General features: G+C 69.2%; 51 protein-coding genes and 3 pseudogenes (2 of these 54 running past the window's edge). 29 read left to right on the top strand and 25 right to left on the bottom strand.

Annotated elements, in window-relative coordinates:
* The 3 genes from STBA_RS05715 to STBA_RS05725 form a co-directional block, all read left to right on the top strand.
* Positions 1–371, top strand: the 3' portion of a protein-coding gene (locus STBA_RS05715) for a toll/interleukin-1 receptor domain-containing protein (protein ID WP_077058200.1). It extends 940 nt beyond the left edge of the window; only the last 371 of its 1,311 coding nucleotides appear in the window; the start codon falls outside the window, past its left edge; the stop codon is at positions 369–371.
* Entirely contained in the window at positions 368–1,120 is a 753-nt protein-coding gene (locus STBA_RS05720) for a phospholipid scramblase-related protein (RefSeq protein ID WP_077058201.1), read from the top strand. Before STBA_RS05715 ends, STBA_RS05720 begins: the two co-directional genes overlap by 4 nt.
* A 67-nt stretch (positions 1,121–1,187) precedes the next feature.
* Positions 1,188–2,417, top strand: a complete 1,230-nt coding sequence (locus STBA_RS05725) for an MFS transporter (protein WP_077058202.1) — start codon at positions 1,188–1,190, stop codon at positions 2,415–2,417.
* Between the two features lie 51 nt (positions 2,418–2,468).
* Here STBA_RS05725 and STBA_RS05730 read toward each other — a convergent pair whose 3' ends face one another.
* The 4 genes from STBA_RS05730 to STBA_RS05745 form a co-directional block, all read right to left on the bottom strand.
* Entirely contained in the window at positions 2,469–4,292 is a 1,824-nt protein-coding gene (locus STBA_RS05730) for a sugar-binding domain-containing protein (RefSeq protein ID WP_077058203.1), read from the bottom strand.
* Positions 4,293–4,359: 67 nt separating this feature from the next.
* On the bottom strand, positions 4,360–5,247 hold the full coding sequence (locus STBA_RS05735) for a carbohydrate ABC transporter permease (protein WP_077063122.1): 888 nt from the start codon (positions 5,245–5,247) through the stop codon (positions 4,360–4,362).
* Positions 5,248–5,282: 35 nt separating this feature from the next.
* Positions 5,283–6,158: a sugar ABC transporter permease gene (locus STBA_RS05740; RefSeq protein WP_253195209.1), complete on the bottom strand. Its 876-nt coding sequence runs from the start codon at positions 6,156–6,158 to the stop codon at positions 5,283–5,285.
* A gap of 74 nt (positions 6,159–6,232) precedes the next feature.
* Positions 6,233–7,540, bottom strand: coding sequence for an extracellular solute-binding protein (locus STBA_RS05745; RefSeq protein ID WP_253194553.1), 1,308 nt, complete (start codon positions 7,538–7,540; stop codon positions 6,233–6,235).
* A 143-nt stretch (positions 7,541–7,683) separates the two neighbouring features.
* On the opposite strand from STBA_RS05745, the pseudogene STBA_RS05750 reads away from it, so the two are divergent.
* Together STBA_RS05750 and STBA_RS37620 are read left to right on the top strand one after the other, a co-directional pair.
* Positions 7,684–7,839 (top strand): annotated as a pseudogene (locus tag STBA_RS05750) (D-beta-D-heptose 1-phosphate adenosyltransferase); the annotation flags it as partial.
* Positions 7,836–8,252: pseudogene (locus STBA_RS37620) on the top strand (PTS transporter subunit EIIC); the annotation flags it as partial. The pseudogenes STBA_RS05750 and STBA_RS37620, both read left to right, overlap by 4 nt.
* A gap of 211 nt (positions 8,253–8,463) precedes the next feature.
* On the opposite strand, the gene STBA_RS05760 reads toward STBA_RS37620, so the two are convergent.
* Positions 8,464–9,081, bottom strand: a complete 618-nt coding sequence (locus tag STBA_RS05760; protein ID WP_077058206.1) for a methyltransferase — start codon at positions 9,079–9,081, stop codon at positions 8,464–8,466.
* Positions 9,082–9,155: 74 nt separating this feature from the next.
* Here STBA_RS05760 and STBA_RS05765 point away from each other — a divergent pair, with 74 nt between their 5' ends.
* Positions 9,156–10,139: a methyltransferase gene (locus STBA_RS05765; protein ID WP_171987651.1), complete on the top strand. Its 984-nt coding sequence runs from the start codon at positions 9,156–9,158 to the stop codon at positions 10,137–10,139.
* 192 nt (positions 10,140–10,331) lie between these two features.
* Positions 10,332–11,798 carry a GMC oxidoreductase gene (locus STBA_RS05770; protein WP_079251739.1) on the top strand — a complete coding sequence of 489 codons (1,467 nt, stop codon included), beginning with the start codon at positions 10,332–10,334 and terminating at the stop codon, positions 11,796–11,798.
* Positions 11,799–12,051: 253 nt separating this feature from the next.
* Here the strand turns inward: STBA_RS05770 and STBA_RS05775 are convergent, their stop codons facing one another.
* Positions 12,052–13,062: a LuxR C-terminal-related transcriptional regulator gene (locus tag STBA_RS05775; RefSeq protein WP_077058208.1), complete on the bottom strand. Its 1,011-nt coding sequence runs from the start codon at positions 13,060–13,062 to the stop codon at positions 12,052–12,054.
* A gap of 695 nt (positions 13,063–13,757) precedes the next feature.
* On the opposite strand from STBA_RS05775, the gene STBA_RS05780 reads away from it, so the two are divergent.
* The 13 genes from STBA_RS05780 (at position 13,758) to STBA_RS05840 (ending at position 27,443) form a co-directional block, all read left to right on the top strand.
* Positions 13,758–15,269 (top strand): pyridoxal-dependent decarboxylase, encoded by a 1,512-nt coding sequence (locus STBA_RS05780; RefSeq protein WP_077063124.1) that lies wholly within the window; start codon positions 13,758–13,760, stop codon positions 15,267–15,269.
* 3 nt (positions 15,270–15,272) lie between these two features.
* Positions 15,273–16,805, top strand: coding sequence for an alpha-N-arabinofuranosidase (locus tag STBA_RS05785; RefSeq protein ID WP_077058209.1), 1,533 nt, complete (start codon positions 15,273–15,275; stop codon positions 16,803–16,805).
* A gap of 46 nt (positions 16,806–16,851) precedes the next feature.
* A complete protein-coding gene (locus tag STBA_RS05790; protein WP_077058210.1) occupies positions 16,852–17,430 on the top strand; it encodes a hypothetical protein in 579 nt (192 codons plus the stop codon).
* The gene (locus STBA_RS05795) at positions 17,420–18,463 is read left to right on the top strand and encodes a BtrH N-terminal domain-containing protein (RefSeq protein ID WP_077058211.1); all 1,044 of its coding nucleotides are present in this window, start codon (positions 17,420–17,422) and stop codon (positions 18,461–18,463) included. The genes STBA_RS05790 and STBA_RS05795 overlap by 11 nt, the downstream gene beginning before the upstream one ends.
* A 52-nt stretch (positions 18,464–18,515) precedes the next feature.
* A complete protein-coding gene (locus tag STBA_RS05800; protein WP_216355912.1) occupies positions 18,516–19,844 on the top strand; it encodes a DegT/DnrJ/EryC1/StrS family aminotransferase in 1,329 nt (442 codons plus the stop codon).
* The gene (locus STBA_RS05805; protein WP_079251740.1) at positions 19,841–20,737 is read left to right on the top strand and encodes a transketolase; all 897 of its coding nucleotides are present in this window, start codon (positions 19,841–19,843) and stop codon (positions 20,735–20,737) included. Before STBA_RS05800 ends, STBA_RS05805 begins: the two co-directional genes overlap by 4 nt.
* The gene (locus tag STBA_RS05810) at positions 20,734–21,693 is read left to right on the top strand and encodes a transketolase C-terminal domain-containing protein (RefSeq protein ID WP_077058212.1); all 960 of its coding nucleotides are present in this window, start codon (positions 20,734–20,736) and stop codon (positions 21,691–21,693) included. Before STBA_RS05805 ends, STBA_RS05810 begins: the two co-directional genes overlap by 4 nt.
* Positions 21,690–22,553 carry a RimK family alpha-L-glutamate ligase gene (locus tag STBA_RS05815; protein WP_077058213.1) on the top strand — a complete coding sequence of 288 codons (864 nt, stop codon included), beginning with the start codon at positions 21,690–21,692 and terminating at the stop codon, positions 22,551–22,553. Before STBA_RS05810 ends, STBA_RS05815 begins: the two co-directional genes overlap by 4 nt.
* A complete protein-coding gene (gene argC / locus STBA_RS05820; protein WP_077058214.1) occupies positions 22,550–23,587 on the top strand; it encodes an N-acetyl-gamma-glutamyl-phosphate reductase in 1,038 nt (345 codons plus the stop codon). The genes STBA_RS05815 and argC overlap by 4 nt, the downstream gene beginning before the upstream one ends.
* A gap of 10 nt (positions 23,588–23,597) precedes the next feature.
* The gene (locus STBA_RS05825) at positions 23,598–24,437 is read left to right on the top strand and encodes a [LysW]-aminoadipate kinase (RefSeq protein WP_077058215.1); all 840 of its coding nucleotides are present in this window, start codon (positions 23,598–23,600) and stop codon (positions 24,435–24,437) included.
* Positions 24,434–25,531 carry a M20/M25/M40 family metallo-hydrolase gene (locus STBA_RS05830; RefSeq protein WP_077058216.1) on the top strand — a complete coding sequence of 366 codons (1,098 nt, stop codon included), beginning with the start codon at positions 24,434–24,436 and terminating at the stop codon, positions 25,529–25,531. The genes STBA_RS05825 and STBA_RS05830 overlap by 4 nt, the downstream gene beginning before the upstream one ends.
* Positions 25,528–26,493 (top strand): sulfotransferase family protein, encoded by a 966-nt coding sequence (locus STBA_RS38665; protein WP_366510919.1) that lies wholly within the window; start codon positions 25,528–25,530, stop codon positions 26,491–26,493. Before STBA_RS05830 ends, STBA_RS38665 begins: the two co-directional genes overlap by 4 nt.
* Positions 26,494–26,564: 71 nt before the next feature.
* Positions 26,565–27,443 carry a glycosyltransferase family 2 protein gene (locus tag STBA_RS05840; RefSeq protein WP_077058218.1) on the top strand — a complete coding sequence of 293 codons (879 nt, stop codon included), beginning with the start codon at positions 26,565–26,567 and terminating at the stop codon, positions 27,441–27,443.
* Here STBA_RS05840 and STBA_RS05845 read toward each other — a convergent pair.
* From STBA_RS05845 to STBA_RS05860, 4 genes are all read right to left on the bottom strand, one after another.
* Positions 27,400–28,092: a response regulator transcription factor gene (locus tag STBA_RS05845; protein WP_077058219.1), complete on the bottom strand. Its 693-nt coding sequence runs from the start codon at positions 28,090–28,092 to the stop codon at positions 27,400–27,402. The two genes, STBA_RS05840 and STBA_RS05845, sit on opposite strands and share 44 nt — an antisense overlap.
* 30 nt (positions 28,093–28,122) lie before the next feature.
* Positions 28,123–29,259: a UDP-galactopyranose mutase gene (glf, locus tag STBA_RS05850; protein WP_077058220.1), complete on the bottom strand. Its 1,137-nt coding sequence runs from the start codon at positions 29,257–29,259 to the stop codon at positions 28,123–28,125.
* A 25-nt stretch (positions 29,260–29,284) separates the two neighbouring features.
* Positions 29,285–31,180 (bottom strand): glycosyltransferase, encoded by a 1,896-nt coding sequence (locus STBA_RS05855; RefSeq protein WP_077058221.1) that lies wholly within the window; start codon positions 31,178–31,180, stop codon positions 29,285–29,287.
* A 161-nt stretch (positions 31,181–31,341) separates the two neighbouring features.
* Positions 31,342–32,724 carry an alpha-L-arabinofuranosidase C-terminal domain-containing protein gene (locus STBA_RS05860; RefSeq protein ID WP_253194555.1) on the bottom strand — a complete coding sequence of 461 codons (1,383 nt, stop codon included), beginning with the start codon at positions 32,722–32,724 and terminating at the stop codon, positions 31,342–31,344.
* 447 nt (positions 32,725–33,171) lie between these two features.
* On the opposite strand from STBA_RS05860, the gene STBA_RS05865 reads away from it, so the two are divergent.
* Complete coding sequence (locus STBA_RS05865) at positions 33,172–34,161, top strand: LacI family DNA-binding transcriptional regulator (RefSeq protein ID WP_253194557.1); 990 nt, start codon at positions 33,172–33,174, stop codon at positions 34,159–34,161.
* Positions 34,162–34,273: 112 nt separating this feature from the next.
* A complete protein-coding gene (locus STBA_RS37070) occupies positions 34,274–35,509 on the top strand; it encodes a hypothetical protein (protein WP_143659438.1) in 1,236 nt (411 codons plus the stop codon).
* A gap of 48 nt (positions 35,510–35,557) precedes the next feature.
* Here STBA_RS37070 and STBA_RS05875 read toward each other — a convergent pair whose 3' ends face one another.
* Positions 35,558–37,432 carry a glycosyltransferase gene (locus STBA_RS05875; protein WP_290443728.1) on the bottom strand — a complete coding sequence of 625 codons (1,875 nt, stop codon included), beginning with the start codon at positions 37,430–37,432 and terminating at the stop codon, positions 35,558–35,560.
* Positions 37,433–37,698: 266 nt separating this feature from the next.
* Between STBA_RS05875 and STBA_RS05880 the strand changes: the two genes are divergently transcribed.
* From STBA_RS05880 to STBA_RS05900, 5 genes are all read left to right on the top strand, one after another.
* Complete coding sequence (locus STBA_RS05880) at positions 37,699–38,538, top strand: phytanoyl-CoA dioxygenase family protein (protein ID WP_077058226.1); 840 nt, start codon at positions 37,699–37,701, stop codon at positions 38,536–38,538.
* Position 38,539: 1 nt separating this feature from the next.
* A complete protein-coding gene (locus tag STBA_RS05885) occupies positions 38,540–39,784 on the top strand; it encodes a radical SAM protein (protein ID WP_077058227.1) in 1,245 nt (414 codons plus the stop codon).
* A 2-nt stretch (positions 39,785–39,786) separates the two neighbouring features.
* A complete protein-coding gene (locus STBA_RS37075) occupies positions 39,787–40,215 on the top strand; it encodes a hypothetical protein (protein WP_077058228.1) in 429 nt (142 codons plus the stop codon).
* Between the two features lie 16 nt (positions 40,216–40,231).
* The gene (locus tag STBA_RS05895) at positions 40,232–42,211 is read left to right on the top strand and encodes a carbamoyltransferase C-terminal domain-containing protein (protein ID WP_171987652.1); all 1,980 of its coding nucleotides are present in this window, start codon (positions 40,232–40,234) and stop codon (positions 42,209–42,211) included.
* A gap of 107 nt (positions 42,212–42,318) precedes the next feature.
* A complete protein-coding gene (locus tag STBA_RS05900) occupies positions 42,319–42,687 on the top strand; it encodes a VOC family protein (protein WP_077058229.1) in 369 nt (122 codons plus the stop codon).
* Here the strand turns inward: STBA_RS05900 and STBA_RS05905 are convergent.
* From STBA_RS05905 to STBA_RS05965, 14 genes and pseudogenes are all read right to left on the bottom strand, one after another.
* Complete coding sequence (locus STBA_RS05905; protein ID WP_077058230.1) at positions 42,678–43,658, bottom strand: alcohol dehydrogenase catalytic domain-containing protein; 981 nt, start codon at positions 43,656–43,658, stop codon at positions 42,678–42,680. The genes STBA_RS05900 and STBA_RS05905 overlap by 10 nt on opposite strands.
* Positions 43,651–44,229 (bottom strand): hypothetical protein, encoded by a 579-nt coding sequence (locus tag STBA_RS05910; protein WP_077058231.1) that lies wholly within the window; start codon positions 44,227–44,229, stop codon positions 43,651–43,653. The genes STBA_RS05905 and STBA_RS05910 overlap by 8 nt, the downstream gene beginning before the upstream one ends.
* 8 nt (positions 44,230–44,237) lie before the next feature.
* Complete coding sequence (locus tag STBA_RS05915) at positions 44,238–45,350, bottom strand: alcohol dehydrogenase catalytic domain-containing protein (RefSeq protein ID WP_171987653.1); 1,113 nt, start codon at positions 45,348–45,350, stop codon at positions 44,238–44,240.
* Positions 45,347–46,315: an NAD-dependent epimerase/dehydratase family protein gene (locus STBA_RS05920; RefSeq protein WP_077058233.1), complete on the bottom strand. Its 969-nt coding sequence runs from the start codon at positions 46,313–46,315 to the stop codon at positions 45,347–45,349. Before STBA_RS05920 ends, STBA_RS05915 begins: the two co-directional genes overlap by 4 nt.
* Positions 46,312–47,529 carry a DegT/DnrJ/EryC1/StrS family aminotransferase gene (locus STBA_RS05925; protein ID WP_077058234.1) on the bottom strand — a complete coding sequence of 406 codons (1,218 nt, stop codon included), beginning with the start codon at positions 47,527–47,529 and terminating at the stop codon, positions 46,312–46,314. The genes STBA_RS05920 and STBA_RS05925 overlap by 4 nt, the downstream gene beginning before the upstream one ends.
* 76 nt (positions 47,530–47,605) lie before the next feature.
* Positions 47,606–49,090, bottom strand: coding sequence for a D-glycero-beta-D-manno-heptose 1-phosphate adenylyltransferase (gene rfaE2 / locus STBA_RS05930; RefSeq protein ID WP_366510920.1), 1,485 nt, complete (start codon positions 49,088–49,090; stop codon positions 47,606–47,608).
* Positions 49,076–49,528, bottom strand: a pseudogene (locus tag STBA_RS38670) (SIS domain-containing protein); the annotation flags it as partial. The gene rfaE2 and the pseudogene STBA_RS38670, both read right to left, overlap by 15 nt.
* An 80-nt stretch (positions 49,529–49,608) precedes the next feature.
* Positions 49,609–50,097, bottom strand: a complete 489-nt coding sequence (locus tag STBA_RS05935) for a flavin reductase family protein (RefSeq protein WP_077058236.1) — start codon at positions 50,095–50,097, stop codon at positions 49,609–49,611.
* On the bottom strand, positions 50,094–51,092 hold the full coding sequence (locus STBA_RS05940; protein ID WP_077058237.1) for a hypothetical protein: 999 nt from the start codon (positions 51,090–51,092) through the stop codon (positions 50,094–50,096). Before STBA_RS05940 ends, STBA_RS05935 begins: the two co-directional genes overlap by 4 nt.
* 105 nt (positions 51,093–51,197) lie before the next feature.
* On the bottom strand, positions 51,198–52,103 hold the full coding sequence (locus STBA_RS05945) for a hypothetical protein (RefSeq protein WP_077058238.1): 906 nt from the start codon (positions 52,101–52,103) through the stop codon (positions 51,198–51,200).
* Positions 52,103–52,963 (bottom strand): sugar phosphate isomerase/epimerase family protein, encoded by an 861-nt coding sequence (locus tag STBA_RS05950; protein WP_171987654.1) that lies wholly within the window; start codon positions 52,961–52,963, stop codon positions 52,103–52,105. Before STBA_RS05950 ends, STBA_RS05945 begins: the two co-directional genes overlap by 1 nt.
* Complete coding sequence (locus tag STBA_RS05955; RefSeq protein WP_077058240.1) at positions 52,950–54,002, bottom strand: glycosyltransferase family 9 protein; 1,053 nt, start codon at positions 54,000–54,002, stop codon at positions 52,950–52,952. The genes STBA_RS05950 and STBA_RS05955 overlap by 14 nt, the downstream gene beginning before the upstream one ends.
* A gap of 7 nt (positions 54,003–54,009) precedes the next feature.
* The gene (locus STBA_RS05960) at positions 54,010–54,612 is read right to left on the bottom strand and encodes a hypothetical protein (RefSeq protein ID WP_077058241.1); all 603 of its coding nucleotides are present in this window, start codon (positions 54,610–54,612) and stop codon (positions 54,010–54,012) included.
* Positions 54,613–54,682: 70 nt separating this feature from the next.
* A complete protein-coding gene (locus tag STBA_RS05965) occupies positions 54,683–55,048 on the bottom strand; it encodes a VOC family protein (protein ID WP_077058242.1) in 366 nt (121 codons plus the stop codon).
* Between the two features lie 711 nt (positions 55,049–55,759).
* On the opposite strand from STBA_RS05965, the gene STBA_RS38675 reads away from it, so the two are divergent.
* A complete protein-coding gene (locus STBA_RS38675) occupies positions 55,760–56,719 on the top strand; it encodes a winged helix-turn-helix transcriptional regulator (protein ID WP_253194558.1) in 960 nt (319 codons plus the stop codon).
* Positions 56,720–57,276: 557 nt separating this feature from the next.
* A protein-coding gene (locus tag STBA_RS05980; protein ID WP_077058244.1) for a LacI family DNA-binding transcriptional regulator crosses the window boundary here: on the top strand, positions 57,277–57,671 show its beginning. The gene runs 649 nt beyond the window's last position; 395 of the gene's 1,044 nt are visible here — the first part of the coding sequence; it begins with the start codon at positions 57,277–57,279; its stop codon lies beyond the right edge, outside the window.

A 57,671-nucleotide genomic window follows, 5' to 3' on the forward strand; every position in this document is an offset into this window, starting at 1 on the left:
TCGAGGAGATCCACGCCTTCCTGGTGCGGGAGCTGTGCTACGGCATGCCGTGCGGCGCGGAGGACCTGCGGCGCATCCTGGCCCGGCAGGAGGAGGAGTGCGGGCCGGTGACGATCGTGCTGAACGCGGAGCCGGACCAGGAGCTGGTCCGGCGCCTGACGGCCGCGTTCCCGCAACTGCTGTTCCTCTTCACCACCGGCGGGGCGCCGGACGGCAGGGCCGGGCCCTGGATGCTGCTGGCGAGCCTGCCGCCCGAGCAGGAGCTGGACATGGTGCTCACCCACCGGGACTTCACGCCGGTGCCGCCCGCCCCTTCGGCGGGGCACGGCCGGGAGCCGGGGCGCGGCGGCGGAGTAGCCTTCGGGACATGACAGGACAAACGAAACCCGCGGCGGGGTGGTACGCCGATCCGTACGGTGCGCCGAACCTGCTGCGCTGGTGGGACGGCAGCCGGTGGACCGAGCAGACGCACCGGGAGAGGACCGCCAGCGCATCCGCGCCGCAGCAACCGGCGGGTGGCGGCTCCCCGTTCACCGAGCCGGTGCTCGTGGTGAGCCAGAAGACCAAGATCATCGAGCTGACGAACGAGTACGCGGTCTTCGACCAGAACGGGCAGACGATAGGCGCGGTGGTGCAGGTCGGCCAGAGCACGCTGAAGAAGGCGGCGCGGTTCCTGTCCAGCCTGGACCAGTTCATGACCCACCGGCTGGAGATCAGGGACGCGCAGGGGCAGCCGCATCTGGTGCTGACGCGGCCGGCGAAGTTTGTGAAGTCGCGGGTGATCGTGACGCGCACGGACGGCCGTGAGGTCGGCGAGATCGTGCAGCAGAACGCGATCGGCAAGATCAACTTTGCGATCATGTCGGAGGGGCGGCAGGTCGGCGCCGTCCGGGCCGAGAACTGGCGCGCGTGGAATTTCGCCATCGTCGACCACACGGAGACGGAGGTGGCGCGGATCACCAAGACCTGGGAAGGGCTCGCCAAAACGATGTTCACCACGGCGGACAACTATGTGGTGCAGATCCACCGGCAGTTGGCGGAGCCGCTGCTGAGCCTGGTGGTGGCGACCGCCCTGACGGTGGACACCGCGCTCAAGCAGGATTCCCGAGGGCTCGGCTGACCCAGCTCCCCACGGCTTGTATGATCTTCGACCGCACCTATGTCCGACCGCAGGCGGGAAAAGATCTATGGCCACCGCAGTCGGCCGAGCCGTCCGGGCGCGCGTCGCCGTCGCCGCGCTTTTCTTCACCAACGGCTTCGTCTTCGCCAACGTGGTCCCGCGCTATCCGGAGATCAAGGCGGACCTCGGACTGTCCAACACCGCCCTGGGCACCGCGATCGCGGCGATGCCGCTCGGCGCCCTCGTGGTGGGGCTGCTCGCCAGCCCGCTGATCAAACGGTTCGGCTCCGCCTGGACGGCCGTGATCTCGCTGGCCCTGATGGGCGTCAACATCGTCTTCGTCGGCACCGCCCCCGGTTTCGCGCTGCTGTGCGCCGCGCTGTTCATCGCGGGCAGCCTGGACGGCATCACGGATGTGGCGATGAACGCGCACGGCCTGCGCGTCCAGCGGCTCTACGGCCGGTCGATCCTGAACGCGTTCCACGGCCTGTGGAGCGTCGGCGCGGTGCTCGGCGCCATCGCGGGCGCCGGAGCGGCACAGGCCGGTCTCCCGCTGGCCGGGCACCTGACGGCGGTGGGCGCCCTGACGGTGGCCGCCGCCTTCGTCTCCTCCCGCTGCCTGCTGCCGGGCGCGGAGGACGCCGAACGGGAACAGGACACGGCGGACCCGGCGGGCCGGCGGCCGGGGCTCGGCCTGCCCGTGGTCGGCCTGCTGGCCGTCCTGGGCCTGCTCGCCGCGGCGGCGGCCGTCATCGAGGACTCGGGCGCCTCGTGGGGCTCGGTCTACCTGCGCAACGAGCTGATGGCCAACGCCTTCGTCGGCGGTCTCGCCTTCGCCTCGCTCCAGGGCATGCAGACGATCGGCAGGCTTCTCGGCGACCGCGTCGTGCAGCGGCTGGGCGAACGCAGCACCGCCCGGCTCGGCGCGGTGCTCGTCCTCGTCGGCATGGGCGCCGCGCTGCTGTGGCCCTCGGTGCCGAGCACCATCGCGGGCTTCGGGCTGGCCGGGCTCGGCATCGCCACCCTGATCCCCGCCGCGTACCACGCCGCGGACGAGATTCCCGGTCTCTGGCCGGGCGCGGGCATCACCGTGACGGCGTTCCTGCTGCGGATCGGCTTCCTGCTCTCGCCGCCCCTGGTCGGGCTGGTCGCCGACGCGGAGTCGATCCGGCTGGGCCTGGTGATCGTGCCGCTGGCCGCCCTCGTCGTCCTCCTCACGTCCCGCATCCTCGACGCCCGCGCCCGCGGCACCGAGATCGGCACGGGTACCGGCACTGGTGCCGGCACCGCGGACTGAACCGCCCGGCGGTGGCCCGGGCCGGCGGGCCGGCCCGGGCCACCCTGGGCGTCAGTCCTCGCGCCGCTCGATCGCGGCGGGGCGCAGCTGCGCCGCCCGCACCCGCGCCACGTCCAGCTTCGTGGTGCGGTCGAAGCGGTAGATGCCGTTCTGCTCCTGGAACACGTCCGTCAGCTGCGTGTAGCAGTAGCCGAACATGTTCTCATCGTCCAGCAGCACGCGGGTCAGACCGGCGAAGCGGACCTGGAACTCCTCCTCGTCGCGCGGCCGGTCGCCGTACCCCCACGACTCCTGGCGGTCGTCGCCGCGCGCCTCGGCCGCCGTCTCCGGGTGCCACCAGATGCCGCCGAACTCGCTGACGAAGTACGGCTGTCCGCGGTAGGGCACCGACCAGGCGCGGCCGTCGGCATAGGCGTTGACGTACGGCTCGTCGCGGTCGAGCCCGGAGACCTGCTTGGCGAAGGCGGCCGGGTCCTGCTCGTAGGTGTGCGAGTCGTACACGTCGGTCTCGGCGACCCGGTGGGAGTATCCGGACGCGTCGACCACCGGGCGCGTGGTGTCCATCGCCTTGGTCGCCAGATACATGGCGCGGGTCACCGAGTCGAGCTGGGTGATCCGGTCATGCAGCTTCTGGTACGTCTCGTTCAGCGGGCACCAGCCGACGATCGAGGGGTGCGAGTAGTCGCGTTCGACGGCCTCGAGCCACTGGCCGACGTAGGAGGCGTCCGGCTGCTGATTGTCGCCCGAGGTGCCACCGACCTCGCAGCCCCAGTCCCCGAACTCGCCCCACACCAGGTAGCCGAGCCGGTCGGCGTGGTACAGGAAACGCTCCTCGAAGACCTTCTGGTGCAGCCTGGCCCCGTTGAACCCGGCCGCCATCGCCAGCTCGATGTCCCGGACCAGCGCCTCGTCGCTCGGCGCGGTCATCAGCCCGTCGGGGTACCAGCCCTGATCGAGGACGAGCCGCTGGAAGACCGCCTTGCCGTTGAGCGTGATCGCCTTGCCGCGGATTCCGACCGCCCGCAGTCCGGCGTAGCTGTCGGCCGCGTCGACCACGTCACCCGCCGCGTCGAGGAGTTCGAGACGCACGTCGTACAGGTGCGGGTCCTCGGGGCTCCAGGTGCGGCGGCGGTCCTCCGGGACCGGCAGGTACAGCCGGGGCGCCAGGTCGAGGTCGGCCCGCGCCTCGGCGCGCGCCACCTCGCCCCCGGCGTCGCTCAGGACCGCCCGCACCCGGTACCCGGGGCGGTTGCCCGAAAGCGGCAGCTCCAGGTGGAAGGCGGAGCCCGCCAGGTCCGGAGTGACGCGGGGGCGCCGCAGGTGCACCTCGGGCACCGCCTCCAGCCACACCGTCTGCCAGATGCCGGTGGTGCGGGTGTAGTTGCAGGCGTGGTTGGCGTACCTGACCGCCTGCTTGCCGCGGGCCTGCGGCCCGGACCTGGGGTCGCGGGCCCGGACGGTGACCGTGAACTCCCGGCCGGGCACGGCCACACCGCCGAGGTCGGCGGTGAAGGGGGTGAAGCCGCCGCGGTGACGCGCCACCTCGGTGCCGTCGACCCACACGGTGGTGTCGTAGTCGACGGCCTGGAAGTGCAGCAGTATCCGCTTGCCCGCCCAGGCCGCGGGTGCGAGGAGGGTGCGCCGGTACCAGACGGCTTCCAGGAAGTCGGTCTCGCCGATGCCGGACAGCTCGGACTCCGGACAGAAGGGAACGGTGATCTCGCCCTTGAGGTCACGATCGAGCAGGCCGCGTTCGATACCGCTGTCACCGCGGTCGAACTCGAACTGCCAGGTGCCGTTGAGGTTCAGCCAGTCGCCGCGGACGAACTGCGGCCTGGGGTACTCGGGCCGCGGTACGGCGGAGGGGGAGGACACAAGAACTCCTGTGGGAGGGAACGGTCGGTACGGGGTTCCGTACCGTGCGGGCGGCGGCGCGCCGCGGTCAGGAACCGCCGAGGCCCGTGGTGGCCACGGACTTCACGATGCGCCGCTGGAAGAAGAGGAAGACGATGATCAGCGGTGCCGCGGCCAGCACGGCGGCGGCCATCGACTGGGCGTAGGCGACGCCGTAGGCGTCCTCGACCGTGGCCAGGCCGACCGGCAGCGTCATCAGGTCGGGATCGCTGGTGATGATGAACGGCCACATGAAGTTGTTCCACGCCCCGATGAAGACGAACACCGAGACGGCGGAGACGATCGGCCGCGACAGCGGCAGGACGATCGACCAGAAGACCCGGAGATCGGAGGCGCCGTCGATGCGGGCGGCCTCCTCCAGCTCGCGCGGTATCGCATCGAAGAAACGCTTGAGGATGAACACCATCATCGGCGCCACCACCTGCGGCAGGATGATCGCCCAGTAGGTGTCCACCAGGTTGAACGCGAGCATCTCCTGGAACAGGGGCACCATCAGCAGCTGCGGCGGCACCATGATCGAGGCGACCGTGACGGCCAGCAGCGCCCGCCGCCCGCGGAACGTACCGCGCGAGAAGCCGTAGGCGGCCAGGGTGGACAGCACGATCGTGATCAGCGTGACCAGGCCCGCGGTCAGAATGCTGTTGAACGCCCAGATCGGCAGCGTGCCCCGGTCGAAGACCTGGCGGTACGCGTCCAGGGTCAGGGCGCCCTTGATCGGGTTGAACCCCGGCGAGGAGATGTCCCGTTCGCTCTGGAAGGAGGTGATCAGAGTCCAGACGAAGGGCAGCACCCACAGCAGCGCGAAGATCCCGAGGGCTCCGCCCGCCAGCACGCGGGGCAGCCGGCCGTGACCGAGCAGCAGCGGCGCGCCCGCCGCCTCCTGCGGGCGTCGGCGCCGGAGCCCGGCCGGGGGCAGGGAACGGGGACGCGTGGTCGTTGGGGCGGACACGGTCAGCCCTCCTTGCGCGGCATGAACCGCAGCTGGGCGATCGAGACGATGACGATGATCGCGAAGAACAGGTAGGAGATGGCCGAGGCGTAGCCCAGCCGGTAGCCGGTGAAGCCGACGTCGTAGATGTACTCGAGGATCGGCCGGGTCGAGCCGTTCGGACCCCCCTTGGTCATGATGTAGATCTGGTCGAAGACCTTCAGCGACGCCAGGACCTGCAGCATCACCACGAGCACCGTGGTACGGCTCAGCTGCGGGAGCGTGATCGAGAACAGCCGCCGCCAGGCGCCGGCGCCGTCCAGGGCGGCGGCCTCGTAGAGGGTGTCGGGCACGGACTGGAGAGCGGCGAGGTAGAGCAGGAAGTTGAAGCCGATCGTCCACCAGACGGTCAGCGCGGCCATCGACCACATGGCGAACGCCTCGTCCGAAAGCCAGCCGACCGGGGCGATGCCGACCTTGTCGAGCGCCTGGTTGAACATGCCGAGATCCGGCTGGTAGAGCCACTGCCAGATCATGGTGACGACGCTCACCGGCAGCAGATAGGGCGCGAAGAACGCCAGCCGCCACACCCACTGGCCGGCCAGCCCGGTGTGCACCAGCAGCGCCATGCACAGCGCCAGGAGCACCAGCGGCACCACCGATATGACGGTGAAGAAGACGGTGTTGCCCAGCGAACTCCAGACGTCCGGGTCGCCGAACGCCTCGGCGTAGTTGTCGAAGCCGACGAACTCGGTGCCCCTCAGGGACAGCGACTGGTCGGTGAAGCTCATCCAGATGCCCTGGACGATCGGCCAGACCATGAAGAGGGCGAAGACCACCGTGAACGGGAGGACGAAGAACAGGCCGGTGCGACGACGCCGGGCGGGTGCGGCGGGCACGGTGCTCCCGCCGGCCTCCTCGGTCACGGGGACTTTCGAAGCTGTGGTGCTCACGTTGCGGCTCCTAGTCCTCGTCACACGACCGGGTTGGGCTGGTCGAGAAGCGTGGCGCTCTCGTCGATCATCTGCTGCGCCGCCGATGCGGCCGAGGTGTCGCCGAGCAACGCACTCTGTATGACCGACGACATGCGGATCTGGAAATTGGACCCCGAGCCGGTGAACCAGGTGGGCGGGTCGAGGACCGCGATCTCGCCCGCCTCGGCATAGGAGGACTGCGGGTCGAGCTCGGCGTACTCCGGGTCGTCGACCACCGGCTGATAGGCCGGTATGTGCCCGGCGCTGGCCCAGGCGAGGCTGCGCTTGAGCATCTCCGCCACGTAGCGGTGGGCCTGGCGGCGCCGTTCGGGGTCGGGGTTCTCCTGCCGGGGCAGCACGTAACTGTGCGAATCGGCGTTCACGGCGGGCTTCCCGAAAACGTTGGGGAACGGCGCGGCGCCCAGGGGCCGTCCCGATTCACGCAGTCCCGGCATCTCCCACTCCCCCACCATGATCGAGGCGCCGCGCCCGTCGGTGAACGCGGCCACCGCCCCGTCGTAGTCGAGGTTGTTGGGGTTGGTGCTGCCGTCGAACAGGCTTTGCATGAACGAGACGACCTCCGTCGCCGCGTCGATGTCCACCTCGGGCTCGCCGCCGTCGGGCAGCGAGAACGTGTTGCCGGTCTGGGCGTAGAGCCCGTTGAACAACCGCCAGTTCTGCGCCGGGTCGGTCACGTGGCCGAACAGCACGCCTATGCCGCCCTGGGCCTCGGCGAACGCGGCGCTCGCCGCCAGCATCGCCTCGGGGGAGCCCATCTCGACCAGGGCGCCGTCGGAGTCGAGCAGGCCCGCGCGTTCCGCGATGTCGAGGTCGTAGAAGTAGACGAAGGGGTGGGTGTCCAGCGGAATCGCGTACACCTCACCGTCCCACTGGGCCCGCTGCCAGATCGCCGGCGCGAAGTCGCCTTCGCGCACGCCGAATTCGGCCAGCAGCTCCAAGTCGAAGGGTTCGAGGAGGCCGCCGGGCGCGTAGCCCGCCAGCCGCGACAGGTGCAGCACGGCCACCTCGGGGGCCCGCCCGCCGGCCGCCGCCATGGCCAGCTTGGTGTAGTACGCGGAGCCCCACTCCAGGATGGTTCGGTCGATCTCGAAGGCGTCGGGTCCCCGCGTGACCTCGGCGATCATCTCCTCCATCAGCACCCCGTCGGCGCCGGAGAAAAGATCCCAGACGCGCAGGGAGTTCGCCCCGCCGGACGCCGCGGGCGAGGCGCAGGCGGACAACAGCCCCGGTGCCAGGGCGGCGCCCGCTCCCGCGAGCCCGAAACGCAGGAAGCCCCGCCGTCCCATCCGTGGATGGCCGCCATGCCCTGAATGGTCAAAACTCATGTCGCACCTTTCCAACCCCGACGCCGCGGGTTTCCGGCCATTTTTTACATCGATGTACACCCGCTGTAAAGACTTTGAGGCGTATGTCTTTCTGTGGTAAGAGCGCAACGCTCACCGAGCTGCCCGCGAGCGGCAGCGTGATCGTCGACGCCGGGACGACCACCGCGCGGCTGGCCGCCGTCCTCCCCGTTGAGTGCCCGCTCACCGTCGTCACCCACGCCCTGCCGGTCGCCGCCCGGCTCGCCGACCACCCGGGGATCGCTTCGCCGGGAAGCCGACCGTCGACGTCGGTGTGAAGGCAGGCATCAACCGGCCCGCCGAGCTGATCGCGCAGGTCAGGTACATGGCCGAACGCGGGGAAGCGAGCCCGGCCGCGGGGACCGCGGAGCCGGAGGCGGCGGGTGCCCCGGGCGAGGGCTTCGGCGCCCGGCTCCGCCGCTACCTGATGAGCGGCGTCAGCTACATGGTGCCGTTCGTGGCGGCCGGCGGTCTGCTCATCGCGCTGTCCTTCGCGATCGGCGGCCACGAAATAGCGAACGCGCCGTCCGTCGCCGAGCACTTCGTGTGGACCGAGGGCGACAGCTGGGCCGCGCTGTTCAACCAGATCGGCGGCGCCGCGTTCGGCTTCCTGGTGCCCGTGCTGGCCGGTTACATCCCCTTCGCCGCGGCCGACCCGCTGGCCCGCGTGCGGACCCGTCTCTGCGACGCGGACCGACCCGGGACGGGCGGGCCTGCGGGACGGTCCGGGGGCGGCGCCGCGGGTGCGCGGATGGCCCGTCGGCGGACGTCACCCGGCGCGGCTCGCCGAACGCCACACGCCCACTCGGCCACCCAGCCACCCGGGCCTGTCGCTGCCGGCCGATGAAGTCCCCGTCGTGGCCGGGTCAGTCGTCACCTGCGGTGGTGCAGCGCAGGATGCGGAACCCGCTCTGTGAGGCGTACCGCTCGGTGGGCCATCCCTGTTCGCCGAGCCAGCGCTGGAGCGAGTCGGCGCCCAGGTGCTTCTGCACCACGAGGTAGGCCTCGCCGCCCGGCACGAGCCGATCCAGCCAGTGTCGCAACATGGCGTGGAGCTGCGGCTTTCCGATACGGATGGCCGGGTTGGAGACGATGAAGTCGAAGCGCACATCGTCGGGCACTTCTTCCGGGCGGGCGCAGCGCACCCCTGACATGCCGAGCCGCTCGGTGTTCCGGCGGCAGAGCTCCAACGCGCGGTCGTTGACGTCGACGGCCCACAGCGTCGACTCGGGTGAGGCTCCCGCGAGGGCGACGGTGAGCGGACCGTAGCCGCACCCGATGTCGAGGAACGTGCCTCGCGCGGGCGGCTGCGGCAGCGCGCGGAGCAGGACCGAGGTACCGGGGTCGACGCGTGAGGCGGAGAAGACGCCGGGCGCGGTGAGGAGTTCGACCTCATTCACGGGCCCGAACGGCAGGCGCAGCGGCACGCGCGACATTTCGGCGCCGATGCCCCGGTCGTCGGGAGTTGTGAAGTAATGGGACATGCGCCGATCATGGCATGTGAATGAGCCGACGCCGCGTTTGCGATCCCAGGCATTAGAGTACGCTGGTCATGCGAATGCAACAGCAGCACACCGCACATTCCCCGGCTTCCCTGACCCGGTGGTCGATTGGCGGCCCGGCGGATGCCGCCGCTTCGGCCGGCGAGGGTGTCGTGGCCCTGACCGCCGACGGTCTGTCCGACGAGGCGAGGCGCGGCGGTGCCGTCGTTCTCGGGCTTCACGAGGCCATGGTCCGTGACGATCTACCCCGCGCGCCGCTCGTGGACGTGCATGTGCCGAGCTACCGCGGCAAGGCGTTCGTCACCCTGCTGAGTTGGCTGGTTTCGCGGCACCTGGCCACCGAGGGCGGCACGGCTGCCTGGTTTCTGGCGAAACAGCAAGGCGCCGGCTCCCTGCCGGCATTGCTGACAGCTCTCGGCTGGCGGGACGTCAGCCGTGCCCGTACGGGGCGGCTGTACCGGATCGCGGGTCGTCCGCCCGTTGAGGTCACCCCGCCCCAGCCACGCACTTTCGCCGCGCAGATGGACGGCCACGTATTGACGTTCGCCGCCGACTACGGTGTCTTCTCACCAGGTCATATCGACGAGGGCACGGCTCATCTCTTCGACGTGGCACTGCGGCAGCCGCACGTATCCACCATCGCCGATGTCGGTGTCGGCTACGGTCCGCTCGCCCTGGGTCTGGTGCGCGCCGGAGTGGCCGATCGGGCCGTGGCCACCGATGTGGACAGCGTGGCACTGTGGTTGGCCGGCCGTAACGCCGAGGCCAATGACGTGCCGCTCGATGTGGTCTGCAGCACGGATCCGCTGGAGATCGAGGACACTCCGCTGACGGTGTGCAACGTGCCCACGCACATCGACGTGACCAGGACCACCGCTCTCATGCGCGGGCTGGCGCGTCGCACGTCCGGAGGGCACCGTCTGCTCGCCGTCGTCCACGCCAGCCTTGAGGAGCGGTATGTGCGGCACCTGGCCGACGTGGGCCTGACGGCCCGGCGCCATCCCGGGAAGAGCCACGTGGTGCTGGAGGCCGACGGCTGATCGGCCAGGACGCGTCGCCCTCTGTCCGCTCCAGCCCTCCGTGCACCGCATCGGCGGAAACGCAACTCTCGGAATCCTCTTTCGAGCGGCACCCCATTCGAGTCGATTCGGGTCGACGGTATCTCCGGTGGATCTCCCACGCCCCTGCGGTGCAGGTGTGATCTGCTCACGGAACAGGGTATGTAGCGCCTCATGATGCTCGAACAAGCGTCACCCCGAGGAACGGCTGTTGTCGGCGGCGGAATGGCGGGGCTCGCGGTTGCCCGCGCCATGTGCGAGGAGGGGGCGGAGCCGCCACTGGTCCTGGAGGCGGGACCGGACATCGGCACACGGCATTACCGGTCCCGCTACGACGGAGTCCGCGCCGACGAAATGTGGCTTCATCCCGTCACCGATCCTCATTTCTGGCGGCCTTACGTATCCGCCAACGACAATTGGACGGACATCGCCGGGCTGCGCCGCTGCGTGGGCGGCCGCTCGCTGTACTGGCACGGTGTGGTGCTGCCACTTGAGGAAGCGGTGCTGAACGACACCGCGGCGTGGCCCCGGGAGATCGCCGAGGACCTGACGCGCTCCTGGCGCGGTGGCCCCTCCCTGTACGACCGTGAGAGACGACGGCTTGAGGAGTGGACCGGACGTTCGCTCAAGCTGGAACCGACCGAGCACACCGATCTCGGTCTGGACGGACTGACGCTCTCCTCGCTGCCCAGGGCCGTGCGACCGGACGGGGACGACGGCCGCTGGGAGGCCTACTCACCGCTGCACGACGGCGCACCCGAGGTCGACGCCGATGCCGAGGTCCTGGGCGTGCTGGTGACGGACGGCAGTGTCCGCGGCGTCCGCGTCCGGCGCCCGGACGGCGCCGTCGAGGACCTGCGCGCCGACCGCGTCGTGCTCTGCGCCAGCACCTTCGAGAACTCCCGGCTCGCGCTCCAGGCGTTGCACGACGCCGGTGCGCACGATGTGCCCGTGTTGACCGGCTTGGTCGACAAGGTGGCCCAGGGAGTGGTGGTGCCCGTCGCGCTGGACCGGCTGCCCGGTCCGTGGCGGCGGCTGGCGTCCAGCGGCGAGAACCTGCTGGCTCCCTGCCCGCCGGGTCCTGGCGGCGCGGTGGGCAATCTCTTCCTGCACACGTCGACGACGCCCGAGGGGTTGGCACTCCTCGAGTTCTACGTGCTGGGAGAGCAGCACCGGGGCGAGAACGGCAGGATCGTCTGCGATCCGGCCGGGCAGTGGCCATGGCCGGTCGTCGTCGACGGCCGCCATGACGCCGTCGACCACCAGATCATCGAGACGCAGCGGCACCTGCTGACCACCGTGTGGGAGACGGTACGCGGCCGCCTGGGACTGGAACCGGCCACTCTCCACTTCACCGATCCGCTCGGCGGCGATCCGCTCGCCACCACCTTCAAGCGGACCTCCAGCATCACCTCGCCCAGGCCACCGCACACCTACGCTTTCCGGCTGGGGAGCGAGCTGCACGAGGCGGGCACCCTGCCCTACGGGCCGATGCTCAGCACCGACGGCGAGCTCCATGGTGTCCGCGGGCTGTACGTCAGCGGACCGGCCACCTTCCCCAGGACCGGCGCAGCCAATCCGGCCCTGACGATTCTCGCTCTGGCCAGACGCCTCGGGGCCCATCTGGCGAAGCATCCCTGACCGTTGCCGCGGCCCGCCCCGGGGCCGCGCCTGGCGCTCCGCTCCGTGTACCGTGACGATCGTCCGGCGTCCGAAGGATGTCCCCGGGAACCGCCGGCCGGACGGTTTCTCGCCGAAAGCGCCCTGGATGAGGACCGAACCTGCTCATCGAGGACGCGCTCACCGCACGATCGCCGCCGGCGGCCACCGGTCCAGCGGGAGGAGCGTCAGGGCGGCGGTGCTCCTGGGCCGCGGCCAGGCGTCCCGCACCGTGTCACCTGACGTCTCGTTCACGGTGGTCGGAGCTGTTGATCAGGAATTCCCAGCCCCGCTTGCGCAGCAAGTAGCCGGCCTGGAAACGGCTTTCCGACCCCAGTCGGTCCATCACCTTCGCGATGTGCCTGCGACAGGTGCGCACCGAGATGTCCAACCGCCGGGCGATCTCCTCGTCGCGTATGCCCTGGACCAGCAGTCTGACTATGCTCTGTTGCACGCTGTCGGCCAACTCGCGGACTTCGTGCTGTCTCCCTGCCTCACCCGCGAAGTCCAGGCCCTGCTCCCAGGAGCGGTCGAACACCCGGGCCAGGAAGTCGACCACGGACGTCTCCCGGACGACCATGCCGGCCTGTGCACCCTCGCCGATGAGCACCGCCACCTGCCGGTCGAACACGACGATCCGGTCGTGCAGTTCGCCGACGGTGCGCACCTCGGCGGCCGCTCGGCGTGCCGCCGAGGTGTGCTCCCTGGTGGTGGCGTCGAGCCGGGACGGATGCTGGTACAGCACCCGGACCCGGACCCCTTCACGCAGTCCGGTCTCGCCCCACAGCGTCTGCCGGAGTGCTCTGGGCGCGGGGTCCTTGCCGGGGTTGGCGACCAGCACTTCGCGCGTGCACGACCCGGCGAGGTCGCTCAGGGCGTGGTCCACGTCGTCGGCGCAGGAGAGCGGTTCGGTCACGCTCTGCTCGCCCGCGACGAGGTAGACGGACATCAGCCGGTCGAACTCGTCGCGCGTCCTGCTGACCTCCAGCCGGTGCCGGGTGATGGCGTTCTCCAGCGGCAGCATCGCCTCGGCGAGTGCCGCGTCGGGTCGGGCGGCGACGATCGCGCTCCGATCGGGCAATTCCCGCAGCAGTCGCCACGCCACCAGCGTATCCACGGCGTCCCGCAGCTCGCTCGGGTGTAAGCCGAGGTCGGCGGCCATGGCCGGGTAGTCGACTTCCCTGTTCTCCAGGACCCAGTCGTAAACCTGGTAGGCGTGTTCCTCGAGTCGCGGTGGCAGCAGCATCGCCGTGTCGACTTTCGGTGCCCGATGAACGCGATGGAGATCGGTCACACTTCCCCGAGTCTTTCCGTTTTTCAAGGCATCCCTTTCCCTGCGTTGGCTGCTCCCTGCATCGCACGAGCCCGTCACTCGTAAGCCTGCTGCACGTGCCGCGCAAAAGAGGGCATCGTCGGGTGGAGGGCCGGGGGTGAGATGAGGGAGGCAGTGCGACGTGCGGGCGAACAGTCGGTGACGGGTCACCCGTCGCCGTGGCGCCGGGGCCGAGTGCCACCGACTCGCCCCTCGCCTGGCAGTCCTCCGAGGCCAAAGTCCGTACAAGCCGGTGCCAGACGCGTCCACGCTGGGCAGCGTACCCGCCGGAACAGGCCGGGAACAGGCCGCAGGAAGACGGTTGGGCACATGCGCGTGGCAACACCCATGGGGACCCGGCCGGGTCGGTGGGCGTCGGAGTCGTCGACGTCGTGCCGAGCGGCTGTGGACACGGTGACTATGCCGGCCCGGTGACAGTAGTCGGCTGGAGGGATGTCACGACCGCGGAGCCGGAAGCATGATCGTCACGTGTCCGGGATGAAGTCCTCTCGTGCCCTTCGTCGCTCCCAGAAGTCAGGAGTCGTGATGCTGTCTCGGTGCCGAAGAGGCTCGACGCACGGGGTGACGGGAATTCCGGTGCCCGGACGCGGCTCACGGAAATCTGCATCATGAGCGATGACATCGGTCCCGCACTGCCGGAGGACCAATTCCGGCGACTGGCTCACGAAACCGCCGGCATCGTGGCCGACTATCTGGCCGGTATCCGTGAGGACCCGGTCTTCCGCGTCATGCCGGACATGGTGCGACGGCGACTGAAGGAACAAGCACTCGACGAACATTCGGTTTCTGCCCCGCAGTTGATACAGGAGATCAGGGAATTCGTCCTGCCCTATCCGATGGGCAACGGGCATCCGCGGTTCTTCGGCTGGATCAACTCGGCTCCTGCGCCGGTCGGCATACTCGCCGAAATGCTGGTGGCAGCACAGAATCCGAGTGCCGATGTGGGTGACATCGCGGCCCTGCATGTGGAAACCGCAGTGCTCGGGTGGTTCAAGCACTTGATGGGGTTCCCCGCGGAGGCGGCGGGAATTCTGGTCAGCGGCGGAACGATGGCGACCATGACCGGCCTGGCCGCCGCCCGCCAGTGGGTCGCCGAGACCGACGGCTGGGACGTCCGCCGGGAAGGGGTACGGCCACCTGACGGACGGCGGTTGCTCATCTACGTCTCGGAGGAGACGCACAGTTCTGTGCGCAAGGCCGTCGAACTGCTCGGTCTTGGATCTTCGGCGCTGAGGACCGTGGAGGTCGACGGCCGCTACCGGATGGACCCCGACTCTCTCTTGCGGCGGATCGAGCAGGATGCCGGCCCGGGCGAGCGGCCCTTCTGCGTCGTCGCCACCGCGGGCACGGTCAACTCGGGCGCGATCGACCCGTTGGCACGCATTGCGGACATCTGTGGCCGGCACGGTCTGTGGCTGCACGTCGACGGCGCGTACGGCGCCGTTGCGAGTACGCATCCCCTGGTGGCGCCTTCGTTCGAGGGGATCGCCCGCGCCGATTCCTTGAGTATCGATCCGCACAAGTGGCTGTCGGTGCCGGTGGAGTGCGGGTGCGCGCTGGTCCGGGACGGAGACCTGCTGCGCCGGACGTTCGCCTACGTCCCGCCGTATCTGCACACCGAGGAGGGCATGGGAATCGGCGGCCCCGATTTCGCCCAGTACGGGTTTCAGCAGACCCGCGGATTCCGCGCGCTGAAGCTGTGGGCGGTACTGCGCCACATGGGCGGGCGGGGAATGCGTGAGCTGATCGGACGGCACCTGGCTCTCGCACGGGAACTGGCGGGACTGATCGACGACGCGCCGGATCTGCGCATGGCGGCGCCGGTCACTCTTTCGGTCGTGGCGTTCCGCTATGTCCCTCAGGGCACCGCCGACGATCCGGAGGCGCTGGACAGGCTCAACCGTGCGATCGAGGTCGAGGTGCAGAACGATGGCCGGGTCTTCCTTTCCACCACCCGGCTGAGGGGACGGCTGGTCCTGCGCGCCTGCGTACTGCACTACGACACGCGTGCGGAGGATCTCGTCGAACTCGTCGACGTGGTCCGGGAGATCGGCGCCGACCTGGCCGCCAAAAGTGCGTCCCATCAGTCCCGGCCATCCACGGAAGCGGAGGGAACTTAAGCCATGAGCAACTGCGACGTCACTCTCGAACCCGGCTTCACGATCGCACCGGTGCCGCCCCGGATGTTCGGCGCACTGGTGGAGCACATGGGGCGCTGTGTGTACGGCGGTGTCTATGAGCCCGGCCATCCCAAGGCCGACGCCGCCGGTCTGCGCCAGGACGTACTCCAACTGGCCCGGGAAATGGGCGTCACCATGGCTCGCTATCCCGGTGGAAACTTCGTCTCCAGCCTTGACTGGGAGGATACCGTCGGTCCCGTCGCGGAACGCCCGGCCCGCCTCGAACTGGCATGGCGTGAGATCGAGCCCAACACCTTCGGCCTGAACGAGTTCATGTCGTGGACGCAGCTCGCCGAGGCCGAACCGATGATGGTGGTGAACTTCGGCACCCGAGGTATCGCCGACGCGTGCAACCTGCTCGAATACACCAACTTCCCCGGTGGAACGAAGTACTCGGACCTGCGCATCTCCCACGGTGTCCGGGATCCGTACGGCATCAAGATGTGGTGCATCGGCAATGAGCAGGACGGTCCGTGGCAGATCGGGCAGAAATCCGCCGTGGAGTACGGTCTCGCCGCGGCCGAGACGGCCAAGGCGATGAAGCGGATCGACCCGACCATCGAGGTGGTTTCCTGCGCCAGCTCATGGCGTTTCCTGCCGACCATGAACAGCTGGCAGGCCACTGTTCTCGAACACGCCTATGAGTATGTGGATTACGTATCGCTCCACGGCTACTTCGAACCCATCGAAGGCGACCGTGCCGGATACCTCGCCTCCGGCCTGGTCATCGAGGAGCTGATCGACGCGGCGGTGGCCACCTCGGACTACGTCGGCGCGAAGCTGCGGTCGAAGAGGAAGCTCCAGGTGGCCTTCGACGAGTGGAACGTCTGGTACGAGAGCCGGTTCAGCATCGACGACCGGTACGCCGACCAGAACCTCACCTGGGAGTTCGCGCCACGGCTGATCGAGGACACCTATACGGCCGAGGACGCGGTGGCGGTCGCGGGCATGTTGATGAGCCTGCTCAAGCACAGTGACCGTGTGACGGTCGCGTGCCTGTCGGAGCTGGTCAACGTGATCGCCCCGATTCGTGCCGAGCCCGGCAGCGAAGCCTGGCGCCAGAGCACCTTCTACCCCTTCGCACTGATGGCCCGGTATGCCCGCGGCCACGTTCTGCGGATCGAGCCCCGGGTGGAGAAGCTGCACTCGGCCACGTACGGCGACGTGCCGGCGGTCGATGTGCTGGCGACTCTCGATGCGGAGTCCGGAGCCGTCGCCGTCTTCGCGCTGAACCGCCACAGCGAGCCGATGACACTGCAGGTGGCGATGCGGGCCCTGCCCGAGATGTCGGTCGTCGGGCATGTGGTGATGGGCGGTACCCGGCTCGACGCCACCAACACGGAGGCGAGCCCCGAGCAGGTCGTGCCTGAGCCGAGCACGGAGCACGAGATCACTGATCGGAAGCTCCTGGCGCAGCTCCCGCCGACCTCCTGGACCATGCTCCGGCTCGACCCCGCGGCCGCGCTGCGCGACTGACGGACGGCCCGGAGGCGAAGCGTGACGAGATGAGTGGTGGTGTGGCGTGGCTGCGGGCTTCACATGTGTCGACCTGTCGGCGTGGTACAACAACGTGGGCCTGACGAGGCCGGACAACACCTCGGCAGGTGCGTTCAACGTCTGGCGCAACTCGCTGCCCGCGCACGAACTGCCGTGCGGGCAACGCGTCACCGTCGAGGGTGTTCCGTTCGTCCTGCCGCAGGCCGACGGCGACCGATGCGACAACGTACGGTGCGACGGACAGGTGGCGCCGGTCCCCTGCGGTGCGTACGACTGGGTTTACCTGCTCACCACCGCGGAGCGCAGGGTCGAGGACGAGATGGCGCTGCACTTCGCCGATGGCGCCGTGGACTTCGAGCCGTTGCGGGTGTCCGACTTCTGGGTGGCCCCCGCGGTGTTCGGCGAGACCGCTGCCTTCACCACCACCGTCATGCACTATCCCCACCACATACAGCGGAACGTTCCGGCGACCGTCTGGTCCCAGCGGGTCCCGGTCACCCGCAGAGGACGGCTGCGCGCCGTCCGGTTCCCGGACAACCTCGCCGTCCACATCCTCGCCATGACCTTGTGCGGGGCGGAGCGGAGGTCCCACGGTGCCGGCTGATGCGACGCGTGAGTACAGCGAAGTGGCCCAGTGGTACCGGGACCCGGTCAGCTGCCTGCAGTCGACACTGGCCACGGTACTGATCCACGCGGGTGAGGACCCGCTGGCCGCCCTCGGCCGGGCATGGGAGTTCCGGTATCTGCCGGGAGATGTGCGGCCGGAGGAGTTCTACTGGCCGTGCCGCGTTCCGGGTGACCTCGCCCGCAGCGTACTGCCGCACGTGAAGGTGACGTCCCGATGGCAGGCACTGCACGAGTCCGATCCCCTCTCACCCTGGCAGGAAGCGCTGGAACGGGGTGAGCTGCCGATCATCGTCGTCGACAACTACCACCTGCCGTTCCGGCCCGCGTATCACGATGTCCACGCCGCCCACCTGCTCGTGCTCCGGGCCGTGGACCGCGACTCCGGCACGGTCCACGTCTCCGACGCCATGCCGCCCGCATTCCAGGGCGCCCTCGCCGTCGAGGACCTGCTGCGCGCGTGCGACTCGCCATGTCCACCCGACCACCAGGACAGATTCTTCAGCGGCCAACCGGTCGGCGGGCGCTGGCTCCAGGTCCGGGTGGACGCGCCGAGCCCACCGCTGACCCGGCAGCGGCTGCGCGAGGTGCTGGCGGAGAACCTGCGTGGGTTCACCCAGGACGGGACCACCCCGACCGCCCACTGGTCCGGCCTGGACGGTCTGCGTCGCTACCGGGACTTGCTCGCCCGCGCCGTTCGTGCCGGGGCCGCCCCGACGCTCGGAGAGGTCTACACACACGGCTGGAGCCAGCAGAGCCAGGCCGCCCTGCACGGGGAACTTCTGCGGCGGTGCGGTTCCGCATGGCAGCTGTCCCGGCTGTCAGAGGCCGGTCGGCGCGTGGAGCAGGTGGCGCACAGCTGGACGGCGGTACGGGTGTCCGCGGCTCACTGGAGCGCCTCGCCCCTCGGGCCGGGGAAGTCGCCCGAGCGGCTGCTGTACCACTTCGACCGGCTCAGCAGGTGCTACGAGGTCGCCCTGACGGCCGTCGGCGAAGCGATGCGGGAGCTGTGATGACACGATCCGCGTCGCCCGACGTTCCGAGCATTCGCCCAGGGAGGGTGTAGTGGGAACCACACGATGCCCGGCGGGCACGGCCGTGCGCAAACGCGCCGAGCTCGCTGCGTTCGGCGGAACGCCGGCCGTGCCCGAGGACGCACGCGACCTCCCCTGGCCGGTGATCACCGAGGAGGACCGGGCGACGCTGCTGGCGGTCCTGGACGGCGGTCCGCTGGTGTCCAACGCCGACGGACCGACCGCGGTGAGCGAACTGGAGGACCGCTGGGCCGAGTTCTGCGGCGTCCCGCACTGCGTCGCCACCGCCAACGGCACGACCGCGCTGGCCACCGCCCTGTACGCACTGGGCGTCGGGCCGGGAGACGAGGTGATCGTGCCGGCGCTCAGTTTCATCGCCACCGGACTGGCGCCGCTGCACCTGTCGGCGGTGCCGGTCTTCGCGGACGTCGACCCGGTCACCATGACCCTCGACCCCCGGTCGGCCGCGGAACTGATCACCGAGCGCACGGCCGCGATCATCCCCGTCCATCTGCACGGGCACCCGGCCGACATGGACACCGTGGGCGAGCTGGCGGAACGGCACGGTCTCGCCGTCATCGAGGACGCGGCGCAGGCACACGGCGCGACGTGGCGCGGCCGTCCCGTCGGCTCGCTCGGCGACTGTGCGGCCTTCAGCCTGCAGGTCACGAAAAACCTGCCCACCTGCGGGGAGGGCGGACTGCTCACCACCTCGGACCCGGAGGTGGGCGAACGCGCCACCCTGGCCCGTCAGTTCGGCGAGGAGATGGTTTCCGGCCGGGAGCGCGACTACGAGAGCCGCATCCTGGGCTGGAACTACAAGATGAATCCGCTCCAGGCCGCGTTCGCACTGTCCCAGCTGGACAGGTTCGCCGCGTACGAGGCCGCTCGGCAGCGCAACATCCCCCCGTTCCTGGCCAGGATCGCCGAGCTGCCGGGGATCACCGTGCCCACGGTCCACCCCCGTGCCACCCACGCGTGGCACATCCTGCGCTTCCGGTTCGATCCGGTGGCGGCCGGCCTGGACGGTGTGAGTCCCGCGGGCTTCCGGCGTGCCCTCCACCGGCTGCTGCGCGCCGAAGGCGTGCCGGTGTCCCGGTACCAGGTGATGCCGCTGCCCGAACAGAAGGTCTTCACGGACCGGTTCGGCACCAGGCGCGGCCGCCCATGGCCCGGCGGGCCACCACCCCCGCGGGCATCCCATCCGGTGGCCACCGGCATCGTCGAGGACTCGCTCACCCTCCAGCGCAGACATCTGCATCCCTCCGCCGGTGAGCTGCTGCGGCAATACGCCGCCGCGTTCGAAAAGATCTGGCACCGGCTCCCGACCGTCGCGTCGATGGCAAGGGCGGCGGTATGACGTCGACGGCGAGGCCGGAAGCAGGGGAGGCGGCCGAGCGTCCGCCGGAGCCCGCCGTCGTCGGCCAGGCGGACCTGGAAGCGCTGGCACACCGCATCCGCCATCACATCGTGGACATGTGCGGCGCGCCGGAGGGCGGGCACCTGGGCGGGTCCATGTCGGCGGCGGACATCCTCGCGGTCCTGTACTTCTCCGTGCTGCGCGTCGATCCGGCGCGCCCACGCCATCAGGATCGGGACATCTTCCTGCTGAGCAAGGGGCACGCGGCCATCGCGCTCTACGCCACGCTGGCCGAGCGCGGCTTCCTGCCCGTGGCGGAGCTGGGCGGCTTCGGGAACCGCCCAGGACGGCTGATGGGACACCCGGTGACCGCAGTGCCCGGTGTCGACATGCCGACCGGCTCGCTCGGACACGGCTTGTCGCTCGGTATCGGCTTCGCGATGGCCGCTCGCTGGGCGGCGAGCCGACGCCGCACCTTCGTTCTCCTGGGCGACGGCGAGTTGCAGGAAGGCTCGTGCTGGGAAGCGGTGATGGCCGGTGCGGGACACGGAGTCGACAACCTGGTGGCCATCGTGGACCGCAACGGGCTTCAGCTCGCGAGCGGGACCGAACAGGTCTGCCCGGTCGAACCGCTGGCCGGGCGCTGGCGCGGCTTCGGCTGGGAGGTGCGGGAGGTGGACGGGCACGACCACGCGGCCCTGTCGGACGCGCTGGCCGGCACGCCCTGGGTGCCGGGCAGCCCCAGCGTCGTCATCGCTCATACGGTGAAGGGCCGTGGGCTGCCGTTCCTCGCGGGGAAGCCCGCAGGCCACTACGTCACGCTCTCCGCGGAGAACCGCGAGCGCGCCCACCGCATACTCGACATCGGTGCGCGGCGCGGAGGACGGGCATGAACGGGCCGGTCGCCACCCGCACCGCCTACCGCGACCATCTGATCCGGCTGATGCGGACCGATCCCCAGGTGGTCTGCGTGGACACCGACACCGGCCTCTTCGCGGGTGCGGATTTCGGTCCTGCCGCCGAGCGGTACCTGAATCTGGGCATCGCCGAGCAGAACGCCATGGGAGTTGCCGCTGGACTGGCGGCCTCGGGATGGCGGCCGTACGTCAACACGATGGCCGCCTTCGCCGCCAGCCGGGCCGTTGAAGCGGTGAAGATCGACATCGCGTACAACGCGTTGCCCGTGTGCATCGTGGCCACCCACGGAGGCGTGGCTGCCGGTCACCTGGGCCCGACCCATCACGCACTGGAGGATCTGGCCGTGATGCGGGCCCTGCCCAATATGACGGTTCTGATACCCGGCGACGCCGCGGCCTGCGTCAGCCTGCTGGAGCAGGTACGGGACCGCTCGGGCCCCGCCTATGTCCGCCTCGGCCGGAAAGCCACCCGGGCGCTTCCCCGCACCGGCGGCGCGCCGGCCGTGGGCGAGCTCCAGGACATGCGCGACGGAGACGACGTGGTCATCGTGGCCACCGGCCCACTGCCCACCTTGCGCTCGCTGGCCGCCGCGGACGTGCTCCGCCGCCGCGAGAACACCCACGCAGCGGTGGTGCAGGCGCACACGCTCAAACCGTTCGACCCCGCCGCGCTCCTCGGCAGGGTCTGCTCCGCGCGACTGGTCGTCACGGTGGAGGAGCACTGGCGCACCGGCGGCCTGGGCTCCACGGTCGCCGAGGTGCTGGCCGACGCATGCGGACCGCCCCTGGTCCGGCTCGGTTTCCCGGACCGCTTCGCGCAAAGTCCCGCGACCCAGGAGCAGTTGCTCGACGCGGCGGAGCTCACGGCGACGGGGATCGCCGAACGCATCCGGCGCGCACTGCGGGCCGGCAGGCGGAGGACGGCGGTATGAGCACGCCAGTGGCCGAGAAGGCGGTCGCCGTACTCGCCTCGCGGGTGGGCGTCGAGGAGAAGCGCATCCTCTCCGAGCTCAGGCGCCGCGGTGTCCCCTCCGAGCAGGTCGATGTCCGGAGGCTCTGGACCGATGCACGGACACCCGCCGGGCGGTGGCGACTGGCGATCAACCGGGAGATCGGCTTCCACCGCTCGGTCCACACCGCCCGTTCGCTGCACGCCCAGGGAGTGCGGGTCTGCAACTCGGCCGAGGCCACCGAGGTGTGCGGGGACAAATGGCGCAGTGCCCTGGCCTTCGAACGGGCGGGCCTGCGGACGCCGCGGACCGTGCTCGCGTTGAGTCCGGACGCGGTGCTGGACGCGCTCGCCGCCGTCGGCTACCCGGCCGTGATCAAACCTCTGGTCGGATCGTGGGGCCGGATGGTCGCGTTCGTACCCGACCGGCGGACGGGACGGACCCTGCTGGAGTACATCGCCGCGCTGCCCCATCCCCAGTCCCGCATCGTGTGCGTCCAGGAGTACCTCGGCGGCGGGCGTGAACTGCGGGTGCTGGTGGCCGGCGGCGAGCCGGTGGCGGCGATGTGGCGACGCGGCGCCGACTGGCGCGGCAATGTCGCCCTGGGCGGTCGCGGGACGTACTGCGAACCGAGTGCCGAAGTGGCCGCGACCGCGGTCGCGGCGGCCGCCTGCGTCGGCGCCGGCATGGCGGGGGTGGACCTGATCGAGACGGACGACGGCTCCCTTCAGGTACTGGAGGTCAATCACCGCGTCGAGTTCGCCGGGCTGCAGGCCGCGGCGGCGGACCGGGTCGATATCGCCGCACGCCTGGTGGACCACGTCCTGCGGCAGGTCCGATGAGTATCCGGGTGGCCGTCGTCGGAGGCGCCGGATACATCGGCGGCGAACTGCTGCGCCTGCTGCTGCTCCACCCGCGGGTCGAGGTCGCCGCGGTCACCTCCTCGCGGCTGGCCGGCCGCCGGATCGACGGCAGCCATCCCAACCTGCGCGGTCTGACGGACCAGCGGTTTCTCGCCCCGGAGAACCTGAGCCGCTACGACGTGGCCTTCCTGGCCCTGCGGCACACCGAGACGATGGGCCGGCTCGCCCGCTGGAGCGGCCTGGCGGAACTGGTCATCGACCTGTCCGCCGACTTCCGGCTGCGCGATCCGGCCGTCTTCCGGCGTTATTACGGCCTCCCCCACCGTGCGCCCGGCGCGTTGGACTCCTTCGTGTACGGGCTGCCCGAGCTGCACCGGGCCGAGCTGCGCGGTGCGGACCGCATCGCCGTACCGGGTTGCACCGCCGCGGCGGCCGTCCTGGCCCTGCATCCGCTGGCCGCCGGTGACCTGATCACGGGCCGGGTCGTGGTGGACGCACGCACCGGTTCGAGCGGCTCGGGCGCCGGAGCGGGCGGGCACAACCTCCATGCCGAACGCAGCGGCGCGATGCGGGTCTTCGCACCCGTGGGACATCGCCACGAGGCCGAGATCAGCCAGGAGACCGGGCGGGCCGTGACCATGACGGCGACCGGGTTCGAGGCGGTGCGCGGCGTGCAGGTCGTCTGCCATGTGACCCTGCGCGAGGGCGTGGACGAGTTGACGGTGCGCCGGGCCTACCGCCATCACTACCGGGACGAGAGGTTCGTGCGCGTGGTGGCCGCGAAACGCGGCAATTACCGCCTCCCCGAGCCGAAGATCCTGTCCGGATCGAATCTGTGCGACGTCGGCTTCGCGACGGGCACCGGGCCCGGCCCGGCCAACGCGGCCATCGTCGTCGGAGCGCTGGACAACCTGATGAAGGGCGGCGCGGGCAACGCCGTGCAGTGCATGAACCTGCGCATGAACTGGCCGGAAGGGCTCGGGCTCATGTTTCCCGGACTGCACCCGATCTGAGGAGTTGGCGATGACGGAGCTCACGGTGGTGAAGTGCGGGGGACACACGGCAGTCGAACCGGGGGCGGTGTGCCGCGATCTCGCCCGGCTGCGCTCGACGGGCCACCGGGTGGTGCTGGTCCACGGGGGCTCGGTGGACATCGACCGGTTCGCCGACCGGCTGGGAGTACCGCGGCGTCGGCTGCGCACCACGAACGGGACGGTGGTCCGGCACACCGACGAGGACATGCTGGAAGTGGTGCAGCTGGCCCTCGGCGGCGTGGTCAAGCCCAGGTTCGTCAGCGAGCTGGCGAAAGCGTCGGTACCGGCGGCGGGGCTGACCGGCATGGACGCGGGCCTGGTACTCGCCCGGCGCAAGTCCGCCACACGTACCGTCGTCGACGGCCGCGTCCTTGTCGTCCGGGACAACCACGCCGGGCTCATCGAGCGTGTGAACGCCCGTCTCCTGCGGCGGCTGCTCGCGTCGGACCTGGTGCCGGTGCTCTCCCCACCCGCGATCACCGAGGACGGCGCCGCCGTGAACGTCGACGCCGACCGCATGGCAGCCGCCGTCGCCTCGGCCCTGTCGGCAACGAGCCTGATCATGCTGACGGCAGCGCGTGGCGTATACCGCGATCCGCACGACGAGGAATCCGTGCTGCCGGTGTGCCACGTGGACAACGGTGCGGTCGACGCCGACGTCCAGGGTGGCATGGCGGTGAAGATCCACGCCGGGGAGCAGGCGCTGCGTGCGGGGGTGCCGCGGGTGGTGGTGGCGGACGGCCGGCTGGAACGTCCGGTACGCGCGGCGATGGAGGGCAGGGGAACCACCCTGAAGATGGCGTCCGGCGATGTGCGGAGGCGCGGATGAACAGGCGTCCCGAGGTCTCCGCGCGCGAGGCGACGGAGCTGCTGCGCCGGCTCGTCGAGATTCCGTCGGAGTCCTGTCATGAGGCCGCGCTGGCACGTTATCTGGTGGGACGCCTGCGGCAATGGGGCTTCACCGCCTCCTTGGACCCGGCCGGCAACGTGGTCGGCGAGCTCGACCGTGGGCCGGGGCCGACCGTCCTGTTACTGGCCCACATGGACACCGCCCCTGGCACGCCCCGGGTGAGATGTACCGACGGCCGCCTCTACGGGCGGGGCACGGTGGACGCGAAAGGACCGCTGGCGGCCATGGTGTGCGCCGCCGTCAACGCACATGCCTTCCGGGGACGGCTGTGCCTGGTCGCGGCGGTGGAGGAGGAGACCCCGGGCTCGCGTGGTGCCACCGAGCTCGTCCGTCGTGGACACCGTCCGGACGCGCTGATCATCGGCGAGCCGAGTGGCGTGGACACGGTGGTCCTGGGCTACAAGGGGCGACTCGACCTCCGCTACGACGTGCGCTGTCCCGCGGCACACCCGACCAGTCCTGAGCCGCGGGCGACGGAACTCGCGGTGCTCGCGTGGCGGTCGCTGCTGGACGTTCTCGGCCCCACCTCCCATTTCGCCTTCGACCGCCCCGGCGTCACACTCACCCGACTGAACGCGGATCTGACGACCGCCTCGGCACATCTCACCGTCCGGACACCGCCGGGCTTCGACGCCGACTCCTGTGCCGAGGCACTCCGACAGCGCGTCGGGCGGGGCGAGGTGAGTGTCGTCCATGCGGTGCCGGCGTGCCGGGTGCGGCGGACCGACCCCGTGGTCCGTGCGCTGACGCGCGCGATCCGTGCGCAGAATCTGCCGCCGCGGGCCAAGGTCAAGACAGCCACCTCGGACATGAACACGGTCTCTGAGCACTGGAAGGTTCCGATGGCCACCTACGGTCCCGGGGACAGCCGGCTCGACCACACGGAAGACGAGCACATCGTGCTCTCGGAATACCACCGGTCGATATCGATACTCTCCGAAGCGCTCACCGCTCTTCCCGCCTCCCTCTCACCGGACAGAGCGTGGGCGGCGACAGACGGGCGGCTGTCATGACACGGCCGCCTCGCATCCTGGCGCTGTGGAGCGCTCCGCGGTCACGATCCACCGCGTTTCTGCGCATGATGGTCAAGCGCGGCGACCACACCGTGCTGCACGAGCCGTTCTCACACCTGCTCGATTTCGGTCACGCCACGATCGGCGAGGGCGAGGCCCGCAGCGAGGAGGAGCTCATCGCCGCGATCCGCCGGCAGGCCACGAAGAACCCGGTGTTCTTCAAGGACACCACCGACTTCCGCTACGAGGGGCTGCTGGCGGACACGGAATTCCTGCGCGAGGCCACCCATACATTCATCGTGCGGCACCCTGCACCGGTCATCGCCTCGCACTACGCCCTCAATCCGGATGTGGGCCGGGACGACATCGGCTTCGGCCGGCTGGCGGAAATCTATGACGCGGTGCACGCGGCCACTGGAACCGAACCGGTGGTGATCAGCTCCGAGGATCTGGTGGCGGACCCGGCGAACACGGTGCGGACGTACTGCGATGTGGTCGGACTGCGGTTCGTCCCGGCGGCCTTGTCCTGGGAGGCGGGCCTGCTGCCGCAGTGGCAAAGGACCAGCCGCTGGCACCAACAGACGAGCCGCACGACCGGTTTCGCCGATGTGGGGACGAACTACCCGGACACGGTGGACAACCACCCTCTCCTGAGCGATTTCCTTCAGTATCACCTGCCGTACTTTCACAAACTGTTTGAGCGTCGGCTGACACCGAGGACCGGAAAATCCGTGCACGAACGAACGCAAGGCAGTGGAGAAATGACAACAGAGGTGACGGACCAGCCGGACAGCGCGAAGTCGGACTGCCCGATGTGCGAGAGCCCGATCAGCTGCCAGGACACCGTACTGCTCAACGAGATCGTCGAATGCGGCGAATGCCGGAGCGAGCTTGAGGTGGTCAGCCTCGAACCGCTTCTGCTGGCCCTCGCTCCGGATGTCGAGGAGGACTGGGGAGAATAGAAGGTTTCTCGGAACGAAGGCCCGACCGGCACACCGCCCTGGCACGACAGCAGCAATCAAAAGGAGAAGCAATGACCGTCGCGGCCCTTGTCGTGTCGCACAACAGGTGCGACCTTCTGCGGAAATGCCTGTCGGCGCTGCTCGCGCAGACTCGGTCCCTGGACGAGATCCTGGTTGTCGACAACAATTCGAGCGATGGCAGTGTCGACATGATGCGCCGCGAGTTTCCGTCCGTCACGGTGGTGCGCACTCGGACGAACATCGGCGGCGCCGGCGGCTTCTCACTGGGGGTCGACACCCTGCTCGGGCGCGGTCACAGCTTCGCCTGGCTCATGGACGACGACGCCGAACCGAGGGAAGACGCCCTGGAGCCGCTGCTTTCCGCGATGCACGCCACCGGGAACAAGTCCGGCTTCGTCGCGTCGACGGTGCTCGCACCCGACGGCACCAAGATCCCCAGCCACATCCCGCTGCGCATCCCCGTGGCGGAGAACCGTGGATTGTCCACGCCTTCCGACACCTACCCGGCGGCGCACTCGACCTTCGTGGGCGTGCTCATCAATCTGGAGACGGCCAGGAGCACCTACCTTCCCATCTCGGATTTCTTCATCTGGTGGGATGACTCGGAGTACACCTCCAGACTCCAGACCCTGGCCGGCGGACTCGCGAGCACGACCAGCATCGTTGCGCATCCGAACAAGCCGGAGTGGAAGGACCTCGGCTCCCGTCTGCGTTTCGACGTGCGGAACAGGATCTGGCTCCTCAAGCACCGCCGACTCGGCTCGGCCCGGGGCCGGGAACGCGCCGCCGAGGCGTTCTGGTCGGGGATCTGGTCGCAGGCGAGGAACGCCCGCAGGAAGGACCTGTTCGTCCGGTACCTGGTCCAAGGGCTGTGGGAGGGCGTCTTCACCCGGCCGCGGCCGGTGCTGCCGGCCCGTCCACCGGACTGACGATGCCGGCCCGGAAGGCAAAGGAGACGAGCTCCGCCCGGTCACGTACATACAGCTTCTGGCGGATTCTGTAGAGGTGGGTACGGACCGTCGACGAACTGATGAACAAGGTGCGCGCGGTATCGTCCAGTGAGTTGCCCAGAGCCAGCGTCACCAGTATTTCGCGCTCCCGGCGGGTGAGTGTCTGAGCACGCACCTGAAGCACGCGGTCCACGATGGCCGTCCTCGCCCTGAGCCAGTTGATGAGATCGCCGGCCAGGGAGGGCATCACATAGATATTCCCGCTCGCCACCGTCTCAACGGCCCGGATCATCTCGACCGAATCGGCGTCGCTCGCGACGACACCCCGGACGCCGGCCTCGAGGAGAGCGTTCGTCGCGGCGGCGGTCGTCTCGTGGGAGACCACCAGCACCGGTGGGCAGGTCTCGCTTCCGGCCCGGAGCCAGGGCGTCATTTCGCCCGGCTCACGGGTGGTTGCCGAAAGGTCGGCGACGACGAGGTCGGAGTGCGTCGTCCGCCGGGCCGCGAAGCAGTCGCGGGGATCTGTCACGACCTCCACCACCGACACGCGCGGCGCCGCACTCAGCATGGTGCGCAGCCCTTCGCGGGTAATCGCGAGCGATGCACAGACAACGACCTCAATACTCATTTGACTCTCCACTCGACGACTGCCAGAGCGTCACATCACTGCGGCGAAGCGCGGCAGCAGGTGGTTGTCGAAGAGGCTCAGCGCCGAACCGATGGCCATATGCATGTCGAGATACTTATAGGCGCCGAGGCGTCCCCCGAAAAACACGTCGGGTTCGGCTCGGGCCCGCTCCCGGTAACGGGACAGGATCTTCCGGTCGCTCCGTGAATTGATGGGGTAGTAGGGCTCGTCCGAAGGGCCGGCGAACCTTGAGAACTCGCGCATGATGACCGTCTTGTCGGCAGGGTAGTGATCCCGCTCCGGATGCAGGTGTCTGAATTCGTGGATCCGAGTGAACGGAACGTCCGGGTCCGCGTAGTTCACGACGGATGCGCCCTGGAAGTCACCCGTTGCCCGCACCTCGGTCTGGAAGTCAAGGGTGCGCCACCCCAACTCACCTTCCACATAGTCGAAATACCGGTCCAAGGGACCCGTGTACACGATGGGAACGCCGGGCGGTACCTTTTTCCGGTACTCGAAGAAATCGGTGTCGAGCCGCACCTCGATGTTCCGGTGGTCGGCCATGGACCGCAGCCACGCGCCGTACCCGTCCTTCGGCAACCCCTCGTGCGCATCGGAAAAATACCTGCTGTTGAATGTGTAGCGCACCGGGAGCCTGCCGATGATATCGGCAGGGAGGTCTCGCGGGTCCGTCTGCCACTGCTTCGCCGTATAGTGCCGGATGAACGCCTCGTAGAGCGGGCGTCCGATCATCGAGACGGCCTTGCCCTCAAGCGTTTCCGGATCGGTCGCCTCGGCCGCCTGTTCCCGCACCAGGGCCCGTGCATCGTCCGGTGTCAGCGCTCTGCCGAAGAAACCGCAGATGGTGCCGAGATTGATCGGCATGGAGTAGATCTTTCCGCCGTGCACCGTGTACACGTGATGCCGGTAATCGGTGAACTCGGTGAAGCGGTTCACATACGCCCATACCCTGTCGTTGGACGTATGGAAGAGGTGGGACCCGTAGCGATGCACCTCTATTCCGGTTTCCGGATCGTCCTCGCTGTACGCGTTGCCTCCGAGATGGGAACGGCGCTCCATGACCGTGACGCGAAGCCCGAGCTCGGAAGCACATCGCTCGGCGACGGTGAGGCCGAACAGTCCGGCTCCGACAACGAGTATGTCCATCTCGACGATCCATTCATCCGTGCGATCAAACTGATTTACGAATTGAGGGCCGGCGCAGCGACTCAAGTCGTTGGCGATTTCGTCGGTACTTCGATCTCGTCCGGGGAAACGCGAGGGCGAGCCTGCCGTGGCTGATCAGCGTCTCGGCCAGAAGTTTCCGGAAGACATCCGGTCGACGTTCTCTGAGGGTCCAGTGGCTTCCGTCCGGGCTGGTGACGGCCGCGCCACCGAGAGCGGCCAGAACGTGCCACGCGGCCTGGTCGGTGGACAAGCGGGGGTGCCCATGGCCGGCATGTCCGCCGGAGACAGGAAGACAACCCCGGACAAGTTCCACCAAGAGGCGGAACATGGACGCTCCGGAGGTTCCGGGCGGTTGTGCCACCTGCCGGGGAAGATCTCCGGCGCCGTCCCCCAGGGGGGTCTCGGTGACCTCGACCGGTCCTGTCACCGGCGCGAAGCGCTCGAACGCCCGCGCTGCCCGCTGCCTGGCGGTCGGCAGAGACGACGACAGAGCGTCGGGGCCCTGCAGGAAGTCCCGGACTCCGGCGCCGCGCAGGGCGACGTTCCAGTACTGCATGCTCACGAGGTGGCGGAGGGTGTCCCTCAGATGAGCACCGAAGAGAGCGGGGAAATGCGGCAACCGTCCGTGCAGCGCGGCCGCCACCATCCTGTTGCGGCTGTGGAAGTACGTCTGCCAGTTGTTCTCCTCGTCCTTCTTCCACCAAGGCTCGTGCCAGACCGCGATGCCGGGGACGGATACGGTGGGGAATCCCCGGCTCGCGGACCGCAGTCCGTATTCCACGTCGTCCCACTTCAGGAACAGCGGCAGTGGCCCGCCGACCTTCTCCGCCACCGTTCTGGGGATGACGCAGGTCCACCAGCTGTTGTAGGAGACGTCGATGCGCCGGTGCAGCCACGGTGTTTCACGGAGTGGGCGGGTCGAGAAGTCGTGGTCGTACTCCGAATGCGACGGCTTCAGCCAGGTGAAAGCACGCCGGTCGATGAGTTCTCCCATGACATAGAGCTGTGACGGCAGTTCCCGATTCAGCATCTGTCCACCGACGAGCAGCGGGTGCGCCGCGTAGCGCGCGAACGCGATGCCGCGCAGCAGACAGTCCGGCTCCAAAACGATGTCGTCGTCCATGAAGACGATCTGCTCGCACTCGGGTACGTCCAGCGCGCGCCGCATCACCTGTGCATATCCTCCGCTGCCGCCGAGGTTGGGCTGGTCGACCACGAGAAGCTGCTCGCCGAAGTCGTCCGCCAGGCGTTGGTACCCCGGCTGTGCGGTGACCTTGTCGCTGCCCTGGTCCACCACCACCAGTCGCTTGACCACAGCGCGCAGCGCCGGATGGCCGGCCACCACCCGCATGGTTGCCAGGCAGTCCTGCGGGCGGTTGAAGGTCGGCATTCCGACGACGGCAGCGGCCCGGCCCGGTGCGGGCGTGAGGGCATTCCACGAGCCCCGGAGGAGTTCCACGTTCCGCTGCTTCTGCGGGGACAATTCGAACCAGTACCAGCCGCCGTCGTCGAAACCGGTCAGCGGCAGCTCGATGTCGACATCGCCTTGACCTTGATGCCGGACCTCCTCCGCGACTTCGGCCTCGCCGTCGGCGGAGGAACGGTACACCCTGACCACTGCGTTCCCCACCACCTCCAGACTGAGGCGTACCCGATCCAGAATCGACCAGCGGGCCCAGTAGCCCGCGGGGAACGCGTTGAGATAGCTGCAGAAGGACACCGTGTGGCCGGCTGGGAGGACCATCCTCTCGCGGAAGTCGGCAGTGGCACCTCCTGTGGATTCCAGCAGCAGGGACACATGCCCCCGTTGTGCGTGATCGCCGGGCAGCAGTATCCGTTGCAGCACGGTGTCGACATGCTGTTGCTTCACGAGACCGTGGGGCGGGCGATACTGATCCATGTCCCCGTCCTCCCTACGTTGATGTCCTGCAGCGGACTTTCGGCCCGAGCCGTCGAGGGCCGCAGCCGTGCTCGCACTCGCCCGCCGGTGCTACGACCCCGGTCCGTCGCTTGGCATCGCCCCGGCAGGCGCGCACGGCGTACCCGGCACACGACGCCGGCTCATGGAGCGGCTGGAGCGAGGGTGATGAGGTTCCAGGAGACAGGAGGGAGAGTCTGTCGGCAGTTGCCCGTCCCGGCCGAGGTGACCGGGAGGTCCCGGGGTCGCACACGGAGAGGATTCTCAGGAGTGTTGACGGCCGAGGTGTCCTCGTCCGCCAGCACGTGGTGACCGGTGACGGTCAGCTCACCGAAGCCGGTGGTTGCGCCCTGGAGAGTGATGGGCTGCCGACTTCTGTTGACGGCGAAGATCGCGACTTTGCCGTCGGTCTCGTCGTGCGTCGCCACCACGTCCACGGCGGGGACGGGTCCGAATCTCTCCGTATCGATCGTCGGAGCGCTGAGTTCGGACCTCAGCACGTCGCCACGGGCGTGGCGGGCGGTGAGGGCGAAGGGATAGAAGATCGGCTGTTTCCAGGCGGACCCGGAGCCGAAGGTCCTGATCGGCGCGATGACGTTGACGAGTTGAGCCTGGCAGGCGATGCGGACCCGGTCCGCATGACGGAGCAGTGTCATCAGCAGACTGCCCGCGACGACAGCGTCCCTGACGGTGAAGTCGTCCTCGATGAGGACGCGGGGGCTTTCGGACATCGACGACCACTCGTACGGCTCCCGGAACCGGGACTGATACCACACATTCCACTCGTCGTACGCCAGATGGATGCGGCGCTGCCGGTGCTGGCGTGCCCGCACGAAGTCCACCGCCGCGATGGCGTCCTCGATGTGCCGGTCCATGGAGCATGCGGATGCCAGAAAGGACTGTTCGTCGTACTTCTCGGGGTCGTAGTACTGGTGCAGTGACACGTAGTCGATGTGCTCGTAGGCTGCGTCCAGGGCTTCGGCTTCCCAGCTCGCGTACGTCGGCATCGTCATGTTGGAGCTGCCGCACAGCACCGTCTCGATGCTGCTGTCCACGAGCTTCATGGCCTGGGCCGCCTGGCCGGCCACCTCACCGTACGAACGCGCGCTGCGGTGTCCGACCTGCCAGGAGCCGTCCATCTCGTTACCGAGACCCCACAGCTGCACCCCGAAGGGGGCGTCCACGCCGTTTTTCTGACGGAGCTCGGCCAGTGTGGTTCCCTTCGCCACGTTGCAGTACTCCACGAGAGCGGCTGCTTCGCCGGGGCCCCGGGTGCCCAGATTGACCACCATGTACGGGTCCACCCCGGCGCGGTCCGTCCAGTCCATGAACTCGTGCAGACCGAATGCGTTGCTCTCCACGGTGCGCCAGGCGAGGTCGAGCGTACGAGGACGATCCTTCAGTGGACCGACGCCATCTTCCCAGCGGTGGCTGGAGACGAAGTTCCCGCCGGGATAGCGCATCGTGGTGGCCCCGAGTTCCCGGGTCAGCTCCAGCACATCGCCACGGAAGTTCGTGTCAGCCACCGTCGAAGGGTGTCCAGGGTCGTACACACCGCCGTAGACACCACGGCCCATGTGCTCGACGAAGAATCCGAAGAGGCGGCGGTCGATTGCACCGATGCGGAAGTCCCTATCGACTCGTACGGTCGCCGTTGTCATGACTGTCCATTCGCGTCGAACCGAGCCGGCCATATGAGATGGACGTGCCAGCGAGTTTAGCTTCCTGCGCACAGCCAAGTCGTCGCAGTGTCTACCTGGTTCAAAGGATTCGCAGTAAGTGTCACTTTCGTCCATAGCTGATCTACTTCAGGATGCTGCACGACCACAACCTGACGGAAGGGTGATGGTGTGTCCGCCACGCACGGTAGGGTGTCCAGCGGGCCCTGGGACCGGGGTTTGTCAGCATCGTGTGATCCAGGAGGGGGAGGCGTGACGTCACACGGTCGCGCGAGAAGTGTCACCATCAAGGACGTGGCGCACCTTGCCAAGGTTTCCCCGAAGACCGTATCCAACGTGGTCAACGGGTACGTGCACGTGAGTCCTGTGACGAGGAAACGGGTTCAGCGGGCCATCCAGGAGCTCGACTTTCGACCGAACAGATCGGCCCGAAATCTACGCCGCGGCAGTACAGGCATCATCGGCGTCATCGTGCCCGACTTACATATGTCCTACTTCGCCGAGCTCAGCCATCAGTTACTCATGGCGGCCGAGGAGCACGGCCGTACCTTGCTCATCGAGCAGACTCTGGGGGACTGGCGGCGGGAAGAAGCGGTCATCGACCATCTCGGCGACCGGTTCGTCGACGGGGTGGTGGTGACCCCGCTCGCTCCGCACGGCAGTGCGTTTACCGGGCGCGCGGGCATGGGGTTCGTCTTCATCGGGGAACGACCCAGCGGATGTTCCGCCGACTATGTGGGTATCGACAATGTCGCCGCCTCCCGGGAAGCCGTCACGCACCTTGTAGACCGTGGCCGGCGGCGCATCGCGGCCATCGGCCTCCAGCCCGAGCCGTGCGGCGGCACACCACTGCAGCGACACACGGGTTACCGCGAAGCGCTTGCAGCGACCGGGCTGCCGGTGGACACGCGACTGGAGAAGGAAACCGTCCGTTACCACCTGCACGACGGGGCACGGGCGATGCGCTCACTGCTGGACGGGCCGTGTCCGCCGGACGCCGTGTTCTGCTTCAACGATGCTCTGGCTCTGGGCGCACTGCGGGCTCTGCACCAACGTGGACTGCGGGTCCCCGACGATGTCGCGGTCATGGGTTTCGACGACTTCGAGGCGACCGAATTCAGCACACCGAGCCTGAGCAGCGTCGCCTCGGACAAAGCCGCCATGGCCCGTGGCGCGGTGCGTCTGTTACTGGAACGGATCGACTCTCCTGAGCGGCCGGCCAGAGAGATTCTGCTGGGACACACCCTGCGGATCCGCGAGTCCACGGTGGGCGGATTCTCCTAGCAGCTGTCCGGGCGAGCATGTCCTGTTCGAACGTGTCGCCGAGTCGGCAGCTGACACCACCAGTCGAACCAGGAGGCTTGTCATAGGCGCTAATCAGAGCACCATCACGGTAATGACCTTGCGGTTTTCGCTATTCATGGTCGATTCAGTCATGTCCGCAGTCCCCGCTTTCATCGTGCTGTGGGCAGTTTCCCAGGTCGCCGATGCGGACACATACGGAACTGTCGCCATCGGACAGGCCTTTGGAGTGATCGGGGCAATCGCCGTCATTTGGGGATGGGAGCTTTCCGGACCACCAAAAATTGCCCGAGCAGACCCACAGGCACGCAAAGAATATTACGCCGAGTCGATCGGCGCACGGTTATGGCTGTTCCTTCCTGCCGTGTCTCTCGGAATGATCGGCCTGTGGTTCGCCACCGATGGCTCCTACCTGGCAATCGTGCCGGGTCTGGCCGGAACACTTTCCGGGCTATCACCTTCCTGGTTCTATATCGGAACAGGTGACAGTCGATCCCTGGTTCTTCTCGAAACCATTCCGAATGTAGCGGCAACATTGCTGGGCGCTTTCCTCACGGTGTATTCCGGATATGTGCTGCCGATTCTGGTGCTGCCGCTGCTGGGCGCGCTGATCAGTCCCATTGTCGCCTCGGTGCAGATCCTGGGCACGCGCCGGCTCTGTGCCAGCGACTTCCGATTCGCCAATGCAGTGGCGGCCCTGCGGAAAGATGCTGCTCCCGCCGCCACGGGTGCCACGACAGCACTGTATGTGACTCTCCCCGTGCTCCTGGTGGCAGCGGTGAACCACGGCGCGGTCGCGTCCTTCGCCGCAGCGGAACGCCTCCAGCGGTCCGCGCTCTCTCTGGCGACGCCGGTCACAAAAGTTTTGCAGGGCTGGGTGCCCTCGACAGATCAGCGAATCGTAGTATCCAGAATCTTTCGGGCACTGGCCATCGGGGCGGCGACCTCGGCCACATTGGCGACCATTACCGCTTTCACCGCCGCACCAATTCTTCGCCTCACCACGGGCGGCGAAATCTCGATTTCGGTTTCCTCTTCGCTTTTTCTGGGCCTCATCGTCGGCGCCATCGCCCTCTCACAAGTCACGGGTATCGTGTGCCTGGCCAGCCTCGGTATCTTTTCCAAAGTTCTGACCAGTACCATCCTCGGCGCCATCGTCGGCCTGGGACTCGTGCCCGTGATCGGCCACAGTCACGGCACTGTTGGCGCCCTGGGAGCTTTGGCGCTTGCGGAGCTGACCGTGCTCCTCTACCAGCTCTGGGCCGTGCTGGCAGCGCTACGCGAACTCAGGAAGGCGCCGCAGCCCGAACTCGTGAGTGTGGAGGGCTGACCTCCGCCCTCCAGCTCGCGGCACCTCGCACCGCCATTCGGCCAAAGGTCAGCGGGAATCCTTCTCACCGAAAAGGTGCATTCCCTGTGTGTCCGGCGAGACCAGGTGGCTCGCTGACGACTGGTACCTGCGAGCCAATTCGGGCCATCTCCACCAGAGCCGGACATGCTCCTTGAGCAAACCCTTGACGGACTTCACGAAGAGCGAACGGCTTCGCCTCCGACGGGAAACGAGGTTCCCATAGGGAAAGTAGATATCGACCGCATCACGATGGCCGATATGCTGCCATTCATCCATCACCACAGGGAGTACCGGAGCAACAGTATGCCGACGCCTCCTGAACGCGTGCCGGCATATGAGCGCGCCCATATGCAGGACGGTGGCGACCTTACCTTTCGGCGACGTACGATCACTCAGGTGCAGTGTCGTGTCGATTGAAATCTTCTCAGGGTGGTCAGTCCGTTCCGAGGAATCGAGAAAACCCTGGCGCAGGCTGATCAATGACGCGAGCTTGCCATCGGACTCGCGGAGCAGATCTGTCGGCTCCCGGTGCAGGTCGATCAGCGCTTGACGCCTAAGAGCAGCAGTTGAGTACCGCATACACAACAGCGATTCGATATCAAAGGCGAGGTTGGACAGGACGAGCCCGGTGCCTCGGCGATGGCGCGAGTGGATCAACGCAGCGATACATCGATTACGCAAAAGATAATAGGCTTGCCAATCATGGGCGTCTTTCTCCCTCCAGGATTCGTGCCAGACCGCGAATCCCGGGAGACTGACCGTGGGGATGCCATGCGAGCCGGCCCGGAGTCCGTACTCGATGTCGTCCCACTTGATGAAGACAGGCAGCGGAAGTCCCACGGACCTTATGACGTCGGCCGGAATGAGACATGTCCACCAGGCATTGTAGTCGACATCGAAACGCCGATGGAGCCAGGGAGTTCTGCGCAGGTCATTGAGCGACAAGTCGAATGAATCGACGACTCCGGGCACCGAATCCCACATGTAGTCCCGCCGGTCCACCCTCTCGCCGAACGTGGACAGTACACACGGTTCACTCATCTCGAACATGTGGGCCCCCACGATAGTGGGTTCCCGACAGAAATCGGCAAAATCCAAGCCTCTGATGAAGCTTTCCGGATCCAAGGCCACGTCATCGTCCATGAGCACGACGTAATCACTCAGATTTTCCTTGATGGATTCGTGCATACCACGCCCGAACCCTCCGGCTCCGCCAAGGTTTCGCTGCTTCACGACACGCAGCCGGCGGATCACTTCCGGATGCAGTTCACCGAATCGCGGATTGTCCGCGACCGAGTACTGCCGGCCGTGATCGACGACGAATATGTGCTCCACCCTCCCGCCGAGGCCGATCACCTCACCGACCCCCTCCAGGAGGTCCATACAGGTTTCCGGGCGATCATGCGTCGTGATCACGATCGTCGCGGCGCCCTGCTTTGCGCCGTCGTCCTCCACCTGCCATTTGGCATCGATTATTTTCACATCCGGATCAGGCGAAACGACATCGAACCAATACCACCCACCCTCCCGAAACTCATCCAATGGCAAAATCTCGTCGAACGAACTGCCGTTCGTTGCATCCCTGGACAGAACTGACACCGCGTCACCGTGCTCGTTCGACGCATAAATCGTCACCGCACAAGCGCCATTCACCTGGATTTTCAACCTGACGTGACGACACGATGTCCAGGTACGCCAATAACTGGCCGGGAAAGCGCTGAAATAGGCTGCCATGGATACACTGCCGCCGTTCGCCCCGTCCGCCGCCGGGGCTTCGGTGTGAGGGGAAACGTAGAGCGGCAAGGTTTCCGTTGGCCGATCGAAAGGGAGGTATGTCCGCTGAACGGTTCGCCAAGAATCCTTCCGGACGCTCCGATACGCACCATCGGCTGTCCTCGCCACTTTGCAGCTCCTTCGAAGATGGCGTTCCGCTCAAACGATCTGGGCCTCGGCACAGACCTGTCAATGGTGGCGACCACATCCGGTTCGGCCCCGCGCGGTCGGCGGCTTCCCCGCCCGCGCACTCCCCCGCCGCGCCCCTGGACAGCTTGTGGTCGTGCAGCATCGTGACGATCGCGAACCGTGGACGGGTACCACCGGCTGCTGAAAACTCGACGTGCAGTGTCGCAACAGGACGACGAAGCGCGTACCACGAGGGGAGAAGGCCATTGCCTGCCAGTGCGATCGACCTCGACCACGTGATCGGCAGGGTACGGACGACGGGGTATGCGGTGCTTCCGGGCGTCCTCTCGTCCGAGGAGACCCGGCGAACCAGAGAGGCACTGCACCGGCTGTCGGAGCTGGACGACGAGGCCCACGGCGTCGAGCGCCTCGTCGGGATGCGGGAACGCGGCGCGCTGCGCAACCTGGCCGCCGCCGACGACGTCTTCCACGCTCTGCTGGAGACCTCGCCCGCGCTCGACATCGTCGACGCCTTCCTGGGCCGACGGGGAATACTCAACTGCTTCGACGCCCTGACCCTGTTCCCCGGGCAGGGCCGCTACCCGTGGGACTACCACACGGACCTGATGGACGTGACCGGTGTGTCGTTCCCGCCCGATAAGATCCCCGGTGTCAACGTCCTTTATTACTTCGACCGGGTGCGCGAGGAGAACGGCGCCACCTGGGTCGTTCCCGGGAGCCACCTCACCCTCGCCGACGAGCCGGACCCCGAGGTGATGGCGCCGCTGTCAGTGCCGCTGGAGGTCGAGCCCGGTGACGGCGTCGTGTTCGATGCGCGCATCTGGCACTGTGCGGGTACCAACGGCTCGGACGTACCACGCGCCCTGATCAAAACGTTGTTCACCGCGCCCTGGTACCGGCCGCAGATGGACTTCACCCGTGCCGTGCCCGAGGAAATGCTCGCCCGGCTCGGCCCGCGCGCGCGCCGCTATCTGAACGTGCACAACGTACCGCCCACGACCGTCGACGAGCTGCGGTGGCGGCTGTTCCACGGTGACGCGGTGTACGAGGAGGAGACGGCTGTGGACAAAGTTGCGGAGGTCTGACGTGTACCTGCTGCCGTTCTTCAGCTACCGGCAGGTCGACGACACCGTCGTCCTCACGAATCACATCACCAAGAAGCAGGCCGTCGACACGTGGGCGACCGTGGAGGCGCTGGAGGCGATCTACAACTCGCCGACCGATCCCGTCCGACTCCCCGCGATCGCCGAGGAGATGGAACTGGTCTTCGCGGACCGCGACGAGGCCAACAGGTGGCTCGACACCGGACCGTCCCGGCAGACGGGCCGGCTGCCCAAGATCGAGCAGATCGAACTGACCAACCGCTGCCCGTACACCTGCAAGATGTGCCCGCGCACCTTCGAGATGGACCGCGGCCTCGGCGACATGTCGCTGGAGCTGTTCGACTCGATCATGCGCCAGGTCAGCGGCGACACGAAGTTCTGCGCACTGCACCACTTCGGGGAGTCCTTGCTGCACAAGGGCATCGGCGAGGCCATCGCCATCGCGCTCGGCCACGGCGTGCGCACCGGCCTGTCGTGCAATCCGCCGAGTCTGCTGCCCAAGCGGGCCGAGGCGGTCCTCACCGCGGGCATCGCGAACATGGTGCTGTCCCTGGACTCCCTGGACCCGGAGGTCTACAAGTCCATCCGCGGCCGGGCGGCCCGGTTCGACATCGCCGACCGCAATCTGCGCGAGCTGGTGCGGTTGCGCAACGAGGGCGGACACGACACCAATCTCACCCTCCAGATGATCAATATGCACGCCAACACCGACGAGGCCGAGCAGTTCCTCGCCTACTGCGAGGAGCTGGGCGTCGACCGCGGTGTGGTGATCCGGCTCGAGCGCTGGGACTTCGACGACGAGCTCGTGGCCGAGCTGGGCGAGCACACGTCGGCCGGTTACACCGAACCGTGCACCCGGCCATGGAACTCCGTGGCCATCCTGTGGGACGGGCGGGTCGTCCCGTGCTGCCACGACTACAACGGCGAGAAGGTACTCGGCGATCTCCGGCACGAGACGCTTGAGGAGATCTGGGCGAAGCCGGAGTCACGCGAGTTCCGCTCCCGCAACGCCGAGATGGCCATCTGCGGCAAGTGCGCGTTCGGCCAGTCGTTCCGGGAGGCCAGGCGGCAGAAGGAGGGCTTTCACCGGTTCCACCGGGAGGTGACCGAGCCGAGTGGCGCGCGGTGGGAGTGGTTCAATCCGAGCCTGCTCGACGCGGGCCGGACCAGGGCTTGGTACGACGGCTTCGACGTGCTGCCCGCGGTGCCCCACGAGACGGGAGCGTGAACGTGGACGAGACGCGATCGACGACGCGCGACGCGGCGGTGAGGTTCGAGTCGGCCGGTCCGGCCGCTCGGGCCGTGGTGCTCCGGGGATGGGCGTACGCCGACGAGGGGCTGGACGTCGCCGGCCCCCTGCTGGGCGCGGCTCGGAGGTCCGGTGACCAGACCGCCGCTCGCGACGCGTGGACGTCCGCGGAGAGGCCGGACCCGGCGCGCGCCCTGGGACCGGTCCGTTCGGTGGTCGTACTGACCACGGCCGGCGAGGCCACCGTGTCCATCGCCCACGGCGGCCAGGCATGGCTGCCCGCCAGGGACGAGGAGCCGCCGACGTGGACCGTTCGGCTGGATGCCGGTGCGCAGGTCGTGCTCGATGGGCGCGCCGCCTACCGGGTCGACGCGGGTGAGGCCACTTCGCTGCTCTGGACAGCCGCGTGACGCGAGGAGGCGGTACATGATCACACTGGGTATCACGGGCAGCTTCGCCGACCTGGCCGGAACGTTCATGCCCGACGTTCCGGAGTGGCTGTTCCACGATTCCGCCGCGGCCCTGGTCGTGGACGGGACCGTGGTCGCCGCGGTCGAGGAGGAACGTCTCAACCGGCTCAAACACTCCAACCTGTTCCCGGCCTCGGCGGCGAAGGCCTGCCTGGAGCTGGCCGGCGTGCACGCGGAGGACATCGACGACGTGGCGTTCTTCTTCGGGGAGGACTACGCCGACCTGGAGGTCGGCCACGAGTATCTGAAGTTCCCCGACGTGCCCGTCCTGTCCGCGCGGGAACTGCTGACGACGCGTCTCACCGAGGCGCTGGGACGGGAGTTCCGGCACGGTGACGTCCACTTCACCAAGCACCATCGCGCCCACGCGTTCGGTTCCTTCGCCGACTCGGGATTCGACAGCGCGCTGGCGGTGGTCATCGACGGCAACGGCGAGGCCGAGGGTGTTTCGGTGTTCGACTGCGCCAACGGCGGTCTGAAGCTGCTGCACAGCTACCCCGATCAGCACTCGCTCGGACATCTGTACCTGGCGCTGTTGCCCTTCCTCGGCTTCCGCCGCTTCGACGAGTACAAGGTCATGGGACTCGCGCCCTACGGTGCCCCGTCGGTGTACCGCGACTGCTTCCGCCCGCACTACGCACTGCTGGACGACGGCGGGTACACCATGAACAGCGGCGCCGTGGTGGAGCACCTGCTGCGCGCCGGGTTCGAGCCGCGCAGGCGCGGCGAGCCGATCCGGCAGCAGGACTCCGATCTGGCGGCGGCCCTCCAGGCGACGCTGGAGGAGGTGGAGCGCCATCTGCTGAGCCACTGGGTGCGGGAGACGGGGGCTGCGCGGCTGTGTCTGTCCGGTGGCGTGGCCCACAACTCGACGGCCAACGGCCGCGTCCTGCAGTGGGGTCTGTTCGACGAGGTCTTCGTCCACCCGGCGTCGCACGACGCGGGCGCCTCGGCGGGCGCGGCGCAGCACCGGCAGGCGGAGGTCACCGGCGGCCGCCGGGGCAAGGGGCTCGTCAACGCCTTCCTCGGGCCCGACCTGGGCGGCCGGGACGTGGTGCGGGCCGAGCTTGCCGGGTGGAGCGCCCTGGTGGACGTGGAGGAGATCGCGCCGGGCGAGGAGACGCGGTACGCGGCGTCGGCGGTCGCGGCCGGCCAGGTGGTCGGCTGGGCGCACGGGCGTTCCGAGTTCGGGCCGCGGGCCCTCGGCCACCGCAGCATCCTGGCCGACCCCCGTGACGCCGGCAGCCGCGACCGGGTCAACGCGATGATCAAGAAGCGGGAGGGGTTCAGGCCTTTCGCCCCCGCGGTCCTCGCCGAGTCCGCAGGCGAGGTGTTCGACCTCACCAGCACGAAGGCGCGCCTGGACTTCATGGGCTGTGTCGTGGACGTCCGCCCCGAGTGGCGGGAGAAGCTGCCCGCCGTCACACACGTGGACGGCAGCGCACGCGTGCAGACCGTGCACCGGGACACCAATCCGGTGATGTGGGAGCTGATCGACGGTTTCCGTGCGGCCACCGACGTGCCCGTGGTGCTGAACACGTCGTTCAACAACTTCGCCGAGCCGATTGTGCAGTCGGTGGGCGATGTCCTGCGGTGTCTGGTGACCACGACGCTCGACCTGGCCGTCGTGCCCGGCCACGCGGTCCGGCGCAAGCCCGGGTTCCGCGCCGTGCTCCACACCGCGGACGCCGTGCTCCACCCGGCGGCCCTGCTGCGCGAAGTGGCGACGGCCGACGGCTCGGTCGAACGCGTCGTGTCGTTCCGTACCCAGGGGGCGAAACGCGTCGCCCTGTCGGAGCCGGTGTTCGGCCTCCTCCGGGCGGCCGCATCGGAACCGACGTCGGCGGCGGCCCGCGGGCTGCCTGCCGACGAGGAAACGCTGGACGCGCTGCTCCTTCTGTGGGAGCACCGGGTCGTGGACTTCCGGGTCCGCTGACGCCTCGACGATGAACCATCCGGGGGATCCGGGCGGGACCACTCCCGATCCGGACCCCGGACCCCGGACCCCCGGACCCCCGGTCCTGGCCTCAGGAAGGAGACACCGTGACCGACCTGCGTTTCGACAGCGTCCGCCTCGACGTGCGGGACATGGACGCCGCCGAGGCGTTCTACCGCGACGCCCTCGGCTTCGAGCGGGTTTTCCGCTACGACCTGCCGGACGGTGTCATCCAGATGATGGCGCCTGGCGGTCGGCCGCCCGGCGTCGAACTCACCATGCTGCGCGATCTCACCCCGGCCGCCAGCCCGACCGAGCACGTCGCGTTCCTGGCCGACGACGTGCCCTCATGGGTGGAACGCGTCCGCCGTCTCGGCTACAAGGTGGAGCGGGAGCCGTTCTCCGTCGAGGGAGAGACGATGGCGTTCGTCCTCGATCCCGACGGCCACCGGATCGAGCTGAAGCACTACAGCTGAGCGTCCCAGACGACGACGGGCTTGGCGGTACGTCCCGCCGCCATGTCCCGGAAGGTGGCCGTGCCGAAGTCCTCGGGGCCGACCGGGGTGGCCAGCGGGCTCGGATCGAGCACCCCCGCGGCGAGCAGCCGCAGCACGGCGTGGAAGTCGGCCCGGAGGGCCCCGAGCGACCAGCCGAGCCGCAGTTCCTTGCCGAACGCCAGGCCGGCCTCCACCGGCAGCGTGCCGCTGTGCTGCGCCGCCACCAGGACGTGCCCGCCACGGGCGACCGCGTCCAGCGCGTCGTGGAAGCCCGTCACCGTGCCCGACGCCTCCACCACGACGGGAAGTGCACCGTCCGGGCGGCCGACCGGCAGGCCGAGGTCCGCCGCCAGCGCTGCGCGGCCCGGTGACGGGTCGACCACCGCCACGTCCAGGCCCCGCGCCCGCAGCAGCAGCGCCACGCCGAGTCCGATGGTGCCTGCGCCGAGCACCAGTGCGGGCCCGTCGCAGGTGACCTTGGCCGCCGCGTGGTGCGCACAGGCCAGCGGCTCCACCAGGGCCGCGGACACCACGTCGATACCGTGCGGCAGCCGCAGCAGCGCCGAACCCGGCACGGCCACGTACCGTGCCAGACCCCCCGAGCCGTAGGTGTGTCCCAGCAGCAGCAGCCGCTCGCAGTAGCTGGTCCGGCCGGCCGCGCACGGGGCGCAGGCACCGCAGTGGAACGCCGGGTCGACCACCACGGGCGTCCCCACGGGCCACCCGTCGTCGCTGTGCACGACGGTGGCCGCGATCTCGTGGCCGGGCGAGGTGTCCGGCAGCGTGCCGGGCCGTTCCACCCGCCCCCGGAAGTCGATGAGGTCGGTGCCGCAGACACCCGCGGCGGCCACCCGGAGCACCGTCCGCTCCGCGGGCACGGACCGCTTCCTTCCGACGACCTCGCCCGCGGAGGTCAGGGTGTACGCGGTCCCCTCGAAGCCGTCAGACACCGGCCACCCCCGCCTTCCGCAGGGCCTGGCGGGCGTCCGTGCCGTCGGTGAAATGGACACCGATGCCGCCGAGCGCCGCCATCGCTTCGGTGTTGACTCGTTTGTCGTCCACCAGCAGCATCTCCCGCAGTGGCGTGTCCGTGGCGTCCGCCACCAGTTCGAAGAACCGGGGCGACGGCTTGCGCACGCCGAGCCGGCACGAGGCGAAGACGTCCACGTCCAGTCCGTGCAGGTGGTCCCGTACCACCTCGTCGATCCAGTCGGCGTAGTTCGACCCGATCACGACCGTGTTGGCGACGGTGCAGTCGGACACCAGGTCGCGCATGCCGTCGATCCACGCGTAGCCCTCGCGGCGCACCCGGTGGAACTCCTCGACGTCCCAGTTCAGGCCGCTGTCGACGAGACTGCGCCAGTAGTCGTCCTCGGTGATCTCGCCCCGTTCCAGTCGGTGGTACACGCCGTCGGGGCGCACCGCCTCGAACTCGACGAACGTGAGCCCGCACGCGGCCTCGTGAGCGCGCAGGAACGGATCGGTCAGCAAAGTGTCCATCAAGTCGAAGACGATGAGCACGGCTCTCCTCACGAGGGGGGTTGCAGAATGACCTTGATCGCGCGGTGGGTCCGGCGGGCACGTGCGACGGCGAGCGCGCGCGCCACATCGTCCGTGGCGAACGTGTGGGTGACGAGGAGGCGGCCCAGGTCCGGCGCCGCGCCGAGCAGGCGCACCGCCTCGTCGAGGGAGTCCGCCGACTCGGGCGGGCGGGGGCTGGGTTCGGCGGCGTGTTCGAGATGGCCGAGCAGGGTCAGCCCCTTCAGCCACAGCGGGCTCAGGTCGGTGCAGTCGTCGGGGTTGCCCAGCGTCAGCACCCTGCCGCCCGCGCGGACCGCGCGCATGGCGGCGATCAGCGACGATGACGTGCCTCCCGCGTCCACCGCGAGCCCCGGCCCGTCGATGAGGACTTCGGCGCCCCGGGGCCGGGCGCCCGGGAGGTCGGCCGGCGTCCGCACCGGCTCCGCGCCCAGCGCACGGGCGGCGTCCGCCTGGAAGTCGTGCCGTACCACGGCGAAGCACCGGCTGCCGGGCAGAACGGACGCCACCGCCACCACGGTGAGCAGCCCCAGTGTGCCGCCGCCGACGATCACGACGTCGTCCCCGGCGTGGTCGCGCACCGAGCGCACACCGGAGATCGCCACCGACAGCGGCTCGGCCAGCACGGCCGTGCGGTCGGGCAGGTCAGGGGGCAGCGTCCGCACCATGTCCCGGTGGGCCCACACCCAGTCGGCCCACCCGCCGCCGAGATCCGTGCTGAACCCGAGGGACTTGCTCCACCGCACGGTGGGCTGCCAGAAGGAGTCACACTGCCCGAACCGGCCGTTCCGGCACGATGCGCACAGCGGCTCGTCGCGGGCGGCGCAGGTGACGAGCGGATGCACGACGACCCGCTCGCCGCTGCCGGGACCGTCGGCGAGCACGCCGACCACCTCGTGTCCCGGCACGACTCCGGCCGGGTCCGCGGCGCCGTGCACCGGGGCCTGAGCCAGGCCACGCAGGTCGCTGCCGCAGATCCCCGCCGTGGTCACCCGGACGAGCCGCCACTGCGGTCCCGGCCGCGGTGGCACGGGGCCGTGGACGAGCCGCGGCCACCAGGTGCCGTTCGCGCCGGGCACCCGCACCACACGCCTGCCGGTCACGGGACCGGCTGGGCGGTGGCGTCGGCGAAGCCGCGGTACAGCCGGTGCGCGGCCGAGCGCACCTCCTCGGCCGAGAGGCCGCGGGCCCGGGGCAGGACCCCGCCGGCGCGGCTCTGATCCGCGCACGTCCAGTACTGGTAGCGGCTGCTCATCGGATTGGGCACCAGGCGGACGGCGAGTCCCTCCTCGCCGCGCAGCTCGCCGCACCAGCCCAGCAGCGTGGCGAAACTCACCGGAACACCCGACCCGAGGTTGTACACGCCGGGTGGCGGCGGTTGCCGGATCACGTCCAGCAGCGTGTCGGCCACCGTCTCGACCGGTACGTAGTCCCGGCACGCCTCCAGCGTGTCCGCGAACAGCTTGAGCGGAACACCCGTGGCGGTCTGCCGCAGCAGCTGGGAAATGATCGACGCCATACTGCCCTTGTGCTCCTCGCCGGTGCCGAAAACGTTGGTGTAGCGGTAGCCGGACCACGGCGCGTCGTCGCCGAACCGCGCCGCCATCTCCTGGTCCAGGGTCAGTTTCGACCAGGCGTAGTCGTTGAGCGGGCCGGTGCAGCGGTCCCGGTCGGCCACGTCCTCCTCGGCGACCGCGAACCGGCCGCGGATCGTGCCGTAGACGCTGTGCGAGGAGGCGTAGGCGAAGCGGGTCCCGGAGACGGCGCACGCCTCGGCCAGGGCCAGCGGCTCGTCGACGTTCACCGCCCGCAGCAGGTCACGGTCGGTCTCCAGGGTCGAGCTGATCCCGCCCTGGTGCAGCACCGCCCGGTACCGCCCGGCCTGCACATCGGCCAGCAGTCCGGCGTCGCCCGCGGTGGCCCGGACGACACCGCCGACGGCCGATCTCCGCTCCCCGTCCGGCGCGGGGTCCAGCGCGGTCACGGTGAACCCCGAACGGCGGCACGCCCTCGCCAGGTGACTTCCGATGAACCCGGCCGCTCCTGTGACGAGCACCTCCCCGGTCATCCGGTGGCCTCCGGCGAGGCGGTGCGCAGCAGTGCCTCGCGCACCTTCGCGGTCTTCGCCGCTGCCTCCTGTGCGGTGTCGCGCACGGTGACCTCACCCAGGGTGCCCAGATAGCCGTCCACCACGCCCACGCTGAGCGCGACCGACCGGGACAGCAGGGCGTCGGTGCGCGGCAGGTCGCCGGGGGCGGCGTTCCGTATCCGTCGCTCGCCGTTCGCGTCGGTCCGGGTGAACTCGACGTGCAGCTGGCCCGCGCGGGCGTAGTTGTGCTTCGTCGAGGTGTCCAGGGTGGACCCGCCCAGTTCGCGCGCGAACGCCGTCGCCCGCGCCGGTTCCTCGAAGATCAGTACATGTGCCGTGCCGCACCAGCCCTCGTCGTGGATGACGCGGTGGCCGACACCCGGCACACCGTCAAGACCTTCGCGCACCACAGCCGCCAGTTCGCGGCAGTGCTCCAGCGCGCGGTCGAGCTTGCGCACCTGTGCCAGGCCCAGGGCCGCGGCCAACTCGTGCATCCGCAGGTTGAGCCCCATCCGCGGGCCGTCCTCGACCAGCCCCGCCCGGTCCGGCGCGAACCCGTGGTCGTGGAAGGCGAACGCCTGCCGGTACACCTCGGGCGACTCGGTGACCAGCAGTCCGCCGTCGCCCGTGGTCATCGTCTTGCCGGTGTTGAACGAGAAGGCGCCGGCCGCGCCGATGGTGCCCAGCCGCCGCCCGCGGTACGAACCACCGCACGCCTGCGCGCAGTCCTCCAGCAGGGGTATTCCGTCTGCGACCGCGAGCAGCCGGTCCAGGTCGGCGGGGGCGCCCATCATGTGCACCGGCATGATCGCCTTGGTGCGCGGGCCGAGCTTCGCCGCGACGTCGTCCGGAGCCAGCGTCAGGCTTTCGTCGATCTCGGCCAGCACCGGCCGGGCGCCGGTGAAGAGCACCGCCGCGATGGAGGCGATGAACGTGTAGCCGGGCACGATCACCTCGTCTCCCGGGCCGACGCCGAGACCGGTCAGCCCGGCGACGAGCGCCGAGGTGCAGCTGTTAACGGCCAGGGCGTGCGGGCTGCCGAGCAGTGCGGCCATCTCCCGCTCGAACCGCATCGTCTTGGACACGGCCGACTCGTCGCCGAAGCGGTAGCGGCTGAGATGGCCTTCTCGTAACGCCTCGACGACCTCGCGCTCCTCGGCGTCGTCGATCAGGTACCAGCCTGGACCGGGCACCTCGGCCCTCCTTCCGCTCGACGTGACGGCTGATGGAATACGGTCGCGCAACCGTGTCGCGGCGTGGCCGGCCGGCTCACACCCGGCTCCCGCTGTCGTGGATGCGGGAGATCATGCCGGTGGTGGAACGGCCCTCGACGTAGGGCACGATCACCGTGCGGCCGCCCCACTCGGCGACCAGCGCGGCCTCGGCCACGTCCTCCACGCGGTAGTCCCCGCCCTTGACGTAGATGTCCGGCCTGATGGCCTTGAGAACCTCCGCCGGCGTGTCCTCGCCGAACAGCACCACCGCGTCCACCGAGCTGAGCGAGGCCAGCACCGCGGCGCGGTCCCGCTGCGGCACCACCGGCCGGGTCTCGCCCTTCAGCCTGCGCACCGAGTCGTCGTCGTTCAGGCACACCACCAGGCATCCGCCGAGCCGGCGGGCCTGGTCCAGCAGCGCGATGTGGCCGGGGTGGATCAGGTCGAAGCAGCCGCCTGCAGCCACCACCTCCTCGCCCCGCCCCCGCACCCGCGCCAGCAGGGCCGCCAGGTCGTTCCCCGTCGTGCCGTGCTCCGTCCCTCCCTGCCGCGCCGGCTCTGCCGCGGCGTCGGCCACCAGCGCGGACGCTCCGCCCGCGGCCACGAACTCGGTCGCGGTCCCCACGGCCGCGGTCACCGCCTCGGCGAGCAGCGCCCGGTCGGCGAGGAGCGAGGCCACCGTGACGGCGAACCGGTCGCCTGCGCCGCAGGTGTCGGCCGCGGCGACCGGGACGCCGGGCACCACCAGCGGGGCACCGTCGCGTGACTCCAGCAGCACGGCCCCGTTGCCGCCGCGGGTGATCACCACGCCGCCCGTCTGCCACCGGTCGAGCAGCGTGCCGGCCCGGTCGATGTCGCCCACCAGGCCCGTGCCGGTCCCGCCCGCGAAGTGGGCGGCCTCCCGGGAGTTCGGGATGACCAGCCGGACACCGGACACCGGCTCGGCGCCGCGCGGGTGCGGATCCCACACCACCGGTATCCGGGGGGCGGCAGCGGTCAGCGCCTCACGCACGGACTCGTCGAACGTGACACCGTTCCCGTAGTCGGACACGAGCACCGCGGCGGCGCCGAGCAGCAGGTCCCGCTCGTCCCCGGTCAGCCGGCGGCGTGACCGGCTCCTGCGGTCGGAGGCGCGGCTGAGCATCAGCAGCGAGCGGTCCTCCGTCCGCACCCGGGACTTGACCGGGGTGGTGCCGTCGGCGCCGAGGTCGATCACGTGCACATCGTGCGAGCGCAGCAAGTCGGCCAGCTCGCCGCCCTCCTGATCCACCGACAGGGCCGTGATCAGCACGACCGGCCGGTCCTGACGGGCGGCGAGCAGCGCCGCGAGGCCGGCGCCACCGGGGCGCGTCCGCGCCTGTGCGTTGTCCACCGTCGGCACCGGCGCCTCGGGCGACAGCCGCCGCACCACGCCCACGATGTCGTGGTCGAGCAGCGCGTCGCCCACCACCACCAGGGGCGCCGGAGCGTTCCCGTGCTTCCCGGGCGCGCGGCTGGACGCGCCGAGCGCCACGTCGACCTCCGCGCACAGCACGTGCACGGCGACCAGGTGGCATTCCTGGATGGTCGCCGTGCCCTCCGCCTGCACCGCCAGCGTCTCGTCGCACAGCTCCGCCAGCGGGTTGGGTTCCGGCCCGCTCAGGCCCCATACGGTCAGCCCGGCCTCACGGGCGGCCCGTGCCGCGCACAGCAGGTTCTCGCTGCGCCCGGAGGTGGACAGCAGCATTAGCACGTCGCCGGGCCTGCCGTGCGCCCGGACCTGGCGGGCGAACACCTCGTCGAATCCGTAGTCGTTGCCGATGGCGGTGACGCTCGACGTCTCGGCGTGCAGCGCGATGGCCGACAGCGGCTCGCGTTCGTCGCGCAGCTTGCCCACCAGCTCCGATGTCAGGTGCTGTGCCTCCGCCGCCGATCCGCCGTTGCCCGCGGCCAGCAGCCGCCCGCCACCGCCCAGCACGTCCGCCAGCGACCTTCCCCAGCTCTCAAGTAAGGCCAGGTCGAGGCCGACCAGCGAGCGCCGGAGCCGGGCCACGTGCTGCGGGCCGGTTTCCATGTGGCTCATGTGCCCTCTCCCATCGAGGTGCGCGAGGACTCGACGCCCCGCTCGCGGATTTCGGTGATAGTCAGGACGCGGCCCGGTGTGCCCGTCGAGGTGGCGTGGCGCACTTCACCGCAGAAGACGCGGCAGCCGCCCGCGGCGCAGGATGCGGTGACGGCCATCTCCAGCACGCCCGCCACCCCGCCGAGGACCGGTGCGCCCAGTACCCCCGGCGACCACGGCACCGTGCCGAACCGGTCCACGTCCGCGGCGAACACCCGCGCGGTGGCCAGGTCGTCGGCGGCCAGCACGTGCAGCGCGGCGACGCCGCTGCCCGCCACCGCGCGCTCCGTACGGGAGCCCGCGGTGAGCGCGAACGCCACCACACCCGCGTCGTAGCCGACCGGCATGACGGAGCCGACGAGACATCCGCGCGGCTCGTCGCCGTCCCGGCTGGTGACCACCACACAGCTGGTGAGCAGCGTGTCGAGGAGGGAGCCACCGATCATCCCCGCTCCCCCAGCACATCCGGGACCACATCGGCCACCCGGGTGCGGAACAGTGCCTTGCCGCCGGGCCACACCTCCGGGTTGCCGGGGTCGACGCCGGCCTCCGCGGCCCGCGAGGCCAGGAACGCGGCGCTGGGCACCAGCAGTTCCACCGGCGCCCAGACGTCGTCGCACCCGGCCTGCCACACCGTGGCCTCGACCCCCGGAGGGAGCGAGTCGACCGTGCCCTCCACCAGTGGCGCCCAGCGCCGCTCTGCCAGCACCAGCACACTCGTCGACCCGGCGTTGCGATAGAGGCCGACGTGTCTGCCGTGACCGAGGTTGCGCAGATCGCTGATGGTGACCACCCCGAGTCCCGCCTCCATGGCCCGGGTCTCCAGGTCCACCGCCACATTGCGCAGGCCGGGTGTGTGGAGGCAGAGCAGGCGCGGCCGGGTGAGGTCGGCGTCCGCCCGCAGGAGTCCGCCCACGACCCAGCGCGCCACCACCTCGTCCGGGTCCGGCGCGCCCTCGTCGGCTCCCAGCAGGGTCAGCGCGCCGAGGCTCAGGCTGAGCACCGAGTTCGTCGCGATCCACCCGTCGCGCCCCGGCCGGGGCGCGGACACGATCGCCAACCGGTCTCCGAGACGGTCCCGCAGCTCCTCGGCGGGGCGATTCGACAGCACCACGGCGCAGGCCCGGCCGGCCGCGGCGTGGTCGGCCGCCAGCCGGGCGTCGGGATGACTCATGCTGTCGGAGATCACCACAACGGTGCCGAACTCCACCGGCGACAGGGCGAACTCCACCGGCGTGAGCACGGCTGCCGGCTGCCGGTATCGGCGTTCGTAGACCGCGGCGGCCAGGTGCGCCACCGCGAGCGAGCCGCCCGAGGCGACGAACGCGGCCGGGCCGCCCAGCCCGGTCACCGCGCCGGGTCCCGCCTCGCCCCGCCAGCGCTGCCAGGCGCGCCAGGTGGCGCCGAGTGTGGCGATTTCCTCTTCGTAGGTACGGTCCACTGGTCCTCCCGGACAGCTCCCCGAGTACGGCGGGATCGGCGCGTCAGGGCGTGCCCGCGCGGCGGTCGACGTCGGTGGCCCTGCTGGTGGGAACGGACTGAGCGGTCATGTCTGCTGCTCCTCGTGGTGAGTGCCGGCCGGCTTTTCCTGCCTGTGGTCGATGTCCGTGCTCGGGTCGACCTGGAGACCGTGGGTGATCTGCAATCTCGCCAGGAGTTGCAGCCCGCCGTCCTGGACGCCGCGGAACTCGGTATTCAGCCAGGTGCGGTAGTCGCGGGTGTAGCGCTCCTCGAAGATCCGCCGGGACAGCCGGAATCCCAGCGGTCGTCCCACCGCTTTGGCGGCGTAGAACGTGTCGAAGCACATCGCGCAGTCGCCGCACCACGGCGCGGCGGCGGTGCGACGGCAGCCCTCCAGCCGGTGCTCGGCGCCCGGTGGCAGCGAGGCCAGCATCCGTTCGCGGGTGAGCTCGCCGCACACCGTGCGCAGCCGCAGCGCCGGGTGGAACTCGTTCCACCGCGCGAGGAACTCCAGGTCCGCGTCGATGTCCGCCGGGCCGGACGGTCCAGCGGGCGCGGCCAGGGCGGCGCGCCGGGCGATACCGGCGTAGGAACACGCCGCGCCGCGGTGCGCCGACAATACGGCGAGGGTGAACAGCAGTGGTGCGCCGGCGCGGTGCGGCTCGACCTCGGCCGCGAAGCTGCGGTAGCTCAGCGGCGTGGGCGACAGGTGGCTCACCAGCAGGTCGGTGTAGGCCGAGGCGAGACCGCCCGAGCACCACTGCGCGACCTCCCCGGTGGGTTCCGGGAACGCCAGGCCCGCGGGCGGGCCGGCCTCGACGCGGACCGCGCCGCCCCGCTGCCACTCCGCGTACCAGGCCCAGAACGGCGTTCCCGCGTCCGCGGGCACCACCAGCCGCTCGCACCCCGGCGACACCAGTTCGCGGCGCAGGCGGAAGTAGGTCACCGCGGCGGTGTCGGCGATGCCCGCGCCGGTTGCCGTCCCGGTCATCACTGGTTGGTGAGGTAGGCCACGGACACGGCGAGCTGATCGGCGAGCAGTCCGGGTTGGCAGTGCGGCTCCAGCGTGAACGGTCCGTCGTAGCCCGCTGCCTCCAGCCGGTCGAGCACGGCGTCCCACGGCACCTCGCCGGTGCCGAGCTCGACGGTCTGGTAGGTGTGGTCGCCGTCGGTGTAGGTGTTCCAGCCCGCCGCCGCGCCGTCGTGTCCGGGCGCGACCCTGATGACGTCCTTGACATGCACGTACCCCACGTGCGGCGCGAGCAGCGCGGCCGCCTTCGCTGCCTCCTCGCCCGCGCAGACGAAGTTCGCTGCGTCGAAGGTGAGCCCGAACGCGGGGTGGTCGACGACCTCGACCAGGTACCGCAGTGACTCGGCCCGCCGGGAGATGTCGTAGTGCTCGGGGTCGTGCCCGAAGCCGTCGAACTCGTTCTCCAGCACGACCCGCACACCCGCTTCCGCCGCTCGGTCGAGCAGCGGGGCAACCAATCCGGCGTAGGTGCGAGCGGCGTGGCGGTCGTCGCCGTCGCCGCCATGACCGAAGTAGGTGTTGACGCGATCCGCGCCCAGCTCCCGTGCGATCCGGATGCTCGACTCGACGAGCCGGCGCCCGCTGCCGGTCTCCTCCCCGTGCAGATAACTGGGCGAGGACACACAGGCCACCCGCAAGCCGGCGGCCTGCAGCGCCGCGCCCACCTCGGCCGCGTCGTCCTCGGTCACCTGCCACGGCGACCACAGCTCCAGCGCGGACACGCCGAGGTCCCGCAGCACCGTCAGCCGGTCGAGTGAGTCCACGAGTGGTTCCGTTCCGACGAATTCCGGTGCGGCGACAGTCAGTTCACGAAGTGGCATGGATACTCCCTCGTTGCGCGGCAAGGGCATTCCGCACGGCTTTCGCGATCACTTCCGGGGGCAGGTCCAGGTGGCACGGCGCGTCGCAGGTGTCGTAGTGACGGGTGCAGTTGCCCTGGAGCGGGCGCTGGTTCGGGCAGCGCGCGCCCACTGCACTCTGCACGGCCACGGCGGTACGGGACCGGGGCCGCCACACGCGTGCGTCGGTCGACAGGAAAACGGACACCACCGGGGTGCCGCACGCCGCGGCGACGTGGCCGACGCCGGTGTCGTTGGCCACGAGAACGGACAGCGTGTTCAGCCGCGCCACGAGCTCGCGCACGCTTCCCGCCGGGGCGAGGACCAGGCGGTGCCGCGGGACCACCTCTCCCAGTTGCTCGGCCAGTTCGAGGGTGAGATCGAACTCGTCACCGCCGGAGCCGCTCAGCACCACGAACGTCACGTCGTCCGCCGCCAGTTCGCGGACCAGGCACAGCCACCGGTCGGTCGGCCAGCGCTTGGCAGTCGAGCTGGCACCGCTGAACAGACCGACGAGCCGCTCGCCGCGGCGTCCGGGAGGGGGCGGTTCCGGTGCGCGCAGCCACTCGTCGTGCGCGGGCCCGACCGTGAGGCCGCCGGCGGCGAGCACCGTCGCCATGCGCTCGCGGACATGCAGCGGGCCCACATCATCCACGTCGTACAGATCGTGCCAGCGCAGCCGGAGTCCGCTCCGCCCGCACCAGTCGCGGAACTCCGCGTACCGCCCGTCGACGGCGAGGTCGGGATTGCGGAAGTTCACCACCGTGTCCAACCGGTGTCGTTCGATGAACGCTGCGATGTCCGTCCAGTCCGAGCGGTCGAACCGCCGCCACCGCGACGGCGCCAGGCCGACCAGGCCACGCAGGCCGGCGGCGCCCAGCAGTTCGGGGTCGCGCAGCAAGGCGTTCTCCGGGTAGGTATAGCGGACCCCCGGGTTCGCTTCCTCCATGCCGCGCAGCACCGGCACCGCCAGACAGGCGCTGCCCAAGCCGGTGAAGTCGACGAGATACAGGCGGCCCACCGCGGGCTCAGTCGACAAAATCGATCTTGCCGAGATCGAGGGTGTGCATGCCCTCGCTCTGCTTCATCAGCAAATAGCTGTAGGCCCGCCGGTTCACCTGGTAGGACATCGCGACCTGCTCGACTATGCGGTACCCGAGTTTCTCCATCGCCTCGCGCTTGGTGGGATTGTTCGACAGCAGCGTGACGTTCTTGGACACCTTGAGATCCCGCATTGCCACCGCGGCCAGTGAGTAGTCGCGCAGGTCGCGCGGCAGACCGAGCGAGGAATACGCCTGGTAGGAATTGACGCCCTCCAGGCGCTGTCGCTCCATTCCACGGATCTTGAGGTCCAGCCCGGCTCCGCGTCCCTCCTGATACAGGTAGACCACGAGACCCACGCCGCGTCTGTTGATCTCGTTGAGGGCAGTGGCCAATTGCGGTCCGCAGTCACAGTCGCAGGCGAGCAATGCCTCGCCGAAGACGCACGACGAGTGAATGCGGACAGCTGTACCGTGCTCTCCGAGCTCACCCTGAGAGATGGAGAGGCACCGCTCCGGGCCCTCCGCGCCGTGCGTGGCGACATCGAAGGTGCCGTGTGCCGTTTCCAGGACGGTACTGGCCAGTATCACTGATCATCTCCTGACGATGCGTACGAGCCGTGCCCGGACGGATTCGCGCGTGAAACCGCGGTTGATCGAGTCACCGGCCGGCGAAATCGTTGAACTCCACGAGATGCCCGTCGGGGTCGCGGACGAAGGCGACGGTCTCGTCACCGATCCGCCACGGTTCCCTCACCACCTCGTAGCCGAGAGCGCGGACACGTTCCAGCAGGCCGCAGACGTCGTCGACGGCGAACGCCAAGTGTTCGGTCGCGCTCGGGCGGGGCTCGAGTCCGTGCTCGAACCACAGCTCGACTCCGGGTGGTGCTCCGTCGGGCCCCAACTGCAGGATGACCCCCTTTTCGGTTTCATACCGGACGATCCGCTGCAATCCCAATGCCTCCGAGTAGAACCGTTCGGCCCGGTCGATGTCTTCGACATCGACCCGAAGGTGGTCGAGACGCACTCCTGCCACGGGATTCCCCCTTGGATGGCTTCGTTGCGACCAGGCCCTGTCCGGTGGATCTTCGTGGGCGCGCGACGCCCGGCACGCACGCTCGCCGCGTTGCCGAATCGCGCGAGTACGGCCAAATACGAGCTACGATCCGGCGCCTTGCGATCGCACGCACCGGACGTCGCTCACTGCTCCACGAAGATCCACCGGACAGGCCCTAGGGGCAATCTTGATGAGTCGTGATATGCGCGTCCAGGGCGGGGCACCGTCACCATGCTGCACTGCCTCAACATGACGACCGCCGGACGCGGCCCGGACGACGGTCGGGAGACACGACCCACGGCACCCCCGTCCGCACATCGTCCGGAGCCAACCGTTTCACCGCATCCGTCGCGGCGGAGGAGCCGATGGCCGGTCGCGGCGCGGGCCGCCGTGCCGGCGCGGGGTCGCACGCCGCATCACCACCCACCCGGCTCCCCGCGGCATCACGTCACCCACCGCCCACACCGACGCCTTGAGCAATGTCCAGAACCTCGTCCCACGTGCGTCGAGATTCAGACGGAAGGGAGATGCCAGGATTGGCAACCAGTCCCGCGGGTAACGATTAGCGCCAGTAGACAGAAACCGGGCGCCGCATTGTCTTTCCAAGCGGAAGTAGGTGGTGTTGTGCTGGAGGCGGGACGAGGACAGAGCGATCCACACGCCACTTCCATTCTGGACGACATGAGCTGGGCCGTCTATCGGTGTATTCTCAACCGGGGGCGCACCGAAGTCGATGCCGTTCCCGAGCAGCTGGGACTGAGCGTTCCATCCTTCAACGAATGTCTGGAACGGCTTCTGCGCTTACGGCTTCTGCACAGGGATGCCAAGGGAAGGCTGGTCGCAGGCAGGCCGGATGCCGTAGCGGCGAACATTGTGGGCCCGCTGGAGAAGCAGATCATGGAGTTCCGTGATGAGGCGGAGCGACTGAACGACGATTTGCACAGGCTGATGTCCATGTACCGGCGGCACCGCGAGCAGCACATGCGGCACGGGAGCGACACCATCGGCATGATCCCGGAAGGCGTCGGGATCAATCTGCTGGTCAGCGAGATCGCCGAGGGCAACGTACGAAAGGTGCTGCTGCTGCACGCCGGGACGGACGGATTCGGCGGTCTGCTCAACCAAGTGCTGGCGGAAACCGCGTCACTGTCCGAACGCGGTGTCCGAGTGCGGGCGGTGTGCGCGGCCGAGGTGCTGGACGACGACTCGGCGGCGTGGCGCTGCGCGTCGACCGCTGCCCGTGCCGGAGCACTGGTGCGCGTCGTCCCCCAGGTGGCGGGCTCCCTGGTGATCCTCGACGGGCATGCCGCGTTCATCCCTGCCGCGGGTGGCCAGGCGGGCAGCGCGGTCGTGGTCCGGCAGACCACGGTGCTGGACATGCTCCGGGACGCCTTCGAACAGCACTGGCCGGAGGCGTCGTCGCTGGAGAAGGAGGCCGAGCTCGACGCCGAGGCGCTGACCAATGACGAGGTCAAGCGCCGCATACTCCGCCTGCTCGTCCAGGGTGCTCGCGACGGCGTCATCGCCCGTCGGGTCGGGATATCGGTACGGACGTGCCGCAGGCACATCGCCGAGTTGGTCGAACAGGTCGGCGCGGAAAGCCGCCTGCAGGCAGGCTTTCTTATGGCTGGCCGTGATTGAGTGACATCACACAGCTCATGACCACCGTCATCCGGTGATTCCTCGCGCCCGCCCCGGCGACCGGCGGCGAGACGGACGGAACGTTCTCCTGTTCGGGCGGACTTGACCGATACCCCGCCGCGGACGGGCGCAGGACCGGCCGCCCGGGGGACGCGCCTCGGCCATGCGGGGGGCGCCGTGCGCCGGTCGGGACGTCCACCAGCCCCGTAATTGTCATGACCATGGCACCACTTGAGGGTGGGAGCCGGCGCGTGCCCGACCCCACGGGGCGCGCACGGCATCTGCGAACGGAAGCCTGTCCAGACGATCTGCCCCACCCCGACGGATCGGCGTCACCGCACTCGCGGGCGCGGCCCTCGCGGCGCTGCTCGCCCCCGCCCGGCCCGCCACCGCCACCGACGGCGCCTCCGACGGCGCCGCGGCCGCCGAGCGCCCGGCAGTCGAGGCGTACAGCGGTGCGCGGGACGCCGTGCGGCGTTCGGCCGGTTCGGGTGTTCTTCGGTCGGCCGAACGGCGCGGGGCGCGTACGATCGTGAGCCGGCTCAGGAGGTGGGTGGGTGGCCAGGCCCAGGATCAAGGACGTGGCGCAGCGCGCGGGTGTCTCGGAGAAGACCGTCTCCAACGTGATCAACGACTACGAGCACGTCTCCGAGCGGACCCGGATTGCGGTACGCAAAGCGATAGAGGAGCTGGGCTACCGCGTCAATCTCGCCGGCCGCCACCTGCGGCGCGGGCGGACCGGCATCATCGCGCTGGTCCTGCCCGAGCTGGACTTTCCCTACTTCGCCGACCTGGCCAACGGGATCATCAGCGAGGCCGAACGCAACGGGCTGACCGTTCTGCTGCACCAGACCAGGGCCGACCGGCAGCACGAGCTGTCCGCGCTGCGCGGCTTCGACTCCGACTTCGCCGACGGCGTGATCCTCAGCCCGCTCGCCCTCACCACCGACGA

This window comes from Streptomyces sp. MP131-18, assembly GCF_001984575.1.
GTDB classification, from domain to species: Bacteria; Actinomycetota; Actinomycetes; order Streptomycetales; family Streptomycetaceae; genus Streptomyces; species Streptomyces johnsoniae.

Excerpts from the sequence above, each read along its gene's own strand:
- STBA_RS38665 (WP_366510919.1), top strand. The coding sequence starts at position 25,528 with ATGACACGGCCGCCTCGCATCCTGGCGCTGTGGAGCGCTCCGCGGTCA.
- STBA_RS05785 (WP_077058209.1), top strand. The coding sequence starts at position 15,273 with ATGAGCAACTGCGACGTCACTCTCGAACCCGGCTTCACGATCGCACCG.
- argC (WP_077058214.1), top strand. The coding sequence starts at position 22,550 with ATGAGTATCCGGGTGGCCGTCGTCGGAGGCGCCGGATACATCGGCGGC.
- STBA_RS05945 (WP_077058238.1), bottom strand. The coding sequence starts at position 52,103 with ATGACCGGGACGGCAACCGGCGCGGGCATCGCCGACACCGCCGCGGTG.
- STBA_RS05840 (WP_077058218.1), top strand. The coding sequence starts at position 26,565 with ATGACCGTCGCGGCCCTTGTCGTGTCGCACAACAGGTGCGACCTTCTG.
- STBA_RS05720 (WP_077058201.1), top strand. The coding sequence starts at position 368 with ATGACAGGACAAACGAAACCCGCGGCGGGGTGGTACGCCGATCCGTAC.
- STBA_RS05810 (WP_077058212.1), top strand. The coding sequence starts at position 20,734 with ATGAACGGGCCGGTCGCCACCCGCACCGCCTACCGCGACCATCTGATC.
- STBA_RS05830 (WP_077058216.1), top strand. The coding sequence starts at position 24,434 with ATGAACAGGCGTCCCGAGGTCTCCGCGCGCGAGGCGACGGAGCTGCTG.
- STBA_RS05725 (WP_077058202.1), top strand. The coding sequence starts at position 1,188 with ATGGCCACCGCAGTCGGCCGAGCCGTCCGGGCGCGCGTCGCCGTCGCC.
- STBA_RS05745 (WP_253194553.1), bottom strand. The coding sequence starts at position 7,540 with ATGGGACGGCGGGGCTTCCTGCGTTTCGGGCTCGCGGGAGCGGGCGCC.
- STBA_RS05760 (WP_077058206.1), bottom strand. The coding sequence starts at position 9,081 with ATGTCCCATTACTTCACAACTCCCGACGACCGGGGCATCGGCGCCGAA.
- STBA_RS05825 (WP_077058215.1), top strand. The coding sequence starts at position 23,598 with ATGACGGAGCTCACGGTGGTGAAGTGCGGGGGACACACGGCAGTCGAA.
- STBA_RS38675 (WP_253194558.1), top strand. The coding sequence starts at position 55,760 with ATGAGCTGGGCCGTCTATCGGTGTATTCTCAACCGGGGGCGCACCGAA.
- glf (WP_077058220.1), bottom strand. The coding sequence starts at position 29,259 with ATGGACATACTCGTTGTCGGAGCCGGACTGTTCGGCCTCACCGTCGCC.
- STBA_RS05765 (WP_171987651.1), top strand. The coding sequence starts at position 9,156 with ATGCAACAGCAGCACACCGCACATTCCCCGGCTTCCCTGACCCGGTGG.
- STBA_RS05780 (WP_077063124.1), top strand. The coding sequence starts at position 13,758 with ATGAGCGATGACATCGGTCCCGCACTGCCGGAGGACCAATTCCGGCGA.
- STBA_RS37070 (WP_143659438.1), top strand. The coding sequence starts at position 34,274 with ATGACCTTGCGGTTTTCGCTATTCATGGTCGATTCAGTCATGTCCGCA.
- STBA_RS05950 (WP_171987654.1), bottom strand. The coding sequence starts at position 52,963 with ATGCCACTTCGTGAACTGACTGTCGCCGCACCGGAATTCGTCGGAACG.
- STBA_RS05815 (WP_077058213.1), top strand. The coding sequence starts at position 21,690 with ATGAGCACGCCAGTGGCCGAGAAGGCGGTCGCCGTACTCGCCTCGCGG.
- STBA_RS05935 (WP_077058236.1), bottom strand. The coding sequence starts at position 50,097 with ATGATCGGTGGCTCCCTCCTCGACACGCTGCTCACCAGCTGTGTGGTG.
- STBA_RS05845 (WP_077058219.1), bottom strand. The coding sequence starts at position 28,092 with ATGAGTATTGAGGTCGTTGTCTGTGCATCGCTCGCGATTACCCGCGAA.
- STBA_RS05895 (WP_171987652.1), top strand. The coding sequence starts at position 40,232 with ATGATCACACTGGGTATCACGGGCAGCTTCGCCGACCTGGCCGGAACG.
- STBA_RS05805 (WP_079251740.1), top strand. The coding sequence starts at position 19,841 with ATGACGTCGACGGCGAGGCCGGAAGCAGGGGAGGCGGCCGAGCGTCCG.
- STBA_RS05775 (WP_077058208.1), bottom strand. The coding sequence starts at position 13,062 with ATGCTGCTGCCACCGCGACTCGAGGAACACGCCTACCAGGTTTACGAC.
- STBA_RS05770 (WP_079251739.1), top strand. The coding sequence starts at position 10,332 with ATGATGCTCGAACAAGCGTCACCCCGAGGAACGGCTGTTGTCGGCGGC.
- STBA_RS05920 (WP_077058233.1), bottom strand. The coding sequence starts at position 46,315 with ATGACCGGGGAGGTGCTCGTCACAGGAGCGGCCGGGTTCATCGGAAGT.
- STBA_RS05855 (WP_077058221.1), bottom strand. The coding sequence starts at position 31,180 with ATGGATCAGTATCGCCCGCCCCACGGTCTCGTGAAGCAACAGCATGTC.